Source organism: Mycobacterium sp. MFM001, assembly GCF_003402475.1.
Classification (GTDB): domain Bacteria; phylum Actinomycetota; class Actinomycetes; order Mycobacteriales; family Mycobacteriaceae; genus Mycobacterium.
Window position 1 is genome coordinate 489988 of sequence record NZ_BFAB01000002.1, and the last position, 57050, is coordinate 547037.

The 57050-nt window shown below is 66.3% G+C and carries 54 protein-coding genes, 1 tRNA gene and 2 pseudogenes (2 of these 57 only partly in view); 35 read left to right on the forward strand and 22 right to left on the reverse strand.

The genetic code is table 11. From position 1 onward, the window contains the following. The 6 genes from MFM001_RS05850 to MFM001_RS05875 form a co-directional block, all read right to left on the reverse strand. Nucleotides 1–721 carry the 5' portion of an ATP-binding protein gene (locus MFM001_RS05850; RefSeq protein ID WP_116374286.1) on the reverse strand. Its footprint begins 665 nt before the window's first position, so only the first 721 of its 1386 coding nucleotides appear in the window; its start codon is at nucleotides 719–721; the stop codon falls past the left edge of the window. Nucleotides 722–800: 79 nt separating this feature from the next. Continuing rightward, a complete protein-coding gene (locus tag MFM001_RS05855) occupies nucleotides 801–1352 on the reverse strand; it encodes an LGFP repeat-containing protein (protein ID WP_116374406.1) in 552 nt (183 codons plus the stop codon). Nucleotides 1353–1560: 208 nt separating this feature from the next. Then, nucleotides 1561–3132, reverse strand: a complete 1572-nt coding sequence (gene purH / locus MFM001_RS05860) for a bifunctional phosphoribosylaminoimidazolecarboxamide formyltransferase/IMP cyclohydrolase (protein ID WP_116374287.1) — start codon at nucleotides 3130–3132, stop codon at nucleotides 1561–1563. After that, nucleotides 3129–3758: a phosphoribosylglycinamide formyltransferase gene (gene purN / locus MFM001_RS05865; RefSeq protein WP_116374288.1), complete on the reverse strand. Its 630-nt coding sequence runs from the start codon at nucleotides 3756–3758 to the stop codon at nucleotides 3129–3131. Before purN ends, purH begins: the two co-directional genes overlap by 4 nt. A 9-nt stretch (nucleotides 3759–3767) precedes the next feature. Beyond that, nucleotides 3768–5054, reverse strand: a complete 1287-nt coding sequence (locus tag MFM001_RS05870; protein WP_238158960.1) for a DUF6350 family protein — start codon at nucleotides 5052–5054, stop codon at nucleotides 3768–3770. 48 nt (nucleotides 5055–5102) lie between these two features. Continuing rightward, entirely contained in the window at nucleotides 5103–6017 is a 915-nt protein-coding gene (locus MFM001_RS05875; RefSeq protein ID WP_116374289.1) for a DUF5336 domain-containing protein, read from the reverse strand. Nucleotides 6018–6237: 220 nt separating this feature from the next. Between MFM001_RS05875 and MFM001_RS05880 the strand changes: the two genes are divergently transcribed. Beyond that, complete coding sequence (locus MFM001_RS05880) at nucleotides 6238–7086, forward strand: LLM class F420-dependent oxidoreductase (RefSeq protein WP_116374290.1); 849 nt, start codon at nucleotides 6238–6240, stop codon at nucleotides 7084–7086. 4 nt (nucleotides 7087–7090) lie between these two features. Here MFM001_RS05880 and MFM001_RS05885 read toward each other — a convergent pair whose 3' ends face one another. From MFM001_RS05885 to sucC, 3 genes are all read right to left on the reverse strand, one after another. After that, nucleotides 7091–8629, reverse strand: a complete 1539-nt coding sequence (locus MFM001_RS05885; protein WP_116374407.1) for an acetyl-CoA acetyltransferase — start codon at nucleotides 8627–8629, stop codon at nucleotides 7091–7093. Between the two features lie 70 nt (nucleotides 8630–8699). Beyond that, entirely contained in the window at nucleotides 8700–9602 is a 903-nt protein-coding gene (sucD, locus tag MFM001_RS05890) for a succinate--CoA ligase subunit alpha (protein WP_116374291.1), read from the reverse strand. 16 nt (nucleotides 9603–9618) lie between these two features. Then, a complete protein-coding gene (gene sucC / locus MFM001_RS05895) occupies nucleotides 9619–10782 on the reverse strand; it encodes an ADP-forming succinate--CoA ligase subunit beta (protein WP_116374292.1) in 1164 nt (387 codons plus the stop codon). Between the two features lie 307 nt (nucleotides 10783–11089). On the opposite strand from sucC, the gene MFM001_RS05900 reads away from it, so the two are divergent. The 3 genes from MFM001_RS05900 (at nucleotide 11090) to MFM001_RS05910 (ending at nucleotide 13372) form a co-directional block, all read left to right on the forward strand. Further along, entirely contained in the window at nucleotides 11090–12136 is a 1047-nt protein-coding gene (locus tag MFM001_RS05900) for a M23 family metallopeptidase (protein ID WP_238158930.1), read from the forward strand. Nucleotides 12137–12267: 131 nt separating this feature from the next. Further along, the gene (locus MFM001_RS05905) at nucleotides 12268–12807 is read left to right on the forward strand and encodes a hypothetical protein (RefSeq protein ID WP_238158932.1); all 540 of its coding nucleotides are present in this window, start codon (nucleotides 12268–12270) and stop codon (nucleotides 12805–12807) included. Nucleotides 12808–12820: 13 nt separating this feature from the next. Next, complete coding sequence (locus MFM001_RS05910; RefSeq protein ID WP_116374294.1) at nucleotides 12821–13372, forward strand: hypothetical protein; 552 nt, start codon at nucleotides 12821–12823, stop codon at nucleotides 13370–13372. Here MFM001_RS05910 and pcrA read toward each other — a convergent pair. Beyond that, the gene (gene pcrA / locus MFM001_RS05915; protein WP_116374295.1) at nucleotides 13359–15665 is read right to left on the reverse strand and encodes a DNA helicase PcrA; all 2307 of its coding nucleotides are present in this window, start codon (nucleotides 15663–15665) and stop codon (nucleotides 13359–13361) included. The genes MFM001_RS05910 and pcrA overlap by 14 nt on opposite strands. A gap of 301 nt (nucleotides 15666–15966) precedes the next feature. On the opposite strand from pcrA, the gene MFM001_RS05925 reads away from it, so the two are divergent. Next, on the forward strand, nucleotides 15967–16230 hold the full coding sequence (locus tag MFM001_RS05925) for a chorismate mutase (protein WP_116374297.1): 264 nt from the start codon (nucleotides 15967–15969) through the stop codon (nucleotides 16228–16230). A gap of 33 nt (nucleotides 16231–16263) precedes the next feature. After that, nucleotides 16264–17928, forward strand: coding sequence for a glucose-6-phosphate isomerase (gene pgi, locus MFM001_RS05930; RefSeq protein ID WP_116374298.1), 1665 nt, complete (start codon nucleotides 16264–16266; stop codon nucleotides 17926–17928). Here the strand turns inward: pgi and MFM001_RS05935 are convergent. Then, nucleotides 17925–18494: a TetR/AcrR family transcriptional regulator gene (locus MFM001_RS05935; protein WP_116374409.1), complete on the reverse strand. Its 570-nt coding sequence runs from the start codon at nucleotides 18492–18494 to the stop codon at nucleotides 17925–17927. The genes pgi and MFM001_RS05935 overlap by 4 nt on opposite strands. Before the next feature lie 92 nt (nucleotides 18495–18586). Here MFM001_RS05935 and MFM001_RS05940 point away from each other — a divergent pair, with 92 nt between their 5' ends. Beyond that, complete coding sequence (locus MFM001_RS05940; protein WP_116374299.1) at nucleotides 18587–19906, forward strand: oxygenase MpaB family protein; 1320 nt, start codon at nucleotides 18587–18589, stop codon at nucleotides 19904–19906. Between the two features lie 94 nt (nucleotides 19907–20000). On the opposite strand, the gene MFM001_RS05945 is transcribed toward MFM001_RS05940, so the two are convergent. From MFM001_RS05945 to cobF, 5 genes and pseudogenes are all read right to left on the reverse strand, one after another. After that, nucleotides 20001–20750 (reverse strand): SDR family oxidoreductase, encoded by a 750-nt coding sequence (locus tag MFM001_RS05945; RefSeq protein ID WP_116374300.1) that lies wholly within the window; start codon nucleotides 20748–20750, stop codon nucleotides 20001–20003. Between the two features lie 85 nt (nucleotides 20751–20835). Next, nucleotides 20836–21309, reverse strand: a complete 474-nt coding sequence (locus tag MFM001_RS24765) for a zinc finger domain-containing protein (protein WP_238158961.1) — start codon at nucleotides 21307–21309, stop codon at nucleotides 20836–20838. Nucleotides 21310–21456: 147 nt separating this feature from the next. Beyond that, a pseudogene (locus MFM001_RS24770) lies at nucleotides 21457–21699 on the reverse strand (DNA-formamidopyrimidine glycosylase family protein); the annotation flags it as partial. Between the two features lie 10 nt (nucleotides 21700–21709). After that, nucleotides 21710–22111: a phage holin family protein gene (locus MFM001_RS05955; protein WP_116374302.1), complete on the reverse strand. Its 402-nt coding sequence runs from the start codon at nucleotides 22109–22111 to the stop codon at nucleotides 21710–21712. A gap of 9 nt (nucleotides 22112–22120) precedes the next feature. Next, complete coding sequence (gene cobF, locus MFM001_RS05960; RefSeq protein ID WP_116374303.1) at nucleotides 22121–22867, reverse strand: precorrin-6A synthase (deacetylating); 747 nt, start codon at nucleotides 22865–22867, stop codon at nucleotides 22121–22123. Nucleotides 22868–22923: 56 nt separating this feature from the next. Here cobF and ctaD point away from each other — a divergent pair, with 56 nt between their 5' ends. The 6 genes from ctaD to MFM001_RS05990 all read left to right on the forward strand — a co-directional run bounded on the left by ctaD (nucleotide 22924) and on the right by MFM001_RS05990 (nucleotide 30411). Beyond that, the gene (gene ctaD, locus MFM001_RS05965) at nucleotides 22924–24633 is read left to right on the forward strand and encodes a cytochrome c oxidase subunit I (protein WP_116374304.1); all 1710 of its coding nucleotides are present in this window, start codon (nucleotides 22924–22926) and stop codon (nucleotides 24631–24633) included. A 50-nt stretch (nucleotides 24634–24683) separates the two neighbouring features. Next, nucleotides 24684–25577: a diiron oxygenase gene (locus MFM001_RS05970; RefSeq protein WP_116374305.1), complete on the forward strand. Its 894-nt coding sequence runs from the start codon at nucleotides 24684–24686 to the stop codon at nucleotides 25575–25577. Further along, complete coding sequence (locus MFM001_RS05975) at nucleotides 25574–26659, forward strand: DUF4873 domain-containing protein (protein WP_116374306.1); 1086 nt, start codon at nucleotides 25574–25576, stop codon at nucleotides 26657–26659. Before MFM001_RS05970 ends, MFM001_RS05975 begins: the two co-directional genes overlap by 4 nt. A 90-nt stretch (nucleotides 26660–26749) precedes the next feature. After that, nucleotides 26750–27769 carry a chemotaxis protein CheB gene (locus MFM001_RS05980; RefSeq protein WP_116374307.1) on the forward strand — a complete coding sequence of 340 codons (1020 nt, stop codon included), beginning with the start codon at nucleotides 26750–26752 and terminating at the stop codon, nucleotides 27767–27769. Then, complete coding sequence (locus tag MFM001_RS05985; protein ID WP_116374308.1) at nucleotides 27762–28520, forward strand: ATP-binding protein; 759 nt, start codon at nucleotides 27762–27764, stop codon at nucleotides 28518–28520. Before MFM001_RS05980 ends, MFM001_RS05985 begins: the two co-directional genes overlap by 8 nt. 49 nt (nucleotides 28521–28569) lie before the next feature. Then, the gene (locus tag MFM001_RS05990) at nucleotides 28570–30411 is read left to right on the forward strand and encodes a CheR family methyltransferase (protein WP_116374309.1); all 1842 of its coding nucleotides are present in this window, start codon (nucleotides 28570–28572) and stop codon (nucleotides 30409–30411) included. A 4-nt stretch (nucleotides 30412–30415) separates the two neighbouring features. Here the strand turns inward: MFM001_RS05990 and MFM001_RS05995 are convergent, their stop codons facing one another. Beyond that, nucleotides 30416–31132 carry a Crp/Fnr family transcriptional regulator gene (locus MFM001_RS05995; protein WP_160117994.1) on the reverse strand — a complete coding sequence of 239 codons (717 nt, stop codon included), beginning with the start codon at nucleotides 31130–31132 and terminating at the stop codon, nucleotides 30416–30418. A 67-nt stretch (nucleotides 31133–31199) separates the two neighbouring features. Here MFM001_RS05995 and MFM001_RS06000 point away from each other — a divergent pair, with 67 nt between their 5' ends. Both MFM001_RS06000 and MFM001_RS24460 read left to right on the forward strand, forming a co-directional pair. Continuing rightward, a complete protein-coding gene (locus MFM001_RS06000; protein WP_238158936.1) occupies nucleotides 31200–31838 on the forward strand; it encodes a chemotaxis protein CheB in 639 nt (212 codons plus the stop codon). Beyond that, nucleotides 31839–32057, forward strand: a complete 219-nt coding sequence (locus tag MFM001_RS24460) for a hypothetical protein (protein ID WP_160117995.1) — start codon at nucleotides 31839–31841, stop codon at nucleotides 32055–32057. It abuts the gene before it with no gap. Between the two features lie 161 nt (nucleotides 32058–32218). Here the strand turns inward: MFM001_RS24460 and MFM001_RS06010 are convergent, their stop codons facing one another. Then, nucleotides 32219–32917 (reverse strand): GAF and ANTAR domain-containing protein, encoded by a 699-nt coding sequence (locus tag MFM001_RS06010; protein WP_116374410.1) that lies wholly within the window; start codon nucleotides 32915–32917, stop codon nucleotides 32219–32221. A 120-nt stretch (nucleotides 32918–33037) separates the two neighbouring features. On the opposite strand from MFM001_RS06010, the gene MFM001_RS06015 reads away from it, so the two are divergent. Both MFM001_RS06015 and MFM001_RS06020 read left to right on the forward strand, forming a co-directional pair. Then, nucleotides 33038–33904, forward strand: a complete 867-nt coding sequence (locus tag MFM001_RS06015; protein WP_116374312.1) for an LLM class flavin-dependent oxidoreductase — start codon at nucleotides 33038–33040, stop codon at nucleotides 33902–33904. A 122-nt stretch (nucleotides 33905–34026) separates the two neighbouring features. Next, nucleotides 34027–34564, forward strand: a pseudogene (locus tag MFM001_RS06020) (hypothetical protein). Nucleotides 34565–34570: 6 nt separating this feature from the next. Here the strand turns inward: MFM001_RS06020 and MFM001_RS06025 are convergent. After that, the gene (locus MFM001_RS06025; RefSeq protein WP_116374411.1) at nucleotides 34571–36499 is read right to left on the reverse strand and encodes a fumarylacetoacetate hydrolase family protein; all 1929 of its coding nucleotides are present in this window, start codon (nucleotides 36497–36499) and stop codon (nucleotides 34571–34573) included. 94 nt (nucleotides 36500–36593) lie between these two features. Here MFM001_RS06025 and MFM001_RS06030 point away from each other — a divergent pair, with 94 nt between their 5' ends. The 3 genes from MFM001_RS06030 (at nucleotide 36594) to MFM001_RS06040 (ending at nucleotide 39419) form a co-directional block, all read left to right on the forward strand. Next, complete coding sequence (locus tag MFM001_RS06030; protein WP_116374313.1) at nucleotides 36594–36884, forward strand: hypothetical protein; 291 nt, start codon at nucleotides 36594–36596, stop codon at nucleotides 36882–36884. 166 nt (nucleotides 36885–37050) lie between these two features. Further along, nucleotides 37051–38598 carry a mannitol dehydrogenase family protein gene (locus MFM001_RS06035; RefSeq protein ID WP_116374314.1) on the forward strand — a complete coding sequence of 516 codons (1548 nt, stop codon included), beginning with the start codon at nucleotides 37051–37053 and terminating at the stop codon, nucleotides 38596–38598. Next, a complete protein-coding gene (locus MFM001_RS06040) occupies nucleotides 38589–39419 on the forward strand; it encodes an HAD family phosphatase (protein ID WP_116374315.1) in 831 nt (276 codons plus the stop codon). Before MFM001_RS06035 ends, MFM001_RS06040 begins: the two co-directional genes overlap by 10 nt. Here the strand turns inward: MFM001_RS06040 and MFM001_RS06045 are convergent, their stop codons facing one another. Further along, entirely contained in the window at nucleotides 39420–41669 is a 2250-nt protein-coding gene (locus MFM001_RS06045; protein ID WP_116374316.1) for an ATP-dependent DNA ligase, read from the reverse strand. Nucleotides 41670–42001: 332 nt separating this feature from the next. Between MFM001_RS06045 and MFM001_RS06050 the strand changes: the two genes are divergently transcribed. Genes MFM001_RS06050 through MFM001_RS06065 form a run of 4 tightly spaced genes read left to right on the forward strand, consistent with a single transcriptional unit; the run spans nucleotide 42002 to nucleotide 46544 of the window. After that, nucleotides 42002–43426 carry a mannitol dehydrogenase family protein gene (locus MFM001_RS06050; protein WP_116374412.1) on the forward strand — a complete coding sequence of 475 codons (1425 nt, stop codon included), beginning with the start codon at nucleotides 42002–42004 and terminating at the stop codon, nucleotides 43424–43426. After that, nucleotides 43423–44340, forward strand: a complete 918-nt coding sequence (locus MFM001_RS06055; RefSeq protein WP_116374317.1) for a carbohydrate kinase — start codon at nucleotides 43423–43425, stop codon at nucleotides 44338–44340. Before MFM001_RS06050 ends, MFM001_RS06055 begins: the two co-directional genes overlap by 4 nt. 35 nt (nucleotides 44341–44375) lie before the next feature. Continuing rightward, nucleotides 44376–45584 carry an adenylate/guanylate cyclase domain-containing protein gene (locus MFM001_RS06060; RefSeq protein WP_116374318.1) on the forward strand — a complete coding sequence of 403 codons (1209 nt, stop codon included), beginning with the start codon at nucleotides 44376–44378 and terminating at the stop codon, nucleotides 45582–45584. 39 nt (nucleotides 45585–45623) lie between these two features. After that, complete coding sequence (locus MFM001_RS06065; protein WP_116374319.1) at nucleotides 45624–46544, forward strand: Ku protein; 921 nt, start codon at nucleotides 45624–45626, stop codon at nucleotides 46542–46544. A 35-nt stretch (nucleotides 46545–46579) separates the two neighbouring features. Here MFM001_RS06065 and MFM001_RS06070 read toward each other — a convergent pair whose 3' ends face one another. Beyond that, complete coding sequence (locus MFM001_RS06070) at nucleotides 46580–47632, reverse strand: DUF1524 domain-containing protein (protein WP_116374320.1); 1053 nt, start codon at nucleotides 47630–47632, stop codon at nucleotides 46580–46582. Between the two features lie 260 nt (nucleotides 47633–47892). Between MFM001_RS06070 and MFM001_RS06075 the strand changes: the two genes are divergently transcribed. From MFM001_RS06075 to MFM001_RS06125, 11 genes are all read left to right on the forward strand, one after another. Continuing rightward, entirely contained in the window at nucleotides 47893–48684 is a 792-nt protein-coding gene (locus MFM001_RS06075) for an SDR family oxidoreductase (RefSeq protein ID WP_116374321.1), read from the forward strand. Nucleotides 48685–48686: 2 nt separating this feature from the next. Next, nucleotides 48687–49763, forward strand: coding sequence for a diacylglycerol kinase (locus MFM001_RS06080; RefSeq protein WP_116374322.1), 1077 nt, complete (start codon nucleotides 48687–48689; stop codon nucleotides 49761–49763). 49 nt (nucleotides 49764–49812) lie between these two features. Next, nucleotides 49813–51033 (forward strand): Nramp family divalent metal transporter, encoded by a 1221-nt coding sequence (locus MFM001_RS06085; protein WP_116374323.1) that lies wholly within the window; start codon nucleotides 49813–49815, stop codon nucleotides 51031–51033. After that, entirely contained in the window at nucleotides 51033–52112 is a 1080-nt protein-coding gene (locus MFM001_RS06090) for a poly-gamma-glutamate hydrolase family protein (RefSeq protein WP_116374324.1), read from the forward strand. The genes MFM001_RS06085 and MFM001_RS06090 overlap by 1 nt, the downstream gene beginning before the upstream one ends. Beyond that, nucleotides 52108–52920, forward strand: coding sequence for an LLM class F420-dependent oxidoreductase (locus tag MFM001_RS06095; RefSeq protein WP_116374325.1), 813 nt, complete (start codon nucleotides 52108–52110; stop codon nucleotides 52918–52920). The genes MFM001_RS06090 and MFM001_RS06095 overlap by 5 nt, the downstream gene beginning before the upstream one ends. Before the next feature lie 107 nt (nucleotides 52921–53027). Beyond that, complete coding sequence (locus MFM001_RS06100; protein ID WP_116374326.1) at nucleotides 53028–53798, forward strand: IclR family transcriptional regulator; 771 nt, start codon at nucleotides 53028–53030, stop codon at nucleotides 53796–53798. A 122-nt stretch (nucleotides 53799–53920) separates the two neighbouring features. Beyond that, a complete protein-coding gene (locus MFM001_RS06105) occupies nucleotides 53921–55225 on the forward strand; it encodes a lipase family protein (RefSeq protein ID WP_116374327.1) in 1305 nt (434 codons plus the stop codon). 32 nt (nucleotides 55226–55257) lie between these two features. After that, on the forward strand, nucleotides 55258–55776 hold the full coding sequence (locus tag MFM001_RS06110; protein ID WP_116374328.1) for a phenolic acid decarboxylase: 519 nt from the start codon (nucleotides 55258–55260) through the stop codon (nucleotides 55774–55776). Between the two features lie 183 nt (nucleotides 55777–55959). Further along, a tRNA-Arg gene (locus MFM001_RS06115) sits at nucleotides 55960–56032 on the forward strand. A gap of 72 nt (nucleotides 56033–56104) precedes the next feature. Then, nucleotides 56105–56338, forward strand: coding sequence for a type II toxin-antitoxin system Phd/YefM family antitoxin (locus MFM001_RS06120; RefSeq protein ID WP_116374329.1), 234 nt, complete (start codon nucleotides 56105–56107; stop codon nucleotides 56336–56338). After that, nucleotides 56335–56739 (forward strand): type II toxin-antitoxin system VapC family toxin, encoded by a 405-nt coding sequence (locus tag MFM001_RS06125; RefSeq protein WP_116374330.1) that lies wholly within the window; start codon nucleotides 56335–56337, stop codon nucleotides 56737–56739. The genes MFM001_RS06120 and MFM001_RS06125 overlap by 4 nt, the downstream gene beginning before the upstream one ends. Nucleotides 56740–56748: 9 nt before the next feature. Here the strand turns inward: MFM001_RS06125 and MFM001_RS06130 are convergent, their stop codons facing one another. Continuing rightward, a protein-coding gene (locus MFM001_RS06130; protein WP_116374331.1) for a GAF and ANTAR domain-containing protein crosses the window boundary here: on the reverse strand, nucleotides 56749–57050 show its end. Its footprint extends 385 nt past the window's final position; 302 of the gene's 687 nt are visible here — the last part of the coding sequence; its start codon lies off the right edge, out of view; its stop codon occupies nucleotides 56749–56751.

Here is a 57050-nt window from a genome sequence, read left to right on the forward strand (position 1 = left end):
GGGTGATGATCCGGCCGCGGTTGGTGTAGTCCTCCGGGTTGGCGCTGGCTACCACCAGCACGTCCAGCGGCAGCCGCAGCGTGTAGCCGCGGACCTGGATGTCGCGCTCCTCCATCACGTTGAGCATTGAGACTTGGATGCGCTCGGCCAGGTCGGGCAGCTCGTTGACCGCGACGATGCCGCGGTGCGCCCGCGGGATCAGCCCGTAGGCGATGGTCTCCGGGTCACCCAGGCTGCGGCCCTCGGCGACCTTGATCGGGTCGATGTCGCCGACCAGGTCGGCCACGCTGGTATCCGGAGTGGCCAGCTTCTCGGTGTAGCGCTCGCTGCGGTGTCTCCACTCCACCGGGAGGTCGTCGCCGAGGGTGGTGGCCCGACGGATCGACTCCGGGGTGATCGGCGAGTACGGGTGCTCGCCGAGCTCGGCGCCGCCGATTACCGGCGTCCACTCGTCGAGCAGGCCGACCAGCGCCCGCAACAGCCGGGTTTTGCCCTGACCGCGCTCGCCAAGCAGAACGACGTCGTGGCCTGCGATCAGCGCCCGCTCCAGCTGCGGGATCACGGTGTCGTCGAAGCCCAGGATTCCCGGCCAGATGTCGTCACCTTCGGCCAACGCCGTCAGCAGGTTTTCCCGGATTTCTTGTTTGACTCCCCGCTCGCGGTGCCCGGCGGCGCGCAGTTCGCCGACGGTGCGGGGCAGATGATTCGGTGCGGTCACCACTCCACGCTACGACTGCTTGGCACATGCACAAGCGAAGGGCGGACAATCGTCCTCGATTGCCCGCCCTTCGGCTGTGGGTCTACTGCTCGACGACAGTGGCCTGCTCGTCGCCCGGCTTCCAGGTGATGGTGCCGTGCTCGAACGTCGACTTCTTGCCGCCGTCGGGGGTGTCTACCTCGTCGCTGGTCGGGTAGCCGAGCTTGCCCTGCGAACCGCCCAGCTCGTTCCACTTGTCGCGGATCTTGCCCCACACGACGTAAGACTCCGTTTTGTGGACAATGACGCCGCCGTCGAATTGCTGGAAGACGCCGCCATCCGGGTTCTTCTGCTCGTTGCCCGTCGGTTTGCCGAGGTCTGCGCGGGCCTTCTCGGAAAGGGAGTCGTACTTCGCGAGAATCGGGCCCTCGACCGTGTATTCCGTACCGTTGGCGCCGGCGATCTGAGTGGAGCTTGGAGCGGCACTTTCTGCCGAGGTGGAGGGCGCCGCGGCAGCCGACGACGACACTGACGACGTCGCAGAACTCGTCGTTTCGCCTGCCTTTTCCTTCTTGGACTCACACCCTGTGCCGATCAACGCGACTACTGCAATTGCCGCGGAAAACACCGCCGTTCGTTTCGTGATCGCGCGCATCTCGTTCCTCTCCATCGGTAAGGACCCGCCGATTTACGAGCCCAAGCGGCGATGCTATCGGGATCGACGACGGCCTGGAAGAGATTCGGGCAGACCGCCAGCGAACCGCCATCGTTTGCTCACGCTCCGTCCAACCCCCCGTCGAGTGTGGACTTGATGCACGCCGATCTCGATTTCGCGTGGCACAATCCCACACTCGGCGGCGATGCTAGTGGGCGAAATGCCGAGCGCCGGTCAGATACAGCGTCACGCCGGCCTTGTCGGCCGCTGAGGTCACCTCGTCGTCGCGCACCGAGCCACCGGGATGCACGATGGCCGTCACACCAGCGGCGGCCAGCGTCTCCAGCCCGTCGGGGAACGGGAAGAATGCGTCGGATGCCGCGACCGCTCCACGCACCCGGTCCCCGCCGCGTTCGACGGCCAGCCGCGCGGCGTCGACGCGGTTGACCTGGCCCATGCCGACCCCGACCGTCGCGCCGTCGGCGGCGATCACGATCGCGTTGGACTTGACCGCCCGGCAGGTACGCCACGCGAAGGCCAAGTCCGCCAACGTTTCCGGTGAGGCGGGCGAGCCGGCCGCCAGCGTCCAATTGGCGGGGTTGTCCCCCGGCGCGTCGAGCCGGTCACGCTGCTGCATCAACAGCCCGCCGCTCACTTGGCGCAGCTCGGTGCCGCCGGGCAGCGGCTCAGAGGCCACCAGCACCCGGATGTTCTTCTTGCGCGCCAACACGTCGACGGCACCGGGCTCGTACGCCGGCGCGACGATCACCTCGGTGAAGATCGTGCTGACATACTCCGCCATCTCGACGCTGACCTCGGTGTTGGCGGCGATCACCCCACCGAACGCGCTCAGTGGGTCACATTCGTGGGCTTTGCGATGCGCGTCGGCCACCGAGATGTTCGAGACGGCGATGCCACACGGGTTGGCGTGCTTGATGATCGCCACGCAGGTCTCTTCGTGGTCGAACGCCGCCCGCCATGCCGCGTCCGCGTCGGTGAAGTTGTTGTAGGACATCTCTTTTCCGTGCAGCTGCTCGGCCTGCGCAAGGCCGGGCCAGGCGGCGGGGTCGCTGTACAGCGCCGCCTGCTGGTGCGGGTTCTCGCCGTAGCGCAGCAACGCCGAGCGCCGCCACGAGCCTGCGAACCACTCCGGAAACGCCATCGCCGGCTGCTCGGGCGCCAGCGTCGACTCCATCCAGCCCGCGACCGCGATGTCGTACTCGGCGGTATGCCGAAACGCCAACGACGCCAACCGCTTTCGCTCCGCGAGAGTGAATCCGCCGCTGCGCACCGCGGCCAGTACGCCATCATAGCCGCGCGGATCGACCACCACTGCCACGCTGGGATGGTTCTTGGCCGCCGCGCGCACCATCGACGGCCCGCCGATGTCGATCTGCTCGACGCACTCGTCGACGCCCGCCCCGGAATCCACCGTTTCGCTGAACGGATACAGGTTGACCACCACAAGCTCGAACGCGGCGATGCCGAGCTGTTCGAGGGCCGCGGCGTGCTCGGGCTTACGCAGGTCGGCGAGCAGCCCGGCGTGCACATGCGGGTGCAGGGTTTTGACCCGGCCGTCGAGCACCTCGGGAAACCCGGTCACCTCCTCCACCGGTGTGACCGGGATGCCTTTGTCGGCAATGGTTTTCGCGGTTGAGCCGGTCGAGACAATGTCGACGCCGGCCGCGTGCAGGCCGTCGGCGAGTTCGACCAGTCCGGTCTTGTCGTACACGCTGATCAACGCGCGGCGGATCGGCCGTCTCCCGTCGTTGTTGCTCACCCGATAACCGCCTTTCGTCCCGTCCAGGTCACGCCCCCGGTCACCACCGCGGCCACCACGTCCACCAACAGCCGCCGTTCGGTGACCTTGATCCGCTCATGCAGAGTCGCCTCGTCGTCGTCGTCGAGCACCGGAACCGGTTGCTGGGCAAGGATCGGGCCGGTGTCGGTGCCGGCGTCGACCAGGTGCACCGTACAGCCGGTGACCTTCACGCCGTATGCCAGCGCATCGGCCACCCCGTGCGCGCCGGGGAACGCCGGCAGCAGCGTCGGATGAGAGTTGACGATGCGCCCGGAGAAGCACGACAGAAATTGCGGCCCAAGGATTTTCATGAAGCCAGCTGAGACGATCAGGTCGGGCGAATGCGCTGCGGCGGCCTCGGTGAGCGCGACGTCCCAGGCGTCGCGGCCGGGGTAGTCGGCCACCCGGGCGGTGAACGTCGGCACCGACGCCGCCGCCGCAACTTCAGCCGCCCGGCAGTCGCGGTCCACACCGACGGCCACCACCCGGGCCGGGTAGTCGCCGACGGCGGCATCCAGCAGTGCGGCAAGCAGCGATCCCGTCCCCGACGCCAGGACGACGAGTCGTGCCGGTGCGCTCGGGGGCACATGGAGCGGTTGCTGCACAGGGCGAGCCTAATCGTCCTGCGCGGGCGGCTTGTCGGCATCGTCGGTCGGCGCGGCAGGTGCCTCGTCTTCCGGTTCGACGACGGGGGCTTCCGGCTCGACGACGGGCGCTTGCGGCTCGACGACGGGTTCGACCTCGGGTTCGGCGACGGGCACCGGCTTGGGCCGGCGGCTGATCCCGCCGGCCATCGCCACAGTGACGGCGCCGATGACCGCGAACCACAAAAACACCGCGATCCCGAAGGTGTCCTGGTCGACGCCGACCCCGCCGAAATTGCCCAGCTGCCCGCCGCCGGCGTAGCCCAGCAACGCCGTTGTCAGGGCGGCCAGCACAGACGCCACCAACAGCTTGGCGGTCGCCGCGAGCAGCGGCAGCGGCCGTCGCGCGCATTGCTGGCCGACCGCCACACCGGAGGATGCGCCGACGATCAGCAACGCCACCCACACCGGTCCCAGTGGCGGGCTGGGCGCCGCGGCCAGCACGGGAAGCGCCGGCATATCGCCGCCGAACACCGTGAACGAGCTGAACGTCGCGAAGCCCAGGTGGGCGCTGGACCCGACGGCAACCGCGGCCGTGCCGACCATGATGTTGGGCACATACAACACCGACAGCACGGTCAGGCTGAACTGGCCGAAGATCGAGTCGGTGATCGCGTAGAGCTCGTGCATGGTGCCCCAGTGCACGACCAGCGAACCGGCCGCCACCACTCCCGAAAGCCCGAGCAGCGCCAGCACGCCCGCCGTCGCGGCCCGCAGTGAATCGCCCAGCCAGTCGGGCAGCGGTGAGGCCGCCAAGGCCCTACGGCCGACCCGGGAGCCCACGCCGATCGCCGCGCCGATGCCGTGGACCACCAGCACACTGAGGAACGCCCGCAACGCGCTGGGTGTCTGCAGCTCGGTGATCACCGACGCGGCGTCGTGGATGACGGCCAGGCAGATGGCGGCAATCAACAGCGGGCCGCCCAGCGCGGAGGCCACCACCCAGCGGATCACGAACCAGGACGCGGTGGCGGCGGTGGCCTGCGCCGTCGTGCGCGCCGTCCCCCACACCATCAGCAGCACCGGGAGTAGCGGCATCACGCCGAGTTCACGGCCGCCGATCGAGATGGGCACCTGATGCACGCCGAGCCACATGCTGGCGATAGCGCCGAGTGCGCCGGTCATGTCACTGTTGGCAATCAGCAACTGCAGCAGCGTCACTGCGGCGATGATGACCAGCGCCACCACCGCCGGCCCGAAGGCCACCCTCAGCAGGTCTCGGGCCTGACGCGCGCCCGGCGCGCGGCTATCCTCCACCCGCGTCACGCTTCGCGCACGTTGACGACTAGGCGCGGAAACGCCCGGTTAGGACTGTGACTGACCCGAGGACGGCTGCTGTGGCTGCTGGCCCTGGCCATAGGACTGCTGGGTCTGCCCGCCGTGGTTGCCGGAGTTGCCCTGGCCCGAACCCTGGCTTCCCGAACCGCCCGACTGCGGCTGCCCGAAGCTGGGGAAACCGGTGGGCGGGGTGGGCGGGCCCTGCTGCGAGCCTTGCTGCCCGCTCTGCTGCGGCCCGGTCTGGGAGGCCTGCTGCTGCGGTCCGGTCTGCTGGCCGGCCGTGCTGAAGCCGCCGGTCGACGGGGACGACGGGTAGCCGCCGTACTGCGAGCCGTAGCCGGAGTGCTGAGGTGATTGCTGCGGGCTGTGCTGCTGCTGGTAGGGACCCTGCTGACCGTAGTAGCCGCCGTACTGCCCGTAGTGCCCGTACTGCTGGTCGTATTTGGGCCGCGGCGCCGGCGGAGTGATCACGCCGGCCTCCAGCAACAGCGCGGCAACCGCGGCAATGGCCTGGAGCACGGCGCAGGCCAGCACGAACCACAGCGCCCAGCCGATCGAGAAGCCGCTCGGCTTGGCGAGCGCCTCCTTGATCACCGTCAGCACCCCGAACACTGCGATCGCCGCGACGACCGCCGAGTAGTTCTTCGCCTTCGGCAGCAGGCCGACCGCCGCGAGCAGCCCGGCCAGCAGCGCGGCGATCACGCCGATGCCGACGTCGCCGCCGGTGATGTCGCCGACCGGACCCATGTCGGAGCTGACCGTGTACATCGGCCCGAAGCTCGCCAGGTAGCTCGCCAGACCGAGCGCCACCACCGCGATGGTCAGGTAGAGACCCAAATTGCTAGAGCCCTCTTCGGATTTCGCGAACGACGGCGTGGAGGCCCCATACGAGCCTTGCGACTGCGCGGGCGGATATCCGGGGCTGCCGGGCGAGTAGGTCATGACTTCTCCTGTGCTTCCAGTGCCGTTGCTGTACTCCCAGGCGCCGCTCCCGCGACGCTACGTCGGACCGCTCGATGAACGCCATAGCGGCGAGCGCGGGCGTTGCGACGCGATTCGACCATCCACGCTAGCGCACCTCGGGTTACCCGCGATGCGGCAGTCGGTGTGTCATACCGCCCCCGCGCTTGCCCGCCGGATTGGAACACGTTCTAATTCAGGGATGGATTACGGGCTTGTGCTGTTCACCAGCGACCGCGGCATCACCCCGGCGGCGGCGGCCGTCCTCGCCGAAAAGCATGGATTTCACACCTTCTACGTGCCCGAACACACGCACATCCCGGTCAAGCGGGAGGCCGCGCACCCGACAACCGGCGACGAGTCGTTGCCCGACGACCGATACATGCGCACGTTGGACCCGTGGGTCAGTCTGGGTGCGGCGTGCGCCGTCACCTCACGGGTTCGGCTGTCCACCGCGGTGGCGCTGCCGGTCGAACACGATCCGATCACGCTGGCCAAATCGATTGCCACCCTCGATCATCTGTCGGGCGGCCGGGTGAGCCTGGGCGTTGGATTCGGTTGGAACACCGACGAACTCACCGACCACGGTGTGCCGCCCGGGCGGCGCCGCACGATGCTGCGCGAATACCTTGAGGCGATGCGGGCGCTGTGGACGCAGGAGGAAGCGGCCTACGACGGCGAGTTCGTCAAATTCGGGCCGAGCTGGGCGTGGCCCAAGCCGGTGCAGTCGCATATCCCGGTGCTGGTCGGTGCGGCGGGAACCGAGAAGAACTTCAAGTGGATCGCGCGCAGCGCCGACGGATGGATCACCACGCCGCGCGACTTCGAAATCGACGAGCCGGTGAAGTTGTTGCAGGACACCTGGGCCGCCGCCGGCCGCGACGGCGCGCCGCAGATCGTGGCGCTGGACTTCAAGCCGGATGCCGAGAAGTTGGCCCGCTGGGCCGAGCTGGGCGTGACCGAGGTGTTGTTCGGCTTACCCGACCGCCCCGAAGACGAGGTGGCCGCCTACATGGAACGGCTCGCCGGCAAGCTTGCCGCAATGGTGTGACCGGCTACAAACCGCAGCGGTTGCCGTAGTCGAACGAGCGCACCATCACCGACTGGCCCAGCGGGTCCCCGTCGGTCAGCAACGCGATCAGGTCGTCCTCTTCGGTGGTGGCCAAAAACCGGCTGTCGTCGGCGTCGAGGCGGCCGATGACGATTCCGGTCAGCCGGCCGTTGTCCCGTCGCACGGTGTAGGTCTCGACGGTGCCGGGCCCGTCGGCCTGCTCGGTCACCGCAACGGTGGGCCATGCCTCGATCTCCGCCTGCAACTGCGCACTGCGGTCCGGCTTCCACTCAACCGGCGTCGTCGAGTAGATCCCCACCGAGTACTTGCTCATGATGCCGCCGTTGGCGCCGACGAGGCCGAATTCTCCTGGGCGGCTTCGCATCGCAGCGACGGTCTCGGCGACGCCGTGCATCGAGTAGTTGTTGCCGGCCCCGCCGAAGAACGGCAGACCGCCGGTCAGCGTCAGCCCGCGCGGGTCGTCCGGCGCGATGCCCATGCCGTCGCAGATGTTGAACACCGGCACCGGGAAGCAGCTGTACAGGTCGAAGGTGGCGACGTCGTCGACACCAATACCGGCGACACGCAATGCTTCCCGCACCGCCATCACCGCCGACGGCGCGTGCCCCAGATCGGGCCGATCCAGCAGACTCTGCTCGGCCATGTCGGCATGGCCGTGCAGGTACACCCAATTGTCTTCTGGCACACCGAGTTTGCGCGCCGCCTCCACCGACATCAGCAGCGCCGCCGCGCCCTGGTTCACCTGGTCACGCGCCACCAGCAGCCGCGGATACGGATCGGAGATCATCCGGTTGCTCTCGGTGACCGTGATCAGTTCCTCGACACTGCGCTCGACCGGCGCGGCGGCGAACGGGTTGTCGGCGGCCACCTTGCTGAACGGCGCGAACAACTCACCCATGCACCGCAGATACTCGGCCGGGCTCAGACCGGTGCCGGCGCGTCGGGCGTTTTCCAGCAGCGCGTACTGCGTCGGGGCGTCCACCAGGCCGTGGATCACGGTGTAGCGGCTGATCAGCCCCTCCAGGCCGTGACCGCGATCTTCCAGCGAGCCGTCGACCGTCTCCGAGAAATCCGGTTTGTTGTCGGCGCCCGCGAAGTAGCGGGTGGTCGACGTCGCATCCGAGCCGAAGATCAGCGCGACCTCTGAGCGGCCGGCGGCGATCTCGCCGGCCAGCTCGGTGATCAGATGCTGCGGGCCCTGGCCCCCGACGATCTCCAGGATCGCCCGGGCCGGATCGGCGTCGATCCGGTTGGCCACCGACCGCGGATAGTTGTTCGACTTGCCCAGTGCCGCTTGAGCCGGCCCGGAGATCTCGAACTGCCGCACACCCGCGACGGTGTCGATCGCGGCCGCCACCTTGGCCGCATCGGCGCCGCAGTCCTCGAGCGCGGCACGCGCACCCGCAGCGGCCAGCTCGACCGCCGACATGGCGCGGTAGTACGGGTCGTCGATCCGCTCAGCGGCCTGCCCGACGCCGACGACGACGGGAGTGCTGCCGCTAATGGCGCCGCTCCTCCTCATCGCTTCGTCCCCCTCGCCGCTGCGCGGCTGGGGGTGCCCCCACTCCATCGTCGCCGGCGCCGGTCGACTGTCACAGGCTTTGCAAAATCTTCCGCGCCAAAGCTGCAGTCTCCGAAGGCGTTTTGCCGACTTTGACACCGGCCGCCTCCAACGCTTCCTTCTTGGCGGCCGCGGTACCCGACGAGCCCGACACGATGGCGCCGGCGTGGCCCATCGTCTTGCCTTCGGGCGCAGTGAATCCCGCGACGTAGCCGACGACCGGCTTGGACACGTTGGCCTTGATGTAGTCGGCCGCGCGCTCCTCGGCGTCGCCGCCGATCTCGCCGATCATCACGATGACCTTGGTGTCCGGATCCTTCTCGAACGCCTCGATCGCGTCGATGTGGGTGGTGCCGATCACCGGGTCCCCGCCGATCCCGATCGCGGTGGAGAAACCGAAATCACGCAGCTCGAACATCATCTGGTAGGTCAGCGTGCCCGACTTGGACACCAGGCCGATCGGACCGGATCCGGTGATGTTGGCCGGGGTGATGCCGACCAGCGACTGGCCGGGCGTGATGATGCCGGGACAGTTGGGCCCGATGATCCGGGTCTTGTTGCCCTTGCTGACGTTGTAGGCCCACGCATAGGCGCTGTCCTGCACCGGGATTCCCTCGGTGATGACCACCAGCAGCGGAATCTCGGCGTCGACGGCCTCGATGATGGCGTCCTTGGCGAACTTCGGCGGCACGAAGATGATCGACACGTCGGCGCCGGTCTCCTTCATTGCCTCGGCGACGCCGCCGAACACCGGCAGCTTGATGACCCGACCGCCCTTGTCCTCGTGGGTGACCGTCGTGCCCGCTTTGCGCGCGTTGACGCCGCCGACGATCTGGGTGCCGGCCTTGAGCATCCGGGCGGTGTGCACGGTGGCCTCGCTGCCGGTGATGCCCTGGACGATGACCTTGTTGTCCTTGTTCAAAAAGATCGACATATCCGCAAGTCCTTTCTCAGGCGCTCGCCAACGCGGCGGCTTTGTCGGCGGCCTCGTCCATCGTGTCCACCAGGGTCACGAGCGGATGGTTGGCTTCGGCCAGGATGCGCCGGCCCTCTTCGACGTTGTTGCCGTCGAGCCGGACCACTAGTGGCTTGGTGGCGGTGTCGCCGAGCATCTTCAGCGCCGACACGATGCCGTTGGCGACGGCGTCGCATGCGGTGATGCCACCGAAGACGTTGACGAACACGCTCTTGACCTGCTCGTCGCCCAGGATGACGTCCAGCCCGGCGGCCATCACCTCCGCCGACGCGCCGCCGCCGATGTCCAGGAAGTTGGCCGGCTTCACCCCGCCATGCTTCTCGCCGGCATAGGCCGCGACATCCAGCGTCGACATCACCAGGCCGGCGCCGTTACCGATGATCCCGATCTGGCCGTCCAGCTTGACGTAGTTGAGGTCGTGCTCCTTGGCCTTGAGCTCCAGCGGGTCGGTGGCGTCGCGGTCCTCGAACTCCGCGTGCCCGGGCTGGCGGAACGCGGCGTTGCCGTCGAGCGTCACCTTGCCGTCCAGCGCCAGGATCTGGTCGTCCGGCGTGCGGACCAGCGGGTTGACCTCGACCAGGGTGGCGTCCTCGGCTACGAACAGCTCCCAGAGTTTCTGGATCGTCACCGCCGCGGCGTCGAGCACCTCGGCCGGCAGGTGGCCCTGCTCGGCGATCGAGCGCGCGAACGCCAGATCGACACCCTTCACCGCGTCGACGGGAACCTTGGCCAGCCGCTCGGGTTTGGTCGCGGCGACCTCCTCGATCTCCATGCCGCCCTCCACCGAGCACATCGCCAGGTAGGTGCGGTTGGCCCGGTCGAGCAGGAAGGAGATGTAGTACTCCTCGGCGATGTCGCTGGCCTCGGACACCAGCAGCTTCTTGACGACGTGGCCCTTGATATCGAGGCCCAGGATGTTGTTGGCGTGGGTGTAGGCGTCCTCGGCGGTGGCGGCGTACTTCACGCCACCGGCCTTGCCGCGGCCACCGGTCTTGACTTGTGCCTTGACCATCACCGGGCGGCCGATTTCCTCGGCGATCGCCTTGGCGCCGTCGGCGCTGTCGGTCACCCGTCCGGGCGTGGTGGGCACGTTGTGCTTGGCGAACAGCTCCTTCGCCTGATACTCGAAGAGATCCATGGGCTCACTGTCTACTGAGTTCGGCCTGATTAGGTAAGCGACTCGGTTCTGGGCAAGCCCCTGAACCGCGCCCCGGGGGAACTGTATCGACCCGCCGTCATGGCGCTGTCGTCGCATCCGCTGTTGTGGCGCAGGTCACCGCGGGTGGATGCCGTACGCTGTGCCCGGGACGGGCCCGAGTGCTCGCGCGTGATGCGGATCACATTATCGACCGGGATTCCTGTCACGCCTTGCGAGGTCGCTACCCCAGTGGTTAACGTCTCAGGGTCCAGATAACGTTATGGTTACGACGCGAGGGACATTCAGGTTGGCCCAGCACCGTTCTGCCCGGTCTCCTGTCGCCGGAGACTCTCGTGGATCGCTCGACCGCTGGTCAGACCTCGACCGCAACGAGGTCACCGACATCATCCCGTTCAATGAGTTCGGCAACCTCGATGACCTGGACTTTAACGACAACAGTGTTTTCGGAAGTGCGGCCTCCGTCCTGGAGGCGCCCGAGCTCGACGACCTGCACGACACCGACGATCTGACCCCGCTGCCCCTGGCCAGCCCCAGCGAACACCGGTACGACCGGCACACCGAGCGGACTAATTCCTACCGCCTCGAACTGCACGGACGTCCCAATAATGCCGATGCGCCCTGGCGCCGCCCGCAGCACCGCCGGCAGCTCAGCGGCGCGGCGCGGGGCCGGATGCTGATCACCGCCATGGCCGCCGGTGCCGCCGCCGCCGCAGCGCATTCGGCCACGCACCCCTCCGACGACTCGAAGGCCGAAACCGTGCTGGCCGCCGACGCGTCGACGCCCAGCGGCGGCCCGATCACCACCTCGGCGCGCGGCATGCAGATGGTGACCGTGAAGCCGGCCGCGAACGTCGCCGTGCACAACGCGGAACTCGCCCACGCCGTGGCGTTCGCCGAAGAGCGCGCCCAGCGCGAGGCGCGACTGCAGCAGCCACTGTTCGTCATGCCAACAAAGGGCATATTCACGTCGAATTTCGGGTACCGCTGGGGTGTGCTGCACGCCGGTATCGACATCGCCAACTCGATCGGAACCCCGATCCTGGCGGTGTCGGACGGGGTGGTCATCGACGCCGGCCCGACCGCCGGCTACGGAATGTGGGTGAAGCTGCGCCACGCCGACGGCACGGTCACGCTGTACGGTCACGTCAACACGACGACGGTCAGCGTCGGCCAGCGTGTGATGGCGGGCGATCAGATTGCCACGATGGGCAACCGCGGCAACTCCACCGGTCCGCACCTGCATTTCGAGGTGTTGCTGGGCGGCACCAACCGGGTAGACCCGGTGCCGTGGCTGGCCAAGCGTGGCCTGAGTGTCGGAAGTTTCGCCGGTTGACCGGTTATCGGGTCAACCGAGTCCCCGCCCGGCGATAATCCGCCTACAAACCCAGCAAGCGGTCATGTCAGCGACGGCGGCGCCACTGCCGGCTCGGCAGCCACGACGCGATTCGAGAACGAAGGCATGAGGTGACGACACCCCACGACGAAGCGCCGCGGACCCGCATCATCCGGCGAGCACCGACGACGCCGCTGCCCGCGATAGCGGACGACGCCCGCACCACCCACATTCCGCGCCAGCCACCCGGCGGCGCCGGGTACCCGGTTCCGCCGGCGACGGCCCGTCGACCGGATGAGCCGGTCAGCAAGACCGCGGTGGCCGCCGCCGCCGTCAGTGTGGTCAGCGGCTGGGCCACCTCGGTGGTGGCCACCGAGCTGATCGCGGGCTGGTGGCAATCCGACCGCCTGTTCTGCGTCGCGGTCGGATTCCTCGCCTTGGTGTTTGCGCTGGCCACCGTGTCCGGCGTGATCCTGCTGCTACTGCGACGGGGGCTTGGCCGCTACCTCATCGTGGCTGGCGCCGTGGTCGCGGTGCTGACCTACCTCGGCGTGTTCATCGCCGGCGCACGCGTCGCCTGGATCGTGCACACACTGTGGATATTGCCGATCGCGAGCGCGGTGCTGGCAATGCATCCGCAAACGAAACGCTGGCTGCCGCAGGACAGTTGATACTCTCCCGGGAATGGACCCCCGGCAGTTCCCCCTGCAGCCCGGCTGGGGACCGCCGCCAGCGCCTTACCCGCTCTACCCGCCGCGGCGGCCCGGCGGCGCTACCGCTATTGCGGCCGCGGTCCTGAGTTTTCTCGGCAGCATCGCCCACGCGGTCGTGTGCGCTTTGTGCGTCGCTTCGATCGTGTTGGGCTATCACCTGAATTTCAAAGTCGTATCATTCTTCGCGTTGCTCGCAGTGGCGTCGCTTGCAGCCGCAGTGGCACTTTCGGCCGGCGCGGTCATGCTGCTACGGCGCCGACCGGGCGGCGGGGTGACCATTGTGGCGACATGCGCGGCGGCCATCCCGGTGGATTTCGCCTTGTTCGTATTGGCCGAACTGATCCACCGCGCCAACAGGCACTACTACGGACAGGTAGTCCCGATGGCCGCCATCGGCGTCGTTCTCACTGTCGTCGTGGGCGGTCTCACAATCATTTTGGCGATGGCGCCGCCCACCAAGCGTTGGTGCCGGGCGACGCAGCCGAGCGCGCCGCCACCACCCCCGATGGCTACAGCTTGGTGAGCGGGGCGTGGTTGTGCATCAGCTTGACCCGCCCCGAACTGCCGAAGTCGATCAGCGACATCGCCGATTCCCCGACGCCGGAGACCTCCTCCACGCGGCCCAGCCCGTACTTGTCGTGGGAGACCCGGTCGCCGGGCTCGAGCACCAGCAGCGGCCGGTTGCTCTTCGACACGCGAGCCGGTGACGGGCGCGACGACGGGCCGAACCGGCCGGCGCCACTCACCGGCGCGCTGAACGACGGGGTCGGGTCGCTGCGCCGCCAGTCGATCAGCTCCTGCGGGATTTCCCGCAGGAACCGCGATTCGGGGTTGAGCATCGGCTGGCCCCACGACGAGCGGACCTTGGCCCGGCTGACGTAGAGCCGCTGCCGCGCCCGGGTGATCCCGACGTAGACCAGCCGCCGTTCCTCGGAGAGTTCGGTGGGATCACCCAATGCCCGCATGTGCGGGAACATTCCGTCCTCCCAGCCGGTGACGAACACCACCGGAAACTCCAGCCCTTTCGCGGTGTGCAACGTCATCAATGTGACCACACCGGCGTTGTGCTCGGGGATTTCGTCGGCGTCGGCGACCAGCGACACCCGCTCCAAAAACTGCGCCAGCACGCTGGTGTCGGGCACGTCTTCGTCGTCGGCGCCCTCCTCGAGCGCAGCGGCGTTGGCCATGTCGGTGGCGAATTCGTGTGCGACGCTGACCAGTTCGTTCAGGTTGTCCAGCCGGGCCAAATCCTGTGGATCACTGGAGGATTCCAGCTCCGTGCGGTAGCCGGTGCGGTTGAGCACCGCCTCGACCAGTTCGCCGAGGTCACCGTCGAGATGGCCGCGCAGCTCGTCGAGCATCTCGACGAAACCCGCGATCGCTTTCACCGAACGGGAATTCAGCATCGGCACTTTGCCCTCGGCGGCCGCGTCCAGCGCGTCGGCGAAACTGGCGCCGGTGTTCTCGGCGTACACCGCCACGCAGGCTTCGGCGCGGTCACCGATTCCGCGACGGGGTGTGTTGAGAATGCGCCGCAGGCTCACCGCGTCACCCGGGTTGTCCAGCACCCGCAGGTAGGCGACGATGTCGCGGATCTCCTTGCGCTCGTAAAACCGAACGCCCCCAACGACTTTGTACGGGATGCCGGCGCGGATGAACACCTCTTCCAGCGACCGCGACGAGTTGTTGGTGCGGTAGAAGACCGCCACGTCGTTGTAGGTGATCTCACCGCGCCCGGCCAGCGCCTCGATCTCTTCGGCGACAAACCGCGCTTCGTCGTGCTCGTTGTCGGCGACGTAGCCGACGATCAGCTCACCCTCCCCGGCGTCGGTCCACAGCCGCTTCTCCCGGCGTCCCGAGTTCCGCGAGATCACCGAGTTGGCCGCCGACAAGATGTTCTGGGTTGAGCGGTAGTTCTGCTCCAGCAGAATCGTCGTGGCGTCGGGGTAGTCCCGCTCGAAGTCCTCGATGTTGCGAATCGTGGCGCCACGGAAGGCGTAGATCGACTGATCGGCGTCGCCGACGACGCACAACTCCGCGGGCGGCAGCCCGTCGTCCGTCCCATGCCCGACGAGCTCGCGCACCAACACGTATTGGGCGTGGTTGGTGTCCTGGTATTCGTCGACCAGGATGTGCCGGAACCGCCGCCGGTAATGCTGGGCGATCTGCGGGAAGGCCTGCAACACCGCGACGGTCTCGCCGATCAGGTCGTCGAAATCCAGGGCGTTGGCCGCCCGCAGCCGGTGCTGATATTCGGAGTAGACGGCGGCGACGGTGCGGGCCAGGTCGTCGGAGTCGTCGGAGAGAGCCGATGTCGCCTGCTGCGGGTCGATCAGTTCGTTTTTCAGGTTGGAGATGGCGTTGGCCAGCAGCCGCGGTGAATACCGCTTGATGTCGAGGCCCATGTCCTTGCCGATCATCTGCAGCAGCCGCCGCGAATCGTCGGCGTCGTAGATCGAGAAGTTGGAATTGAGCCCCGGGATCAGCGTGGCCTGGTTGCGCAGGATGCGCACACAGGTCGAGTGAAACGTCGACACCCACATGGAGCGGGCGCGTGGCCCGATCAGTTGCACGACGCGCTCGCGCATCTCGGCGGCGGCCTTGTTGGTGAACGTGATGGCCAGAATCTGGCCCGCGCCCACGTCGCGCGCGCCCATCAGGTACGCAATGCGCCGGGTTAGCACCGCGGTCTTGCCCGAGCCGGCGCCCGCGACGATCAGCAGCGGAGAACCCTCGTGCAGCACCGCCTGGCGCTGCTGCGGGTTGAGCCCGTCGAGCAACTGATCTGCCCCGGCATCGGTCGCGTGCATTGTCAATCTGCGCCGCTCCTCCTCATCGCTCCGCGTGCATCGTCGTCGGCGCGGTCATGTCTGTCCAAACTTACCGCCGCACGGCGACAGCTTTTGCGCTGGCGCGGGCCCGGGTGGCAGACTCGATACGTGCTCTACGGGCAGCATCGATTTTTCTACGGGTATCGGTCAGCGGTGCCCGTGGCTTAGCTGCTTTTCCTTGAGCCCTGAGGTCCGCATCCGGATTCGGGGCTCGTCTGTTGGGTGATGCCGGAATACGGATAACGGCCGAAAACCCACCAACAGCAAGAATGCGGAGTCACAATAAATGACGATGGAAACGGAACAGCTTCCCGATATCGACGAGTTGCGCCATGAAATCGACCGGCTCGACGCGGAGATTCTGGCTGCGGTCAAGCGCCGAACCGAGGTGTCTCAGGCGATCGGCAAGCTCCGGATGGCCAGCGGCGGCACCCGGCTGGTGCACAGCCGCGAAATGAAGGTCATCGAGCGCTACAGCGAGCTCGGGCCCGACGGCAAGGACCTGGCGATGCTGCTGCTGCGGATGGGCAGAGGCCGGCTCGGTCACTGAGCCACCCTGGCGGTCTTGGCTAGGGTCGAGAACATGACTGCGGTTCGCCAAATCCCCGACATCACCGCCACCCCGGCCTGGAACGCCCTGCGCAAGCATCACGAGCAGATCAAAGACACCCATCTCCGGCAGTTCTTCGACGACGACCCCGACCGTGGTCGTGAGTTCACGCTCACCGCCGGCGACCTCTACATCGACTACAGCAAGCACCGCATCACGCGCGAGACGCTCAAACTTCTGGTCGACCTGGCCCGAGCGGCGCAGCTCGAGCAGCGGCGCGACGAGATGTTCGCCGGCAAGCACATCAACACCTCGGAGGACCGCGCGGTGCTGCACACCGCGCTGCGGCTGCCACGCGACGCCACGCTGACCGTCGACGGGCAAAACGTCGTCGAGGACGTACACAAGGTGCTCAACGCGATGGGTGACTTCACCGACCGGCTGCGCAGCGGCGAGTGGACCGGCGCCACCGGCAAGCGCATCAGCACTGTCGTCAACATCGGGATCGGCGGCTCGGATCTGGGCCCGGTGATGGTGTACCAGGCGCTGCGCCACTACGTCGACGCCGGCATCTCGGCCCGGTTCGTGTCCAACGTCGACCCGGCCGACCTGGTGGCGACGCTGGCCGATTTGGACCCTGCCACAACGCTTTTCATTGTCGCCTCCAAGACCTTCTCGACGCTGGAGACGCTGACCAATGCCACCGCGGCGCGCCGCTGGCTGACCGACGCGCTGGGCGACGACGCGGTGGCCAAGCATTTCGTCGCGGTCTCCACCAACAAAGAGCGGGTCGCGGACTTCGGGATCGACACCGAGAACATGTTCGGCTTCTGGGACTGGGTCGGCGGACGCTATTCGGTGGATTCGGCGATCGGGCTGTCGGTGATGGCCGCCATCGGACGAGACGCCTTCGCCGACTTCCTCTCTGGATTCCACATCGTCGACGAGCATTTCAAGACGGCGCCGCTGGAGTCCAACGCGCCGGCGCTGCTCGGGCTGATCGAGCTGTGGTACTCCAACTTCTTCGGCGCCCAATCACGGGCGGTGCTGCCGTATTCCAACGACCTGGCCCGCTTCGCGGCCTATCTGCAACAGCTGACGATGGAATCCAACGGCAAGTCCACCCGCGCCGACGGCACCCCCGTCGTCACCGACACCGGCGAAATCTATTGGGGCGAACCGGGAACCAACGGCCAGCACGCCTTCTACCAATTGCTGCACCAGGGCACCCGGTTGGTGCCAGCCGATTTCATCGGGTTTTCCCAGCCGCTCGACGACCTGCCCGACGCCGACGGCAGCGGCAGCATGCACGACCTGTTGATGAGCAACTTCTTCGCCCAGACCCAGGTGCTGGCGTTCGGCAAGACCGCCGAAGAGATTGCCTCCGAAGGCACACCGGACGACGTGGTGCCGCACAAGGTGATGCCCGGCAACCGGCCCACCACCTCGATACTGGCGACCCGGCTCACCCCGTCGGTGCTCGGCCAGCTGATTGCGCTCTATGAGCACCAGGTGTTCACCGAGGGCGTGGTGTGGGGCATCGACTCGTTCGACCAATGGGGTGTGGAGCTGGGCAAGACCCAGGCCAAGGCGCTGTTGCCGGTGATCTCCGACGAGAAGTCGCCGGAGCGGCAGTCGGACAGCTCGACCGACGCCCTGGTGCGCCGCTACCGCACCGAGAGAGGCCGTGTGGGTTAGCGCACGACGAGCTCGGAACCGAAGCGCCGCACGAAGTTTCGCAGCCGTTCAACTGTTGCCGTCTGTGGATCGGACAGGTGCAGCTGCAGCAGTTCGCGGCCGGCGGCGTGCAGGACCCGAGCGGTGTATTCGGGATCGTGCAGATCGGGATTGACGCGCAGCAGTTCCCTGACAAAGAAATCGAGCACGACGGCCTGGGATTGGGCCAGCCGGGCATACAGCTCCGGTGGCGCGCCCTGCGGCGGGAACAAAAACAGCCGCCACGTTGCGGGGTGAGCGTCGACGGCGGCCAGCACACCGTCGAACGCGAGAACCAGCGACTCCTCTGCGGCGGCAGCATCCAATCCCGCGATCGCTTCGGCGAATTGCGCGCCGGCCCGGGCCGCCTCACGGTCGATCAGTGCGACGAACAGGCCCGCGGGATCACCGAAGAGCTGATAAATCAGTGACCGATTGATGCCTGCCTGCTCCGCGATGCGGTTCGGTGTCGCGGCGTGAAACCCTTCGGCGTCGACGATCGCGTGTGTCACGTCGAGGATCTGCTCACGCCGCGCTTCGGCGGACATGCGCCGCTTCGGGTGGACCGCGGTCATGCTTGACAGCATAACTAACAACTTGTGAGTATTACTCACTAACTGTTAGTTAGCCGGAGGTTGTGATGGTCACGTACTACCCCGAACTCGCCGCGCGCGTCCGAAGCCAACGGGACCTGCAGCCCGACCTCTACGGCGACTTCGACTTCGAGGCGCAGCCGGATCGCCTGGCCACCGAGCCCGACGTCGACTCGGCCTTGCCCGCCTGGGTCGCCGACCGGGCGCCGATCCTGGAAGACGACCGCGTCCTCGAATTGATCAGCACGGCAACGATGCTCGGCGACGTCGTTGCCGATCCCTATGCGGCCCTGATGAATACGTACAGCGTCTCGCACCTGATCGACATGCTCAAAAGGGCGTGCCGAGAGGGCATCGAGGCGGTGCCCGAGGCACCCCCGGAACTCGAGTCGTTCATCGCTGCCATGGAGGACGCCCCGGAGTGGATCGACTTCGACCTGGTCCGCGAAGGCGCCCGGTGGGAGCGCATCCCCGCGGCACTGCTGGCCCCCTTCATCACGCGAGGGGCCTTCATCGCGACGTTCACCAACACCTACGCCGCGCTGCCGATGGCCCTGACCGGCGCGCTGACCGGCAAGCGGGCCGCCCGGCGGGTCAACGAGACGGCCAGCTTCTTCGCCGTCACCACCCTGCCCGGTGCGCTGGACCGATACGGGCCCGGCTTCGAAGCCGCGGCCATGGTTCGGCTGATGCACTCGATGGTCCGCTACAACGCGCTGAAGAAATCCGACAAATGGGACGTCGGCGTCTACGGCATGCCGATACCGCAGGTCGACCAGATGCCGGCCGGAATGATCGGCCAGTACCTGCTGGCCCGCCGCGCGCGTCAGCAGGGGCGGACGACGTTCACCAAAGAGGAACGCGCTGTCGTCGAATTCGCCAGGTACCGCTGCTTTTTGCTCGGCCTGCCGCCCGAACTGCTGCCCTCCGAACCCGCCGACATCATGCACGTCATGCATGCGCGCTCAGCGCTGCTGCGGGACGGATTCGACGACATCTGCCGCGAACTCGTCAGCGGCACGATGGCGGCTTATTTGCGCCCCGGTACCAGCCTGTTCGACCGTTGCGCGGAGGCGGTCGAGAAGAGTTTTTCCAAGCTCACCTTCGTCCGCACGTTCTGCGGTGGCGATCGCGACATCGCCGAGGCCATGGGCGTATCACTCGGCCCATCGGACCTTCTGCGCGTCGCCCTCACCACGCCCTTCATCATCGGACGTTTCACCGCGGTTCAGCAGGCCAGCCGCATTCCGGTGCTGCGGGACGTCACCGACGCCTACGTGATCGGGCTACTCAAGCTCCGGCTGGCCACCTACGGCAAGCCCGAATTCACCACTGACGCAGCGCATTACACGCCAGTCACAGTGTGAGCCACGTCGAGGTCCCCCGCTTGCGCGAGCGTGCACAGTTGTACGCGTTTTGCGGTGTATCGGCGTACATCTGCGCACGTTCGCGGCAGGGAAGTTAGGCGAAGTACTTGGTCAGCCTGACGGGCAACACCCGCATCACCTGAACCAGCGGTGCCCACGGCCAGGCCGGGACGACGGCACGGCCGCCTTCGCGTTCGATCGCCGCGACCATCGCCTTGACCCCGGTCTCGTTGTCGACCATCAGCATGGTGCTCGCCGACTTGGCCGTCATCTCCGACTCGATGTAGCCGGGCTCCAGCACGGTGACCCTGATCGGGCCCTTGGCGTATTCGGCGCGCAGCGACTGCCCCAGCGACGACACGCCGGCCTTGCTGGCTGCGTAGGCGGCCTTGACGCCCGGCACGCCCTTGTTGCCGAGCACCGACGAGATCAGCACCAGATGCCCCGAACCGGCCTGCTTGAACATCTCCAGCGCGGTTTCGATCTGCACCAGCGCGGCTACCAGGTTGGTCTCGATGGTGGCCTTGTTGGCCCACAACTTGCCCGACCCCAGCGGCGCGCCCTTGCCGATGCCGGCGTTGACGATGATCCGGTCGATCCCGCCGAGCTCGTCGGACAATTCACCGAACACCTTGGGGACCTGCTCGTGGTCGTTGACGTCCAGCGCGGCGACGGCCACGGTGATACCCGGAAACCGCTCTGTCAGTTCGGCTTTCAGTTCGTCAAGCCGCTCGGTGCGACGGGCACACAGCGCCAGGTCGCGCCCCTTGGCGGCGAACGCGCGGGCCATCCCGGCGCCCAGGCCGGAGCTTGCGCCCGTGATCAAAATCCGTTGACGAGTCACGGCCGCAGCCTAACGTGTGTCCGGCGAACGTCGACTTGTCGGGCCGGATCGCAGGACAGCGGCGCAACAACTCGACGCTCGGCGTCTATTTCAAGAGCCGCGACATCCGCCGGTCGGCCAGCACCTTGCCGCCGGTCTGACACGTCGGGCAGTACTGGAAGGACTTGTCGGCAAACGACACCTCGCGCACGGTGTCCCCGCACACGGGGCACGGCAGCCCTGTGCGGGCGTGAACCCTTAAGCCCGAACGTTTTTCGCCTTTCAGCGTCGCCGCCTGCTGGCCGACCGAACGGGTCACCGCGTCGGTGAGCACGGAGATCATCGCGTCGTGCAGTGCAGCCAGCTGGGCGTCCGAGAGTTTGCCAGCGGTGGCAAACGGCGAAATCTTGGCGACGTGCAGGATCTCGTCGCTGTAGGCGTTGCCGATCCCGGCGATCACCTTCTGGTCGGTGATCACGGTCTTGATGCGGCCGCTCTGCCCGGCCAGCAGTCCCTCCAACTCGTCGAGCGTGAGCTGCAGCGCGTCCGGCCCGAGCGCGGCGATGCCCGGCACCTTCACCGGCTCGTCGACAAGCCACACCGCCAGCCGCTTCTGAGTGCCGGCCTCGGTGAGGTCGAAGCCCGGCGCCTGCCCCGGACTGCCCAGGTGAACGCGCAGCGCGATCGGACCCTTTCCCGGCCGCAACGGCGCGGCGGCCAGTGTGTCGGACCAGCGCAGCCAGCCGGCCCGGGACAAATGGGCGATCAAGAACAGCTCCCCGGCCTGCAACCCGAGGTATTTGCCCCACCGCTGGGCGCCGCTAACGGTCAACCCGTGCAGCGCGGTGATCGGCGGGTCGAAGGTTTTGAGCACGGAGAACGCCACGACGTCGACCCGCCCGATCGTCAGACCGACCGCGTGGCGGCGCAGATGATCGGCGAGCGCTTCGACTTCCGGCAGTTCGGGCATGTATCCAGTGTTACCTGCGCGTGGCGCGGCTGACGTCACGCATCGCCAGCGACAGCACCCAGCTGACGATCGACAACACGATCGCGGCCCAGATCGCCGTCCACCAGAAGTGGTCGATGTGCAGTCCCCAGTTGGTGGTGTGCCGGGTGATCCAGGCGGTGATCCACAGCATGAACGCGTTGACGACGATGTGGAACAACCCGAGCGTGAGGATGTAGAGCGGAATCGACAGGATCTGCACGATCGGTTTGATGAAGGCGTTGACCAGTCCGAAGACCACCGCGACGACGAAGATGATGCCGGCCCGCTGCAACCTGGTGTCGCCGCCGACGAAGCTAAGCCCGGGCACGATCAGCGTGACAACCCACAATGCGAACCCAGTCAATGCGGCGCGGACCACGAAAGCGGCCATGGCCAGAACCTACTCCGCCGCTCGCAACAAATAGGTGTCCATGATCCAGCCGTGTCGGGCGCGGGCCTCGGCGCGCAGCGACGCGATCCGTTCCCCCACCTCGCCGACCGTGCCGGCCACGAGCAGTTCGTCGCCGGTGCCGAGGTACGCGCCCCACCAGATCCGGGTGCCGGGCGGGCAGTCCCGAAACGAGCAGTCGCCGTCGAGCATGACCACCGCCGAGCCGGACAGTCCGTGTGCCCGCAGCTGCCGGCCGGTGGTGATCAGGACGGGTTCACCGACGTCGTTCAACGGGATCCGGTGCCTTGCCGTCAGCGCCTGCACCGCGGTGATGCCGGGGATGACGTCGTAGCTGATGTCGACCTCGGCGGCGACGGCGTCGAGGATGCGCAGGGTGCTGTCGTAGAGCGACGGGTCACCCCAGGCCAAAAAGGCGCCGACGCCGCCCGGGCTGAGTTCGGCCGTTATGGCCGACGCCCACAGCCGGGCGCGGGCGGCGTGCCAGTCCGACACGGCGCCGCGGTAGTCGCCGTCCGCCGCGCGCGGCGGGTCGGGCAACTCGACGAACCGATAACCCGGCTCGCGGATGAACTGCGCACAGATCTGGCGGCGCAGCGCCACCAAATCGCTTTTCTGCGAGCCCTTGTCCATCGCGAAGAACACCTGGGTGTCGTTGAGCGCCTCGATCGCCTGCACGGTCACGTAACCGGGATCTCCGGCCCCGATACCGATCACGTGGATGTGCCGACTACTCATTGCGGGCACAGCCTAATGACCGTTTCGGCCCAGTTGTCGCGGGTAACCCCGTCGAAATGGTGACCGAAGTGCGGTCGCTGGTCGCGCGCAGACCCTTCTCGCCGCGCCGCCGATCCCGCGGCGACGTGATATGGCACCTCGTCACCACCACCGACCACAAGGTGATCGGCCAGATGTATCTGGTGACCGCGTTCGGCTTCTTCCTGCTGGCCGGGCTGATGGCGATGCTGATGCGCAGCGAGTTGGCCGCGCCCGGCCTGCAGTTCCTGACCAACGAGCAATACAACCAGCTGTTCACCATCCACGGCACGATCATGCTGCTGCTGTATGCCACCCCGGTCGTATTCGGCTTCGCCAACGTCGCGCTGCCGCTGCAGATCGGCGCACCCGACGTGGCGTTCCCACGCCTGAATGCGTTCTCCTACTGGCTATTTCTGTTCGGCGGGCTCATCGTGGTAGCCGGCTTCGTCACTCCGGGCGGGGCGGCCGACTTCGGCTGGACCGGCTACACCCCGCTGTCGGATGCCATCCACTCCGCGGGCCCCGGCGGCGACCTGTGGATCATGGGGCTGATCGTGTCCGGGCTCGGCACCATCCTCGGCGCGGTCAACATGACCACCACCGTCGTGTGCATGCGCGCCCCCGGTATGACGATGTTCCGGTTGCCGATCTTCACCTGGAACATCCTGGCGACCAGCGTGCTGATCTTCCTCGCGTTCCCGATCCTGACCGCCGCGCTGTTCGGGCTGGCCGCCGACCGGCACCTTGGCGCGCACATCTATGACCCCGCCAACGGCGGACCGCTGCTGTGGCAGCACTTGTTCTGGTTCTTCGGCCACCCCGAGGTCTACATCGTGGCGCTGCCGTTTTTCGGCATCGTCACCGAGATACTGCCGATCTTTTCCCGCAAACCGGTCTTCGGCTACACCACGCTGGTCTACTCGACGTGGGCCATCACCGTGCTGTCGGCCTCGGTGTGGGCTCATCACATGTTTGCGACGGGAGCTGTTCTGCTGCCGTTCTTTTCGTTCATGACGTATCTCATTGCGATACCCACCGGGATCAAATTCTTCAACTGGGCCGGCACAATGTGGAAGGGCCAGTTGACGTTTCAGACACCGATGCTGTTCGCGATCGGCTTTCTGGTCACCTTCTTGTTGGGTGGGCTGACCGGTGTGCTGCTGGCCAGCCCGCCGCTGGACTTCCACATCCACGACAGCTATTTCGTGGTCGCGCATTTCCACTACGTGCTGTTCGGCACCATCGTGTTCTCCACCTTCGCCGGCATCTATCTGTGGTTCCCGAAGATGACGGGCCGGCTACTCGACGAGCGGCTGGGCAAACTGCATTTCTGGTTGACGCTCATCGGTTTTCACACCACGTTTCTGGTGCAGCACTGGCTCGGCGACCAAGGCATGCCGCGCCGCTACGCCGACTACCTGCCCACCGACGGCTTCCAACCGCTCAACGTCGTCTCGACAATCGGCGCGTTCATCCTCGGGGTGTCGATGGTTCCGTTCCTGTGGAACGTCTTCCGCAGCTACCGCTACGGCGAGCCGGTGACCGTCGACGACCCGTGGGGCTACGGCAACTCGCTGGAGTGGGCGACCAGCTGCCCGCCGCCGCGGCACAACTTCACCGAACTGCCGCGTATCCGTTCCAACCGCCCGGCCTTCGAGCTGCACTATCCACACATGCGCGAACGGGTGAAAGCCGAAGCGCATCTGGGCCGACGCCAGCCATCATCATCCCTAGACGGGACCTGAGGTACCCGGTACCGTAGGTATTGGTATCTCCGGGCGAAGGGACGTCGACGATGACTACTCCGGTAAAGGCCGGTCGCGAGGAGTTCTCCGAGCGACTGTTGAAGGGCTCGGTCAAGAAGTCGTATGCGCCCGTCGTCGACATCGACTGGGACGCGCCGCTCGATCCGGACAAGTTCTTTCTTCCGCCGAAAACCGTGTCGCTGTACGGCACGCCAATGTGGGACGAGATGACCCGCGCCCAGCAGATCGAGCTGTCCCGGCAGGAACTGGTGAACACGCTGTCGGCTGGCATCTGGTTCGAGAACATCCTCAACCAGGCGCTGCTGCGCAAACTCATGCACAAAGATCCCACCAGCCGCTCGTCGCACTACGCGCTGACCGAGCTGGGCGACGAGACCCGCCACATGGTGATGTTCGGCAAGGCCATCGAGCGGGTCGGCGCCAAGCCGGTGCGACCGCGGCTATACCAGCGGATGATCATCAACGCGCTGCCGTTCTTCTTCCAAGGTTCGGTGCTGTGGGTGGCCGCGCTGATCGGCGAGGAGATCTTCGACTCGCTGCAGCGCCAGATGATGGACGACCCCGAGCTGCAGCCGATGATCCAGCGGCTGATGCGAATTCACGTCACCGAGGAGGCCCGGCACATCCAGTTCGCGCGCGACGGGCTGCGCAAGCGGGTGCCCGAGATGCGGCGGCTGGAGCGGTGGTTCGTCGCGAACATCAATGGCCTGGGCGGGTGGTTCTTCCGCTACCTGTTCACCAACCCGATTCCCTATGCGCGGGCCGGCCTGGATCCCCGTCGGGCACGCAGCGTCGCGCGAACCAGCCCGCACCGGCACGACGTCCAAGTGGCCGGTTTCGCCCCGCTGGCGGCGTTTTTGACCGAAGTGGGTCTGATGGGCCCGATCGCGCGCCGCGGCTGGACGCGCACCAGGTTCCTGTGATCCACGACGTCTTCACGGTCGCCGATGGCGACGTGGTCAGTTCGGTGTTCGACGACGACACCGACACCTGGACGCTGACCACGAAAGGTGGCGAGACCCGCCGTAGCCGGATCGTCGTCAGCGAAGCCTCACCGTTTGTCCCCTGGATACCGAACCTGCCGGGCCGCAACGACTTTCGCGGCGCAGCGTTCCCCGCAACGGCGCCCGATCCCGATTTCGACCCGACCGGCAAACGCGTCGCGGTGATCGGCGCCGACGCTGCCGCCGGCCGGCTCATCGGCGAGTTGACCGCGGCGGCGTCGGTGAGGGTGTTCCCCCACCCGCCGCGCCGGTTCGTCGCCACCATCGGTCGCTGGCGTCGGCGGCACACGTCGGCCGACGTGGTGAGCGCGCCCGTCGACACGCTGACCGCGTCGGGCATTCGCACCCGCGACGGCGTCCACCACGACGCCGACGCCGTCGTCTACGGCACCGGGCTGGCGCTCCGCGACCACCTGCCGAACGACACCCTGGTCGGCGCCCACCGCCTCACCATCCAGCAGACGTGGCGCGACGGCAGCGAGCCCTACCTGGGCGTCGCAATCCATGGCTTCCCCAACTATTTCCTGGTCAACGGACCGGACACCGTGCGCTACGTCGCCGGCTGCCTGCGGCTCATGGCCGGCCGCTCGCGCATCGAAGTGCGGCGCAGCACCCAACAGGTGTTCAACGAACGCCTCTACCTGCGGGGCCCGCGGCTTCGTCCGAGAGCATCGGCGTACGAGTTCTCCGACGGCGCGCACGACGACGCCTACGACGGCACAGGCACGTTGACCGTCGCCGGCACGGACCACCCGGTGCGAGTCCGGCTCACCGGACACGTCGATCCGATCGATGGCCAATACCATTGGCAGGGAACGGTATTCGGTCGGCTGCCCGCCGATGTGCTCAAGCAGTCGCGGGAGGTGACGTTGGCAATCGCAGAATGCAGCGCGCCGGCACGGATCATCGAACAAACGCCGCAGAACACGCACTCGATCGCCGGGGTCGGCGCGCCGCCGTTCGCGCTGACGGACGTCGAACTGGCCGTGCCGCAGCGGTAGATTTCGGACAGCGACCCTCGCCGACGCGCGTAATCTGGATAGATGGCCCACTGACAGGGTTGCCTTTGCGGTCCTGTGGGTAATCCAGGAATGGTGGCACGCGCAATGCCAGGCGAAAGCAACACGCTGAACGTGGTCGCGGTCGGGGGTTCGGCCGGTGGCGTGGAGGCGCTGACCCACTTCGCCGCCGGGCTGCCGCCCGATCTGCCCTACGCGGTGCTCGTCGCGCTGCATATGCCGGCGGGCGCACCCAGCGTGTTGGCTCGCATCCTGGACCGCAACGGCCCGCTCCCGGCGGCTCAAGCAGTCGATGGGGCGCGCTTGACGCCCGGCACCATCCAGGTCGCGGTGCCCAATCGCCACTTACTCGTGGACGGCGATCGAATTGCCTTGTCCCAAGGCCCTACTGAGAACGGCCACCGCCCGGCGATCAATGCGTTGTTCCGCTCGGTGGCGCTGTCGCATGGCCAGCGCACGGTTGGCGTGCTGCTCTCCGGTGTCCTCGACGACGGCACATTGGGATGCGCGGCGATTCAGTCGCGCGGCGGTACGACGATCGCCCAATCGCCCACCGACGCACTGTTTTCCGCCATGCCGACGAACGCCATCGAGGCCGGCGTCATCGATCACGAGATGGCGGCCATTGAAGTAGGCGGGCTGCTCAAGCAGTTGGCCGATCGAGAATTCGAGGACCGTGAGATGGAGCCCGACGCCCGCATGGAGCTGGAAAACCGAATCGCGATGGCCCGACGATTCTCGACCGAATTCGACACCGAGGCGCTGGGATCACCCTCTGGATACACCTGCCCGGACTGCAATGGCTCGCTGATCGGGGTCAGCGAGGGCAGCTACCGCTGCCACGTGGGTCATGCCTGGACGGCCGACGCGCTGCTGCGTGCGCGCGACGAGGAGATCGAGACCGCGATCTGGGTTGCGATGCGCAGCCTGCAGGAGAAGGCCAAGCTGTCGCGCCGGCTGGCTGAGCAGGTCAACCCCGGGATGCTGAGCGAAAGGTATGAGGCAATCGCCCTGGAAGCCGAGCATGCGATGTCGATACTCGGCAGCCGGCTGTCCGAGGCGTACGGCAAGGACCGGGAGCCCGATGGCTAGCCACGCCGGCGAGTTGACGGTTTCCGAGCAGGCCGCGGGAACGGTGTGTCTGCTCACTGTCGAGGGTGTCCTCGACAGCAGCAGCTACCTGAAACTGCGCGACGCGGTCATCAAGGCGGCATTGGACGAGCCGCGTGCGGTTCTCGTCGACGTCGACGGGCTGGTTGTCCCGGCGTCGTCGGCGTGGTCGGTATTCACCAGCGCACGCTGGCATGTGAGCACCTGGCCCGACGTTCCCATCGCCCTTATCTGCTCGCACGCCGCGCGCCGCGCATCCATCGCACACACCGGTGTTACCCGCTATGTCCCCGTGCACGCGAGCGCCGAAGCCGCGCTGAACGCTCTGACCGGAAAGAGCCAGACCACCCGGCGACGGGCGCGGGCGGAACTGCCTGCCTCCCTTGCCAGCCTGCACAAGGCCCGCGAGCTGGTCGCCGAGCATCTGGCGGCCTGGTCACAGAGCGACCTCATTCCGGTGGCGACAGTCGTCGTCAACGCATTGGTCGAGAACGTCCTGCAACACACCGCCAGCTCACCGGTAGTGGTGCTGGAGTCCAAGGGCGCGACGGTCACGGTTTCGGTGCAGGATTGCAGCACCACGCCGGCCACTCGGCACGAGGATCCGATCCGCGGCAGCGATCGGGTTTCCGGACTGGCCATCGTTGCGGCGGTTAGCCGCGCCTGGGGCAGCACGCCGACCCCGTCGGGAAAGGCGGTGTGGGCGGTCATGGGTCCGGAAAACCGGCTCTAGTCGCGAGTAGTGTTCAAATTCGCCAAGTTTTATCGGCGGACAGGACGAGATGGACACCAAGACCGACGAATCGTTCGAGGCCCTTCTGCGATACATGCGGGATTCCCGCGGGTTCGATTTCACCGGATACAAGCGCACCACCCTGATGCGACGGGTCCGCCATCGGATGGCCCAGGCCGGCTATGAAACCTTCGAGCAGTATCTCGACGTGCTGCAGGCCAGTTCCGACGAATTCTCGGCCCTGTTCAACACGATCCTGATCAACGTCACCGCATTCTTCCGCGACCCGGACGCCTGGCAATACATCGCCGCCGACGTCATCCCGCGGGTGCTCGCCGAACGCGGGCCGGAGGACCCGATCCGGGTCTGGAGCGCCGGCTGCGCCTCGGGACAGGAGGCCTACACACTGGCGATGTTGCTGGCCGAGGCGCTCGGGCCAGACAACTTCCGGCAGCGGGTGAAGATCTACGCGACCGACGTCGACGAGGACGCCCTCACCGAGGCGCGAGCCGCCACCTATGACGCCAAGGCCGTCGACTCGGTTCCGGCCGAAAAGTTGGAAAAGTATTTCGAACACCTCAACGGCCGCTACGTCTTTCACAAAGACCTACGCCGTGCAGTGATCTTCGGGCGCAACGACCTGGTCAAGGATGCTCCGATTTCGCGAGTGGATCTGCTGGTATGCCGCAACACGCTGATGTACATGAACGCCGAAACACAGCGAAACGTCTTGGGGCGCTTGCATTTTGCGTTGGCAGCGCAGGGCACGCTATTCCTCGGCCACGCCGAGATGCTGTTGAGTCACACCGACCGGTTCGCGCCTTTGAACCTCAAACACCGCGTCTTTCGCAAGGCACCCGGGTCGCACAGCGGCCTGGACCGCTACGATCCGGCGGCTACGATGTATGACCGCCGGGGCGATCTGCCCGGCCTTACCACCGTGCGGGACTTGGCATTTCGCGCGAATCCCGTCGCGCAGATCGTGGTGACCGGCGAAGACACCGTGGCGATGATCAACCAGCAGGCCGAGGCAATGTTCGGGTTGTCGGCCCGCGACATCGGGCGCCTGCTGCGGGACCTGGAGGTCTCCTACCGGCCGGTCGAGTTGCGCGCGTATCTGGAACAGGCCAAGGTCGAGCGCCGTTCGGCCCGGATCCCCGACGTCAAATGGCAGCGTCCCGGGGCGGAAACGGTGTGGTTCGAGATCCACGTCAATCCGCTCGTCGACGCCGAAAATGGGCTGCTGGGTGTGTCGATCGTGTTCTTCGACGTCACCGCGACACGGGCATTGCTGGACAAGGTGGTCCAGACCAACCGTCAGCTCGAAGCGGCCTACGAGGAATTGCAATCCACCAACGAAGAACTCGAGACCACCAACGAGGAACTGCAGTCGACCGTCGAGGAGCTCGAAACCACCAACGAGGAACTGCAGTCCACCAATGAAGAACTCGAGACGATGAACGAGGAGCTGCAGTCCACCAACGACGAGCTGCACACCATCAACGATGCGCTGCGCGAGCGCAGCGTCGAACTCGACGATGCCCGCACTTTCCTGGATTCCCTGGTCAACTCGGTCCATTTCGGCATGGTGGTGGTGGATCGCGAGATGCGAGTGGTGGTGTGGAACCGCGGCTGTGAGGAGCTGTGGGGCCTGCGCGCCGACGAAACCGCCGGCCAAGTCCTCACCACCCTCGATATCGGCCTGCCGATGGACAGCGTCCGGCCGCTGATCGGCAATGCGTTCGTGGATCCCGAGAATCCGGGCAAGGCGGTGATCGAGGCGGTCAACCGTCGGGGCCGGCCCACTGAGGTCCGAGTCACCTGCACCGGGTTTCAAGCCGCGGAGGGCGGTGTCAACGGCGCGCTCTTGCTGATGGAGCCGCAGTCCTGACACATCACGAGTTCCGCCGGTGGTTACGCAAGTCGTCGAACTCGGCCCTCACGATGCGATAACACTCGCATGCCTTGTGCTCCAGCCCTTCTCGGTCGGCGATCGTGATGATGCCGCGCCGGTAGCGGATGAGGCCCTGCGCCTGAACCCGCTGGGCCGTCTCCGACACAGTGGGCCGGTGCACGCCCAACATCTGTGCCAAAAACTCCTGGGTGAGCGGGAATTCGTCGCGCCCCACCCGGTCCTGCGTGGTCAGCAACCAGCGGGCCATCCGGACCTCGGTGGAGTGGCTGCGGTTGCAGACCACGTTTTGGGAGACCTGCACCATGGTGGCTTGAGTGAACCGGTTCAGCAGCGCGCGTAGCACACCGTCGCGGCCCAGCGCCGCGCGGAAATCTGTAGCGCTGATCCGGACCGCCTCGCCTGGAACCTGACAAAACGCCGCCTGCGGGCTGCTGCTGGCGCCCAGGTACACCGGCAGGCCGACCATTCCCTCGTGGCCGACGGTGGCGACCTCCAGTTGGATCTGTCCGTCGGCCATGGCCACCAGTGAGTAGACCGCGGTCAGCGGGAAATAGATGTCGTTGATCGGCTTTCCCGGCTCGTAGGCCGTGCGCTTGATCTGGCTGTGTTCTGCCCGCAGGTGCGGCCGCAATTCGGCGAACTCCGACGCCGGCAGCTGGGCCAAGATCGCATTACGCCGAACATCCGCCTCATTCATCCACCCGGGATACCCGGTCAGGCGATAGTTATGTCCGCAACCGGACACAGCGATTACCCTGACAAACGTGGTTCCGTCGTGCCCTTCTGCGACACCGAACTTCGGCCGGGTCGTCATCGTCGCCTCACTGGGTGGGATGCGGGCGATCACGACTGTCCTGGCCGGACTTGCGCCGACGTATCCCGTCCCGATCGCGGTCGTGCAGCATCGTCGACGCACGTCCGGGCATGACCTACTGGTCCCGATCCTGGCCCGTCGAACAGGTCTGCCCGTCCGGGTTGCCGAGGCCGGTGACGCGGCCGATCAGCTCGGTATCACGGTGGTGCCCGCGGGAACCGTCGCATCCATCGACGATGCGGGCCGTTGGGTGCTGCTTGACGACGCCGACGACATGCGGCCCGGCGACGCGCTGCTCACCAGCTCGGCGCGAAGCACGCCGACGATCGCCGTGATCTTGACCGGCTCGCTGACCGATGGAGCCGACGGCTGTCGCGCAGTCAAGCGTGGCGGTGGGCGCGTGCTGGTCCAGGATCCCGCCACCGCCCGGGCGTCCAGCATGCCCGCGAACGCGATCGCGACCGGCTGCGCCGACTTCGTGCTACCGCCCGATCGGCTCGCAACCGCGTTGACGGCGCTGACCACCGCGCCGGGAGCCGCCGACTTGCTCACGGTGCCGCTGCCGCCGTGGGCGCGGCTCAGCTCCTGAATGGTCACCGTCCTCCCGCGCTTGAACGATCGCGGCTGCGTCGTGCTGGGCGGCCGCGATCCGATGGGCTTCCGCCGCATCTTGATGCGCCTCGCCCTCCCCGTTACCGGCCAACATTGCGGCCTGCTCGTGGGCGGCCGCGGCGCGCCGGTGTGCCGCGCTGGCGCCGAGGTGTCTTTCCGCAGCAGCCCGATGCGCCTGCATGGCCCGTTGCCATGACTCTTCGGCATGCAGCCGCGCGCTGTCCGCATTGGCGGTGCTGCACGGCAGACCGGACGCGAGTTCGGCTCTGCGCTGCTGCAGCTCGGCGGCCCGCTCCCGCGCCGCTTCGGCACGAGCGGCCGGAGAGCCCGGGCTTGGCGCCCCCTTGTCGGTCGCGGTCATAGCACTGGGTGCTCTGATTCGACGACCTGGCGCGCGACGTTCACCAGCGGCGTGTTCGAAGACTGCGACAACCGCTTGAGCAGTTCGAACGCCTGGACTGCGTCGATCTTGAACCGCTCCATGATCATGCCCTTGGCCTGGCCGATGATGTCGCGGGAGGCCAGCGCGCTGCGGAACTGCTCGTCGCGGCGACAGAGATTCCAGGCCAACGCGGTGTGGGTAGCGCAGATCAGCCCCTGCTCCACCGCGTCCTCGTCGAAGACGTTCGGTTGGTCGGCGTAGACGTTCAGCGCTCCCATCGTCTGGTGGTCGGCGAACAACTGGAACGACAGGATCGACCGGATCGGGGTCTTGATGAGCGCGTCGCGGCAGTAGGCGGGCCAACGCTGTTCGTGCGCCATGTCGTTGATCCGGATCGTGTGCTGTTCCCAGGCCGCCGACAGGCAGGGTCCCTCGCCGTGCCGCTGCTGGATTTCGTCGAGCAGAACCGGATACGGGCCGGTGGCCGCGGCCGTCCGCACCTTGCCGTTGCGAGTTGCGATCGTGATGCCGGCGTACTGGGCACCGGGAATGGAGCGGGGAGCGCTTTCTGTCAACTCTGTAAGGACCGCATCGACGTCGGCGGATTGCTGCTGAAGGGCTTGCACCAGCTCCCCGACTTCGAGAAGAAGTCCGCTTCGGTCCTTCGCTGTCATGTTTTCGCTCCGATCGGCTGCTTCGATCGAGATGGGCCAATTGTCCCGCGCCCGAACGCGGGCGGCAACCATTCTGAACGCGTTCTAGCATCTGTTTCACAGACGAGGACGGGAGGCGGTGTGCGGTTCAGCTACGCGGAGGCGATGACCGATCCGGCGTTCTACATTCCGCTGGCCAAGGCTGCCGAGGCGGCCGGATATGCCAGCATGACGATTCCGGACAGCATCGCCTACCCGTTCGAGTCCGAGTCGAAGTACCCGTACACGCCCGACGGCAATCGCGAATTCCTCGAAGACAAGGCGTTCATCGAGACGTTCGTGCTGACCGCCGCGTTGGGCGCGGTGACGACGACGTTGCGGTTCAACTTTTTTGTGCTCAAGCTGCCGATCCGGCCCCCGGCGCTGGTGGCCAAGCAGGCCGGTTCGCTGGCCGCGCTGATCGGCAACCGGGTGGGCCTGGGCGTCGGCACCAGCCCGTGGCCGGAGGACTACGAGCTGATGGGCGTTCCGTTTGCCAAGCGCGGCAAGCGGATTGACGAATGCATCGAAATCGTGCGCGGTCTGACCACCGGCGACTACTTCGAATTTCACGGCGAGTTCTACGACATCCCGAAGACCAAGATGACCCCCGCACCCACCGAGTCGATTCCGATCCTGGTCGGCGGTCACGCCGATGCGGCGCTGCGGCGGGCAGCCCGCGCCGACGGCTGGATGCACGGCGGCGGCGATCCCGGAGAGCTGGACCGGCTGCTGATGCGGCTCAAGCGTTTTCGCGAGGAAGAGGGCAAGACCGGCCCGTTCGAGATCCACGTGATCTCCGCCGACGGGTTCACGCTCGACGGCGTCAAGCGGCTGGAGGACAAGGGTGTCACCGACGTCATCGTCGGCTTCCGCGTCCCTTACATCAAGGGACCCGACACCGAGCCGTTGGACGTCAAGATCCGCAACCTGGAGAAGTTCGCCGAGAACGTCATCGCGAAATCCTGACGAGCAGACGCAAAGGCCCATTTCACCCGGCGGGTCAGGGACAGGCGATTTGGTCTTCGAGGCTTTCCAGTTCGACAGCAGACATACCGGAACCGTAGGCGAGCGGCCCCTACCGTGGAACTGTGACCGAGAACATCCTCTCCGAGGCCGACATCGCCGCCCTGTCCGATGCGGAGCGTCGCGATTTGATCAGCCGGCTGCAACGGCCCATCGCCGAGGTCTACCCCCGCTCCTTGGAGCGAGTCCGGCGAATTCGGGTGGGCTTGATGGCCACCGGTTCGGTGCTGCTGATCCCGTGGATCGTCTATCTCGCATTCACGCTGCCCGACATCTATATGGCCCACAATTGGACGGCGACCTGGGTGGGATTCGACAGCCTGCTGGTGATCTTCATGGCGGCCACCGCGATACTCGGCTTCCTGCGCCGCCAGGTCCTGATTCTCACCGCGTTCACCACCGGTGTGCTGCTGATCTGCGACGCCTGGTTCGACATCATGACCGCAGGCCCCAACGACATGTGGCTGGCGCTGGTGACTGCCCTCTTCGGCGCGCTGCCGCTGGCTACCCTGCTGATCGCCGGCGCGCTGCGCATCATCCGCCTGATGGCCACCCGGTTGTGGTTGCTGGACGCCGCTGTGGCGCTTGCCGTTACTGCCCTGAGCACGCTCAGTTGTGTTTGGCGAACCACTCGGCCTGCATCGCCAGCAGCGCCATCGGCTCCAATTGCGCTGTGGCCGGGTCGAGTTCGCGGTAGCGCTGGTAGACGTTGACCACAATGCGTTCGGCGTCCAGCCACGTCGCGTACTCGCCGAGGTCGATGGCGTCGGCCGCCTCGCCGAACGACAAGCCCTTGCGGTAGGCGGACTCGGCTTGCTCGTTGACATGCACCAGATACCCGCGGACCGCTCGGATGCCATCCGGATCGGTAACCGGGCCATGGCCGGGCACCACCGTCGGCGCGTCCAGCGCGATCATCGCGTCGCACGCGGCTATCCAGTTGGCGATCGGGCCGGCCCACACGATCGGCGTGCAGCCGATGAACAACAGGTCACCACCGAACAGCACCCCGGCGTCCGGCACATGCACCACCGAGTCGGCCGCGGTGTGAGCCGGCCCCAGGTTCAGCAGATGCACCTCCCGGCCGCCGACCTCGATGGTGAGCCGGTCGTCGAAAGTATGGTCAGCGTTGCGCAGCGTGATCCCGCTGAAATCGAAGGGCCCGAAGCGATCTCGCAGATATCGCGTCGCCACCGGCCCCAGGTCGGCGGTCTGGGTCATGGCCAGCATCTCGGGTGCCATGCCATGCGCGAGCTCGTCGGCGGTGCCCTTGGCGGCGATGATGCGGACCGCGCGGTCCAGCAACTGGTTGCCGTGGGTGTGGTCGCCGTTGGAGTGGGTGATCAGCGCGTCGGTGATCGGTGCGGCGTCGGTGATGGGTTGCATCGCGGTCAGCATCTCGCGCGTCAGCGCCAGGTCGAACAGCGTGTCGACAAGTAGCGACGCGCCGTCGCCGGCGACCAGACCGGCGTTGCTCCAGCCGTACCCGCCGTCGGGCAACGTCCACGCCCATACCCGGTCGGCCACCTCGTGCAAACCGCGCGTGTAGGGGACCTTCGCGGGGGCCCGGTTGACGCGCGGCTTATCCGGTCCGGCGTCAGGGTTGGGCCGCGGCGGCAGCCGGTGCGGGGCGGGCGTGTTCCGGACGGTTTGACGTGTCTCGCCGAGTCCCTGCACGCGCAGCGTGACGACGTCGCCGTCGTGCAGCCAGCCCGGGAATTGCGGGCCGGCCAGATGCTCGACGAGCGTGCAGGTCGGCACCGTGCCGGACCCGAAAACATCACCGGGATACAGCATTACGCCCCGAGAAGCATAGGAAATGACTTCGCCGAAGCTCCAGTCCATCGTGCCCGTCGAACCCGATCCGACCACCGCGCCGTTGACCATCGCTGTCACGTCGAGGCTCAGCTTGCCGTCGCGGCGGTACGGCTGCAGCTCGTCGTGGGTGACCAGGTACGGGCCGAGGGTGACGCCGCTGTCTTTGCCCTTGGCCTGCCCAATACCCAGTTGGCCCTCCAATTGCTGCAGGTCACGTGCCGACCAGTCGTTGAAGATGGTGTAGCCGATGATGGCCTGCTCCGCCTCGTCGACTGAAAGGTCCTTGCCTGCAACCCCGATCACCGCCGCGATCTCCAATTCGAAGTCCTGCCAAGCACTTCCGGGAGCCATCGGCGCGTCGTCGAAGGGACCGAGCACGGTTGACGGGCAGGCGAAGTAGAACGCCGGAATTCGGTACCAGGTGTCTTTGAGCACCCGGCCGCCGCCCATCGCCGCCTGGCAGTTGCGCATATGGTCCAAAAAGCACAACGAGTCGCGGATCGACGGCGGGCGCGGGATCGGCGCCCGCAGCGTCACCCGGTCCAGCGGCACGGTGTCCGGCGAACGCAGCGCGTTTTCGCCCGCCTCCTGTAATCCGGCAGCGCCCCGTGCGACGAGCTCCAGCAGCGTCATACCTGGCGGCATCGGGTGGATCACATCCTCGGAGAGGACTCCGGTGCGTTCGCCTGCATCTAAGCCGAGATACGTCACCCACCGCATGGGCATCAACATACGGATCACGACCGCAAAGGCACGAAAAACTACTGAAATAAGCGGTAGCGTCAACCGTTGCGGGTGTGACGGGAGACAACCAATGAAGCGCTGCATCGTCGGAGGACTGGCCGCGCTGCTGATGGCCGTGGAGCTGATCGCGTCAGCGCCGCATGCCGGCGCCGGCTGCCAGTACGGAGGGCCCGTACTCAGCAAGTGCGATGGACCCGTGCAGCCCGACGGCACCTGGCAGCGTTGCGTGGCGGTTGCCACCTTGATGTACAGGGGCGCCAGTTCTTATCTGGTGCCCGACAAGCGCTGCGATGTGATGGGGTCTGACCAGCAGCCGGGCGATCCCGCCTTCGCCGATCCGCCGACGCACATCGACGACTGAGCCGCGAACTGCTTGTGGCGCAGGCAGTTGACGATCCGAACAACACACCGTCGTGTGGCGAAGGTCACCATCTCGGCTCCACGCCTGCTGACGACAGACTTATCGGGCGCAACGGCGGGCGGCTTGCTTGCCGCATGCCTACGACGAAGCTAAGTTCGTCCGCGCGATGGGATACCCAAAACACATCAGCAATGTCGTCCCCTTGCGCCGCACAGTCGGCGTTCCGCTGAGCAACGCCACATTGCCTCTGCATTCGCAACGGATCGACGTGCCAACCTATGACAGATCAGCTCTTCGGCCCAGTGTCGTACACATCGGGCCGGGGAACTTTCACCGCGCTCACCAGGCCGTTTACTTCGATGACCTTGCGCGCTCAGGTGTTTCCCGCCAGTGGGGAGTCACCGACATCAGTCTGCGCAACTCCAAGGTCAAAGATCTGCTGACGGCTCAGGACGGGCTTTACACCGTTGTGCAGCGCGGGCGTGACCGCCAAACGGCACGCGTGGTCGGCTCGATCGGTGGCTACCACTACGCGCCGGACGACAGCGTGGCTGTCCGTGCCGCTCTGACGGATCCTCAGACCCGCATCGTCAGCCTGACGATCACCGGCAACGGGTATTACCTGGATCCGCGTACCGGCGAGTTCGACGCTGCTCATCCGGACGTGCGTGCCGACCTGGCCGCCCCGAAGTCCGCCGAGTGCTTTGCCACCGCCTGGGCATACCTGACCGACGCACTCGACCGGCGTCGCCGAGCAGGTATTGCCCCGTTCACGGTGCTCTGCTGCGACAACATCCCGGACAACACGCACATGGCGCGCACTGCGCTGGTGTCGTTCGCGACGTTGCGCGATCCCGGCCTCGCCCGCTGGATCGAGACGCATGTCGCGTTCCCGTCGACGATGGTTGACCGGATCACCCCCCAAACGTCAGACGAGGACTGCGAATTCGTCGAACGCACATTTGGCATTGCCGACAAACTGCCGGTGGTGACCGAACCGCACAGTCAGTGGATCATCGAGGACAGCTTCAGCCACGGCCGGCCGCCGCTCGAGGAGGTCGGTGCCGAATTCGTGGCGGACGTCAGCGACTACAAGCTCGTTAAAACCCGTCTGCTCAACGCAACTCATTTGGCGCTCGGGTGTGTGGCCACGCTGGCCGGTTACGAGCGCACCGACGAAGCGATGAGCGACCCGGTCATTTACGGCTACGTCGAGCAACTCATGCGCGACGAGATTCAGCCACTGCTGCCGACGGCGCACCCGATGAACACACGCGCCTACCGGAACACGTTGCTGACCCGGCTCAGCAACCCCCGCATGCCCGACCAGTTGTCGCGGTTGGCGCGACGGGGCTCAGAAAAGATGCCGTCATTTGTGTTGCCCTCGCTGCAGGAGGCGATCAAGCAGGGCAGACCGCACAGCCTGCTGATGCTTGCTGTGGCCGGGTGGGCCCGCTACCTGCGCGGCTACGACCTCGACGGTCACCCAATCCAGATCGAGGACCCGCAGGCTGAATTGCTGACGGAGCTGGCGACCCGCGCCGGAAACAAGGTCTACCCGCTGCTGGAGCACGAGATCTTCACCGAACTGCGCGATGTGCCACACTTTGCGGAGCACCTGGGCGACATGGTTGCCGACATCGACGCGCGCGGCATGCAGCTCACGCTGCGCCAAGCGTTGCAGGACACGGGTCAGGAGCTGGCATGGGGCTGACCGTGATGCGCGGGTTCGATCCGGCCGAAGTCACCACGTTGCTCTGCGACGCAGACGACAACCTCTTCCCTTCTGAGGCACCGGCTTTCGACGCGTCCGTCGAGGTGACCAACCGCTTCCTGGCCAGGTTCGGCGTGCCCGCGCCCCTTACCGCGGACGAGTTGCGGAAGAAGGCCGTCGGCAAAAACTTCCGCAGCACCGCCCTCGACCTGGCTGTGCTGTGCGAGGTGCCGATGGATCAGACACTCGCGCAGGGCCGCCCCGGAGCAGTTGTGGCTTCACACGCCGACGTGGCAGCCGATCGTGCGCTCAGCGCCGACGAGCTCGAGCAGTGGGTGCGCCAGGAGCGCGAGCACGTCACCGCACACCTGTCCGTCACCCTGAAGCCGGACCCGCAGGTGCTTTCCCCGCTGCGGGACCTCGCCTCGCGGTATGCGCTGACTGCGGTCAGCTCCAGTGCTCTGATGCGCCTGGCGGCCTGTTTCACCGCCACCGAACTCGACGAGCTTATTCCCGCGTCGGTGCGCTTCAGCGCAGAAGACTCGCTTCCTGTGCCGACGAGCAAGCCTGACCCGGCGGTGTACCGGCACGCCGGCGAAGTATTGGGCATCGGCCCCCACCAGGGACTGGCGATCGAAGACTCTGTGGCCGGGGTGACTTCCGCAGTGGCGGCCGGCTACCTCACCGTCGGCAACCTCATGTTCGTGCCGGAGGACGAACGTTCTTGCCGCAGTGACGAACTCGCGAATGCGGGGACCCACGCGATCACCGACTCGTGGTCTGCCCTCACCGACGCCCTGTTGGCGCCGGCCGCGACGTAACTATTCCTTGCGCACCTCGTCGGGCGTCTTGTCTGGCCGCAGTCCGCGCCAACTGGGCTGGCGCAGCCGGCCGTCCGACGTCCATTCGCTGTAGCGAACCTCGCCGACGAGCTTCGGCTCGACGAATGTCACGCCCTTGGCGTCCTTGGTGGGAAGCCTTGCGTTGAACGGCGATTCGTCAGTACGCAGCGGCGCCAGGGTCTTCTTGAGGCTGGCCAGGTCGCGTTCGGTGAAGCCGGTGCCGACCTTTCCGGCGTAGCTCAGGCCGCCATGATCCGGGATGCCCATCAGCAGGGAGCCAATGCCGCTGGTGCGTCCGCCCTCACCGGCGCGCCAGCCACCGATGACGACCTCCTGGGTGTTCCAGTGTTTGTCCTTGATCCACGACGCCGAGCGCCGACCCGGCTGGTAGGTGGCGTCACGTTTCTTGGCGACGACGCCTTCCCAGCGGTGCTTGCGGGAGTACTCCAGCGCCTCGGCGCCGTCGCCGGGCAACAGTTCGGGGACGACGAGATCGGTGCCGCCGGCCAGTGTTTCCAGCAGCTGCCGGCGATCTCGATATTTGGCCCGCAGCAGCGAGCGGCCGTCCAGATACAGCAGGTCGAATGCCCAGTACTCCACCCGGGTGGCGCGGACCCGGTTCTGCATCTCGGAAAACCGGGGTACCCCGGATTCGTCCAGCGCGACGACCTCGCCGTCGAGCACGACGTGATGGTCGGCGAGATCTTTTGCGAGAGCACGTAATTGGGGGTATTCACCGGTGACGTCGCGGCCGCGCCGCGATCGCAGCCGGACGGCGCCGTGGTCGGCGTCGACCAGCAGCCGGTAACCGTCCCACTTGCCCTCAAACGCCCACTGCGATGCCCCCAGGCGCGTCACCGAGCCTTCGGTGGCGAGCATCGGGGTCAGCTCGTCGAAGGCGAACACCTTCTGGTCTTTCATCCGGTGCGCCAGCCACTGATCGCCGTTGGTTTGAATCAGCGCGTAGCGCCCGGAGATCCGGTTGCCGTGCAGGGTGACGATGACTTCATCGTCGCGGAACTTCTCGGCTTCGTAAGTGCCGGAATCCCAGATGATCACCTTGCCCGCGCCGTACTCCCCCTTGGGAATGGTGCCCTCGAACGTGGCGTATTCCAACGGGTGGTCCTCGGTGTGCACCGCAAGGTGATTCACCGACGTGGTGTCCGGAAGGTTTTTGGGCACGGCCCACGACACCAGCACGCCGTCGCGCTCCAGCCGGAAGTCGTAATGCAGCCGGCGGGCGTGGTGTTCCTGGATGACGAACGTATTTCCTTGGCCAGTAACAGGTTTCGAACCCGGAACGGGCTCCGGTGTCTTCGACGCGTCGCGCATGGCGCGGTACTTCGTCAGCCGGTCCGGGACTATGTCGGCATCCAGCGAGGCCAGCAAGTCGCCGTCGCGCCCGACCCGCTTTAGCACCTCGTCGTATCTGAGTTGGCGAAGTCTCTTGTCGTCGAGTTCCTCCCAGGTGCGCGGTGCGGCCACCGTCGGCTGCTCCCGGCCGCGCAGCGAATACGGCGCGATCGTGGTCTTCGACCCGTTGTTCTGGCTCCAGTCCAAAAACACCTTGCCGGCCCGCAGGCTCTTGGTCATCGTCGAGGTGACCAGCTTGGGCATCGCCTTTTCCAGTTGCTGCGCAACGCGTTTCGCCAGTACCACGGCGCCCCGGCTGCTGACCGGCTTGTCCAGCGGAGCGTAGAGGTGCAACCCTTTGCTGCCGCTGGTGAGCGGGTATGTGGTCAACCCGATGTCGGCCATCAGGTCCCGCACGGCGCGGGCCACCGTAGCGAGCTCGGCCATCGTCACACCTTCGCCGGGGTCGAGGTCGAACACCAAACGTGTTGCCGGGCCCGGCTTTAGCTCTTCCCCGTTTCGCGTCCACTCGGCAGCAAAGCGCCACTGCGGCACGTGGACCTCGAGTGCCGCCTGCTGCGCGATCCAGGCCAGTCCGTCCAGGCTGTCGATGATCGGATACGTCGTCGTCCCGGATTTGTGTACGACGCTGGCACGGGGCAGCCAGTCCGGTGCGGAAGACGCCAGTTGCTTTTCGAAGAACGACGGCTCGTCGACGCCATTGGGCCAGCGCTTACGGGTGGCGGCGCGCCCGGCGATATGCGGCACCATCACCTCGGCGATGCTGGTGTAGTAGTCGAAGACGGCGGCTTTGGTGGTACCCGTTGCGGGATAAAGCACCTTGTCGGCGTTCGTCAGCTTGACCAGCGGCGCCATATCGCCAACCTACGCGTGACCGTGCCGAAAACGCTCTCACCGCAGAATTATCATCGCCGCCGTAAATTTTTGTGACATGCGGCACTGGCCGTTTGAAGCACCGACCCCGCTGGGCACGCATATGGATGCGCAATGTCATCCCGTGCGTCCGCAAACGGGCGTCCGCGGCCGACTGCGCGACCTGCGGCGCTACGACCTCAGGGTTGCACGACGGGCGTCGATGACCGCGGGAAAGAATTGCTGACTAAGTTGGCGACCATGGAGACTCGTGGCGCGCTTTCGCTGATGCCGGGTCGTCGTGAGGTGAGGACCCCATGACGCATAACTACCCCATGGCACTCTCGCCACCACGTACGGAACACCCTACGAAACTCAGTAGTGCCACGTTGGCGGAGCTGCCGATCCCGGGGCCAAGCTATGACCGCAACGCCGTCAGCGTGGGCATCGTGCACATCGGTGTCGGCGGTTTTCACCGCGCGCATCAGGCTATGTACATCGACCGGCTCCTCGAGCAAGGGCTGGCGCGAGACTGGGGCATCTGTGGTGTCGGGGTGTTGCCCGCTGACCGCCGCATGAGAGACGTGCTGCGCACTCAGGACGGCTTGTACACGCTGATCGTCGAGCACTCCGACGGCAGTCGCGAGGCGCGCGTGGTCGGATCGATCGTCGACTACCGCTATGCACCCGACGATCCGGAGGCGGTGATCGAACTGCTCGCGGCGCCAACGACCCGGATCATCTCGATGACGATTACCGAGGGTGGTTACCAAGCCGCCGGACCGGTGTTTCCTTTGATCGCGCAAGCCCTGGCCCGCCGTCGCGCCCGGGGCCTCACCTCGCCGACGATTGTTTCGTGCGACAACATCGACCGCAACGGCGACGTGGCACGAGGCGCTGTCCTCGCGGCAGCGGAAGATTGTGATGGCCTGGCTGAATGGATCATCGCGAATACCCGGTTTCCGAATTCGACGGTCGACCGGATCACTCCCGCCATCACGCCGCGGGCGGCGGCGGCGGTTCGGCACGACTTCGGCATCGACGACCGGTGGCCAGTGATGACCGAGCCATACGCAGCATGGGTTTTGGAAGACGACTTCGCCGACGGCAGGCCGCCGCTGGAAGATGCGGGTGTGCTGTTGGTCGACGACGTGGCCCCCTACGAGGCGATGAAGCTGCGGCTGCTCAATGCCGCGCATCAGTGCATCGGCTACTTCGCTTACCTTTGCGGGTACCAGTTAGTCCACGATGCGGTCTGCGATCCGTTGTTTACCGCGTTCCTCCGTGCCTATTGGGATTCCGAGGCTATTCCGACAATGCCCGAAGTGCCTGGCATTGACCTGCTTCATTACACCCATACGCTGATCGCGCGGTTCATCAACCCGACAATTTGCGACAGCGTCGAGCGGTTATGCAGTTATTCGTCGGATCGCATCCCGAAGTTCCTATTTCCGGTGATCCGCGCCAATTTGGCTAGCGGTGGGCCTGTCCGGCTGGCATCGGCGGCGGTGGCAAGCTGGGCGCGTTACGCCGAAGGCGTCGACGAGTACGGCGCACCGATCGAGGTTATCGACCAGTTGGCCGACTCGCTGGTGCCGATCGCCCGCTCACAGCGGGACAACCCGACGGCGTTCATCGAAAACATCGGGATATTTGAGGATTTAGCAGAGCAGCCGCGGTTTGTGGAGGCATACCGCTGGGCGCTGGATTCGTTGCACCGCAATGGCGCCCGGGCGACGCTGGAGGCGTTACTGCAATGACCCGCGGACTCGTGATCGGCGAATCGCTGATCGATATCGTGGACCGGGACGAGCACGTGGGTGGTAGTCCGCTCAACGTCGCCGTCGGCCTGGCCCGGCTGGGCCGCGAGGTCGATCTTTTGACGCACATCGCCGACGACTCGTACGGTCGGCATATCGCCGAGCACGCGAATAAGGCTGGGGTGCAACTCGTTCCGGGCAGCATGACTGCCAGCCGGACACCGACCGCGCGGGTAACCGTCGACGAGAATGGTTCGGCTGACTACCTGTTCGATCTGGAGTGGCAGCTGTCCGGCACCCCGGAAGTGGCGCCGCCACTCGTCGTGCACACGGGATCGATTGCCGCCGTGCACGAGCCCGGCTGCCTGGCGGTCGCGGCGCTCGTCGACACCTATCGTGTTTCGGCGACGGTCACCTTCGATCCCAATGTGCGCCCGGCGTTGATCGTCGACCGCGACCTGGCCCGCGAGCGCATCGACCATCTCCTCGAGCGCAGCGACGTGGTCAAGGTCAGCGAAGAGGACCTGCGCTGGCTGGATCCCGACCGTCCGCCCGAGGTGGTGGCCCGAAGCTGGCTGGCGTCGGGACCGTCGATGGTCGCGGTGACGATGGCCGAGCGGGGCGCATTGGCGCTGTGCGCGGGCGGTGAGGTGCGGGTGCCGGCCAGGCCGGTGCGCGTGGTGGACACCGTCGGCGCCGGCGACGCGTTCATGGCCGGACTGATCGACGCGCTGTGGACGATGGGCCTGTTGGGCGCTGATCGCCGCGGCGAGTTGCGGCGAATCGGGCCGGAGGCGCTGACCGACGTGCTGCGCGCCGCGACGCTGTCGTCGGCGTTGACGGTTGCCCGCGCGGGCGCTGATCTGCCCGACCGGGCAGCGGTTTTGGCCGCGGCGTCCCAAGCCGAGGGCTAACGTATCGGCTACCCCGAGAAGACAAGGGGAAGCCGATGCGCGCTGGTTTGCTGTCCTGGGCGGGACGCGTTGGCGCCGCTGCTACCGACACCAACGAGATAGCGCTGCAGAAGCGGCTCGCCGTCGTGCTGTGCGCGGGAACTCTTCCGCTCACCGCGTTGTGGAGCGTGATCTATCTGCAGATGCACGTCCCGTTGGCCGCGGCGATTCCGGCGTTCTATACGTTGGTGACCCCGGTCAACACCGCGTTGTTCGCCTGGACCCGCAATCTGGAGTTCTACCGATTCACCCAGCTGCTGCTGATCCTGATCTTGCCGTGGCTGCTGACAATCGCACTGGGCGGATTCCGGCCGTCCAGCGTCGTCGTCATCTGGGCCGCGCTATGTCCGCTGGGATCGCTTCTGCTGGAAGAACTTCGGCGGACATTGCTCTGGATCGTCGGCTTCGTGGCGCTGCTTGTGGTGACCGCTGTTCTGCAGCCCCATCTGACGCCGGCTGACCTGCCGGACACCTTCGTCACCTGGTTCTTCGTGCTCAACGTCGGAGCCGTCATCGCGATTGTTTTCGGGCTTCTGCACTACTTCGTCGCCCGTCGCAACTACTTCCAGGAAACCTCAGAGATGTTGCTGCTCAACATCTTGCCGAAGGAGATATCCGAGGCACTCAAGACGGAACCGCGCGCAATCGCCGCCCACTATGACGGCGCCAGCATCCTGTTCGCCGACATCGTCGAATTCACCCCGATGGCAGCAGCGATGACGCCGCTGAGCCTGGTCGATCTACTCAACGAGGTGTTCCAGTGCTTCGACGCGCTCGTCGACAAATACGACCTGGAGAAGATCAAGACCATCGGCGACTGCTACATGGTCGCCGCAGGCGTTCCACGCCCGCGAGCCGATCACGCCCAGGCCCTTGTCGAGTTGGCTCTCGACATGCGAGCCGAGATCGCGCGCCGGACGTTCGGCGGGCGGCGGCTCAACTTTCGCATCGGCATCAACTCGGGTCCGGTGGTCGCCGGTGTGATCGGGCGCAAGAAATTCAGCTATGACCTGTGGGGTGAGACGGTCAACATGGCCAGCCGCATGGAGTCGCACGGGCAAAGCGGCGTCATCCACATCACCGAGAACACCTTCGAGCTGGTGCGCGGTGAATTCGACTGCGAAGCCCGCGGGCCCATCGAGGTGAAGGGCGCCGGGCGCGTGCAGACGTGGTGCGTGATCGGACGGAAGCCGGACGGCGCGTAGCAATGCTTACCCGGCCGATCATGCGGGCATACTGACACTATGCGTTCCATCTGGAAAGGTTCCATCGCCTTCGGGCTGGTCAACGTCCCGGTCAAGGTGTACAGCGCCACCGAGGACCACGACATCAAGTTCCACCAGGTGCACGCCAAGGACAACGGCCGAATCCGCTACAAGCGAGTCTGCGAGGTATGCGGCGAGGTCGTCGAGTACCGCGATCTCGCCAGGGCTTACGAGTCCGATGACGGCCAGATGGTGGTGATCACCGACGACGACATCGCAACGCTGCCCGAGGAGCGCAGCCGCGAGATCGAGGTGCTGGAATTCGTTCCGGCCAGTGAGCTCGACCCTATGATGTATGACCGCAGCTACTTCTTGGAGCCGGACGGCAAGTCATCGAAATCGTATGTGCTGCTTGCCAAGACGCTCGCAGACACGGACCGGGTGGCCATTGTGCATTTCGCCTTGCGTAACAAGACGCGGCTTGCAGCCTTGCGGGTCAAGGACTTCAGCAAGCGCGAGGTAATGGTGATCCATACCTTGTTGTGGCCCGACGAGATTCGCGACCCCGACTTCCCGGTTCTGGACAAGAAGGTCGAGATCAAACCGGCCGAACTCAAGATGGCCGGGCAGGTCGTGGACTCGATGGCTGACGACTTCAACCCGGATCGCTACCACGACGACTACCAGGAGCAGCTGCACGAACTGGTTCAGGCCAAACTCGAAGGCGGCGAAGCGTTTACCACCGAGGAACAGCCGAAGGAACTGGACGAGACCGAGGATGTCTCGGATCTGCTGGCCAAGCTGGAGGCCAGCGTGAAGGCGCGCTCGGGCGACGGGAAGGCCCCGGCGAAGAAGACGGCGGCCAAGAAAGCGCCGGCAAAGAAAGCGCCCGCCAAAAAGTCAGCGGCCAAGAAAGCGCCCGCCAAGAAGACCCGGGCCAAGGCCGGCTCGAAGTCTTGACCGCGGCTGCAGCCGCCCTTGTTCGGTCCCGTGGGTTATTCGCACGCCACGCCGTCGCCGTCGCGGTCGAGCCCAAGCCGGTATCCGGGCTGCCCCGCATAGATCGGCGCCGCGCCGGCAGCCCTCGCCGTCGCGCAGTTCGGGTAGTACACCGACGACCCTGTATCGGGCACCTGCACGGGTGACGGCGGAACCTGTTCGGAGCTGGTTTCCGGCGGCGGGGGCGCCAACGGGAGCGGCGCTGCTACGGCGGCGGGCGCTTCGCAGTTCGCAAGGATCCCGGCGATCGCATCGTGCTCGGCCTGCGTCACCCATAGCCCATAGGTGGCTTTCACGTCGACGATGCGGGAGACGTAGGTGCACCGGTAGGACTTGTTGGGCGGCAACCACGTTGCGGCGTCGCCGTCGCCCTTCTGCTCGTTGACGGACCCGGTGGTGGCCTGCAGATTGGCCGGGTCGTTGGCGAAGTTGCGGCGTTTGTCGGCGTCCCACTGCTGTGCCCCCTTCTGCCACGCATCCGACAACGCGACGACGTGGTCGATCTGCACCCGCGAGGACGTGCCCTCGCCGCGGTGAAACTCGACTGTGCTACCGGTGTAGGGATCGATTAATACCCCGGAAAGCACAGTGCACCCGTTCGATCCGGGTTTGAGTTCGACCTCGACAAGGTCCCGCCGGAGGATGTCATTGCGCGTGTCGCAGCCGTTATGCCCGTAGGTCACGGTCACGTCATCGCTCCACGCCTGCCCGAACAGGCTGCGCTGATACCCCGTTTTCGGTGCACGTCCCTTGATCGGCAGCGCCGCGAGTTTCGCTGATGCGGCGGCGCCGTCAACCAGGGCCTCAGGCTGCGTTTGCAGGTTGGAAGCGGGAGGCGACGCCAGGGGCGGCGGCAATGGTGTCGTCCACGCGGTTGTTGGGGAAAGGTAGGCCGTCGTGAGCGGCGTGGACGCCGTGGCGGACGTCGAATCCACGCGACCGGTATGACCGAGCGCGCTGATCAACAGCAGCGCGCCGATGAAGGCTCCGGCGGTCAGAGCCGACCGCTTCTTCCCGAATGTTTTCACGTTGGCGAAGTCCTCAATCATGCTGCTGCGGAGGCATTTTCTGTTGTCCCGTATGCGCCCGCGAAACACCTGTGTGCCGACCGGAGGTCCAGAGCGTAGCTGAGCGACGCCGCCGGAGCGGAGCGATTCGGTGAACTGCCGTCTGTTTTCATGAACCAATCTCCGATATCTGGACTCAGGCGGCCGGATCCGAAGAATGGTGCAGAGGCCGCCAAGACGGACTAGAACGTGTTTCAGAAATAGGGTTACGCGGCCGCTTGCGGCTTGTTACGGTGTCGCCCGTGATACTCGACAAATTCCGGCTCGACGACCAAGTTGCCGTAATTACCGGGGCCGGCCGCGGCCTTGGCGCGGCCATCGCACTGGCCTTCGCCGACGTCGGCGCCGACGTCGTCATCGCCTCACGGACCCAATCCCAACTAGAGGCCGTCGCCGAACAGGTCCGCGCCGCAGGCCGCCGCGCCCACGTCGTCGCCGCCGACCTGGCCCATCCGGAACAGACCGCGGAACTGGCCGGCCAAGCGGTCGAGGCCTTCGGGCGGCTGGACATCGTCGTCAACAACGTCGGCGGAACGATGCCCAACGCGCTGCTGAACACCTCAACCAAAGACCTCAAAGACGCGTTTACCTTCAACGTCGGCACCGCGCACGCACTGACCACCGCGGCCGTGCCGCTGATGCTCGAGCATTCGGGCGGCGGCAGCATCATCAACATCACCTCGACGATGGGACGGGTGGCCGGACGCGGCTTCGCCGCCTACGGCACCGCCAAGGCCGCACTCGCCCACTACACCCGGCTCGCTGCCCTGGACCTGTGCCCGAAGATCCGCGTCAACGCCATCGCGCCCGGCTCGATCGCCACCTCGGCCCTGGACATCGTCGCCTCCAACGACGAACTGCGAGAGCCGATGGAGAAGGCGACGCCCATGCGCCGGCTCGGACAACCAGACGAGATCGCCGCCGCCGCAGTCTATTTGGCCTCGCCCGCAGGCGCCTACCTGACCGGCAAGGTGCTCGAAGTCGACGGCGGCATCACCTTTCCCAACCTCGACCTCCCGATCCCGGACCTGTGACCATGCCCATTCGCGTCGCCCAGCTCGGCACCGGCAACGTCGGCGTCCACGCACTACGAGCGCTCATCGCCAACCCCGAATTCGAGCTCACCGCCGTGTGGGTGTCCTCGGACGCCAAGGCGGGCAAAGACGCCGGAGAGCTTGCCGGGCTTGATGTTTCGACCGGCATCGCCGCCACCGCCGACCTGGACGCGGTGCTGGCCACCCGCCCGCAGTGCGCGGTCTACACCGCGATGGCCGACAACCGGCTCCCCGAGGCGCTCGACGACTACCGCCGCATCCTGGCCGCCGGTGTCAACGTCGTCGGCAGCAGCGCGGTGTTCCTGCAGTATCCCTGGCAGGTGATTCCCCAGGAGATGCTCACGCCTCTGGAAGACGCGGCCCGCGAAGGTAATTCGAGCCTGTTCGTCAACGGCATCGACCCTGGGTTCGCCAACGACCTGCTGCCGCTGGCCCTGGCCGGCACCTGCCAGAACGTCCAGCAGATCCGCTGCATGGAAATCGTCGACTACGCCACCTACGACAGCGCGACGGTCATGTTCGACGTGATGGGATTCGGCAAGCCGATCGACGAGATCCCGATGCTGCTGCAACCGGGCGTGCTGAGTCTGGCGTGGGGATCGGTGGTGCGCCAACTCGCCGCGGGCCTGGGCATCGAGCTCGACGAAGTCACCGAGCGCTACGAACGCGAGCCGGCGCCGGCGGATTTCGACATCGCCTCCGGACACATCCCGCAGGGCAGTGCGGCGGCGCTGCGGTTCGAGGTGCTCGGGATGGTCGACGGCCAAGCCGCGGTGGTCCTCGAACACGTCACCCGGTTGCGCGACGACCTGCGGCCAGACTGGCCGCAGCCCGCCCAGCCCGGCGGCTCCTACCGCATCGAGATCACCGGCGAACCCTCCTATGCCGTCGACGTCTGCCTCAGTAGCCCCAACGGCGACCACAACCACGCCGGGCTAGTCGCCACCGCGATGCGCGTCGTCAATGCGATCCCCGCCGTCGTCGCCGCGCCTGCCGGGATCCGGACCACCCTGGATCTGCCGCTGGTGACGGCACGGGGCCTCTACACCGCCGGCTGAATGTTTCGGCTACCCTAACTTTCTTATTCGCATGGTGGAAGAGAGTTAGGTGGCGCAGAGCACCCAGGCCAAGGCCGGCTGGTATCTGCTCGGGCCGGCGTTCGTCGCCGCGATCGCCTACGTCGACCCCGGCAACGTCGCGGCCAATGTCAGCGCCGGCGCGCAGTTCGGGTTCCTGCTGCTGTGGGTGATCGTTGCCGCCAACGTGATGGCCGGGCTGGTGCAGTACCTGTCGGCCAAGCTCGGACTGGTGACCGGGCGCTCTCTGCCCGAGGCCGTCGGCGTTCGGATGACGCGTCCGGCCCGGCTGGCGTTCTGGGCCCAGGCCGAGATCGTCGCGATGGCCACCGACGTCGCCGAAGTGATCGGCGGAGCCGTCGCGCTACGCATTCTGTTCGACCTCCCGCTGCTGCTGGGCGGGGTGATCACCGGTGTGGTCTCACTGCTGTTGCTGGGCATCCAGGATCGGCGCGGCCAGCAGTTGTTCGAGCGTGTCATCACCGGCTTGCTGCTGGTCATCGCGATCGGGTTCACGGCCAGCTTCTTTGTGGCGACACCGCCGCCCGACGAAGTGCTCGGCGGTCTGCTGCCCCGGTTCCACGGCACCGAAAGTGTGCTGCTGGCCGCTGCGATGCTGGGCGCGACGGTGATGCCGCACGCGGTGTATCTGCATTCCGGGCTGGCCCGCGACCGGCACGGGCATCCGGCGGCCGGGCCGTGGCGGCGACGGCTGCTGCGGGTCACCCGCCTCGATGTCGTGCTGGCGATGATCGTCGCGGGAGCGGTCAACGGGGCGATGCTGCTGGTTGCAGCCCTCAACATGCAGGGCCGCGGCGGCACCGGAACCATCGACGGCGCCTACGTGGCGGTGCGCGACACCGTGAACCCGACGATCGCGGTGTTCTTCGCGATCGGGTTGCTGGCGTCAGGGCTGGCCTCCTCGTCGGTGGGCGCATACGCCGGCGCCATGATCATGCAAGGTTTGCTGTACCGGTCGGTGCCCATGGTGATGCGCCGACTGGTCACGCTGGCCCCCGCCCTGCTGATCCTGGCTGTCGGCCTCGACCCGACCCGCACGCTCGTCCTGTCGCAGGTGGTGCTGTCGTTCGGGATCCCGCTCGCGGTGCTGCCGCTGGTCGCGCTGACCAGCGACCGCACGCTGATGGGCGCCGACGTCAACCACCGCCTGACCACTGCTATTGGCTGGCTGGTCGGGGTTTTGATTAGTCTGCTTAACGTGGTGCTGATCTACCTCACCGTGAAGGGCTAGTGCTCGCCCGTCGTCATACCTACTTCGCGTACGGGTCCAACCTGTGCGTGCAGCAGATGGCGCAACGCTGTCCAGACGCCGTGGATCCGCGTCCGGCCGTACTCGGCGATCACGACTGGCTGATCAACCAGCGCGGCGTGGCCACGGTCGAGCCGTTTGCCGGCACCCGGGTGCACGGCGTCGTCTGGCAGCTCTCCGACCACGACCTGGCCACCTTGGACAGTGCTGAGGGCGTGCCGCGCCGCTACCGCCGCGACCGGCTGACGGTGCACACCGACGACGGACCGTCGGACGCCTGGGTCTACATCGACCACCGGGTCGATCCCGGTGTGCCGCGACCGGGCTACCTCGAGCGCATCATCGGCGGCGCAATCCATCACCGACTGCCGCACCGCTGGATCGACTTTCTGCGCCGCTGGGACCCCGCCCATTGGCACCGGCCCGCGTCGAAGCCCACATCGCCTGCGCCGCAGTCACTTTCAGAGCTGTTGCGCGACGGCGGCGTGACGGAAGTCAGCCGGCTGCGGTCGCGGTTCGGCTTTCTCGCCATTCACGGCGGCGGGCTGGAGCAGATGACCGACGTGATCGCCGAACGCGCCGCCGACGCCGCCGACGCGTCGGTGTATCTGGTGCGCCATCCCGACCACTACACGCACCACCTGTCGTCGGCGCGTTTCGACCCCGCCGAATCGCCTTTGCTCGCAGAGTTTCTCGACCACGTCGACGTCACCATCTCGCTGCACGGCTATGGGCGAGTCGGGCGCGGCACGCAACTGCTGGCCGGCGGCCGCAACCGGGCGCTGGCCGCCCACGTCGCCAAGCATGTCGACCTGCCGGGCTACCAGGTGGTCACCGACCTCGACAAGATCCCGTCCGAATTGCGTGGCCTGCACCCGCACAACCCGGTCAACCGGACCCGCGACGGCGGTACGCAGCTGGAATTGCCGCCGCGGGTTCGCGGCATCAGCCCCCGCAGCCCCCTGCCCGGCGACGACGGGCTCTCACCGGTAACCTCCGCTCTGGTGCAAGGATTGGTCGCCGCGGCCCGATCCTGGGAACAGATCGGAGTGACTGATTAGCAAGGGTTTTCGCTTTTCGATCGGCATCCATGCGGTCAAGTCCCGGGCGGCGCTGCTCGACAAGGCACGACGGCTGGAGGATTACGGGTTCGACGTCCTGCATCTGCCCGACCACCTCGGCGCGCCGGCGCCGTTCCCGGTGCTGTCCGCGATCGCCCAGGCCACCACGACGGTCCGGCTGGGCACCTATGTGCTCAACGCCTACTTCTACAAGCCGGCGCTGTTGGCGCGCGACGCCGCCGAAGTCGATCTGCTCAGCGACGGGCGCCTGGAGGTCGGCCTCGGCGCCGGATACGTGCGCGAAGAATTCGAGGCCGCCGAGCTGCCCTACCCGAGCGCCGGGCGTCGCGTCGACTACCTCGAGCACGTGACGACCTACCTCAAGGAGCACCTGCCCAGCATCCCGATCCTGATCGCCGGCAACGGCGACCGGCTGCTGACGGTGGCCGCCCGGCACGCCGACATCATCGGCCTGACGGGTGCGAGCCCGAAGGCGGCCGGCGATCCGTTGGCCGAGCGGATCGACTTCGTCCGGGCCGCTGCCGGTGAGCGGGATCTCGAATTGAACCTGGCGATTACCGCTGTGCCGTCAGACAATTCGGAGATACCCGACCTGAGGCTGACCCGTCGGTATGCGCCGACGCTGTCCGATGCCGAGCTGCTGGAGTTGCCGGCGGTGTTGAGCGGATCGCCCCGCGACATGGCCGACAGGTTGCGCGGATACCGTGACACCTACGGGCTGACGTCGTTCACCGTGCAGGAGAATCACGCCGAGGGCTTCGCCAAGGTGATCGCGGAACTGCGCTGAGCCGCAACCGAATCCAAAATTCGCCGAAAATTTAGCGCCGAGGAGCCTTTGGTTTGGGGTGACCCTCGTCTTGTTGAGCCGTTCGCCGTGGGGAAGACTGCGTCGCCATGGCAGGAAACTGCGCTCAGCCGGGCGCTACCGTCACCGCGCGTGTGCTCGCCCTGCTGGCAGCGTTCGACAGCATGCACCGACGAATGCGGTTAAGCGAACTGGCGCGTCGCGCGGGAATCCCGGTCGGCACTGCTCACCGCCTGGTTGGTGAACTCGAGGCGTGGGGGGCGCTGGAACGCCTACCGTGCGGACGATATGTGATCGGCCGCAGGTTGTGGGACGTCGGTCTCCTGGCGCCGGTGCAGGTCGGTCTGGGTGAGGTGGCCTCTCCGTTCGTGCACGATCTCTATGCCTCGACGGGCGCAACAGTGCATCTTGCGGTCCGCGACGGGATCTCGGTGTTATGCGTCGCCCGGTTGGCAGGGCATGCCAGCGTGCCGGTGATCAGCCGCAGTGGAACCCGCCTGCCGATCCACGCGACCAGCCTCGGCAAAGTGCTGCTGGCGCACGCGCCCGAAACGGTCCAGGCGGCCGCGCTGAGCCGACTGCACCGCGTCACACCGCGCACGATCGTGCATGCGGGTCTCTTGCGCGAGCAACTTCACCGCGCGCGGCGGGACGGCTACGCAACGGCGCCTGAAGAAATGGGGTTGGGCGGCTGCGGCGTTGCAGTGCCGATCTTCCGGAACGACGAAGTCGTCGCTGCGGTGGGGTTGGTCGTCGCGGCAGCAGACGGTGACGGAAAGCATCTGCTCCCTGCATTGCGGGTCACGGCTCAAGGCATTTCGCGGACCCTCGACGCCAACGACGGCGCAACCTGGGTTTGACAGCCCTTTCGACTCAGCGGAAAACCTTCCTTGGCAAGCCAACCCGCGGTGCGCTGCGATGCATCGCGGGCCGGCGACGGGTCGGCCCGACACGAACTCGACGACGAGGGCGGGTGGGCGCCATGGCAGTGCGACGCAGGTGGGTTGGATGGATAGCGGCTGCGATCCTGGTGGGGTCGAACCTGGCGGGAACGATCAGCGCCACCACATCTGTTGCGGGTGCCGACGAGTCGGTATACGCGGAGTTCTACACACCTCCCGACCCGCTGCCACCTGGCCGGCCCGGCGATTTGATCCGCACCGAACCGTCGCGCATCGTGCTGGAGCCCTCCGGGCAGCTGGGTGCCTACGTCGCCTCCGCAACCCGGATCATGTACCGCAGCACCGATCCGCACGGCCAACCGATCGCCGTGACGGGAACCTACTTCGAGCCGGACAACCCATGGCCGGGCGGCGGTCCCAGGCCGCTGATCGCATACGGAGTCGGCACACATGGCCTGGGCGACCAGTGCGCGCCTTCCCGGCTGTTCAACCAGGGCATCCACTTCTCCAGCGGACTCGACCTCATGCTCGAGTACGAAGAGACGTTTATCGCCACCATGGTGGCACGCGGATTCGCAATAGTGGTAACCGATTACGAGGGCCTGGGCACGCCCGGGGTGCATACGTTCGGCAACCGTCTCGCGCAGGGATATGCGCTGATCGACGCGGCCCGCGCCGCGAAACACTTGACGGGCACCTCACTGAATCCCGACGGCCCGGTCGCGTTCTGGGGGTACTCGCAAGGCGGCACCGCAGCGGGCTCGGCCGCGGAGCTTGCGCCCGCGTATGCCCCGGAACTGCATCTCGTCGGCGCCTTCGTGGGCGCACCGCCGTCGGATTCCGCGGCAACGTTTCCCTACGTCGACGGCAACGTCCTCGCCGGAATCACCGGGTTAGTCCTCAACGGCCTGATCGCGGCGTATCCCGAACTGTCGCAACCGATCCACGATCGCTTGACGCCGCAAGGCGAGGACCTGGTCAGCCGCACACAGAACATGTGCGTGGCCGAGATGTTCTTGACCTTCGCGTTCCACCGCACGCAGGAGTACTTCACCGTCTCGCCCGACGAACTCGCCGAGACGGAGCCCATCCGCACGGCGCTGCAGGCGCAGAAACTCGGCACACTGCAGCCCGCCATCCCGCTCTTCATCGACCAGAACCGGTGGGATCCGCTCGTGCCCTGGCATCAGGCCCACCAGGTGGCGCTGGACTGGTGCGCCAAGGGTGCCGACGTCCAGTTCTGGACCAACGAGCAACCCCCGTTTCTCAATAAACTGTCCGTCAATCACCTCCTGACGTCGTATGTCGACGGTGAACGCAGCATGCAGTGGATCGCCGACCGATTCAACGGTCTGCCGACCACCCCGAACTGCACCGAACTCTGACCGCCGTCGTCAACCCGAATTGAGAATCAACCATGTCAGCTGAGTCGAATCCCGTTCCCGCGCAAGACCTTTCCGGCATCGTCGGATACCGCTTCGTCTACACCTACGCCAACGGCTGGAAGTACGAGATGTACGTCAAGAACGCCAGCACCATCGACTACCGCATCCATTCGGGTCACGTCGGGGGCCGTTGGGTCAAAGACCAGCACGTCGACCTCGTGCAGCTCGACCACGACAGCTTCAAGATCTCATGGACGGAACCCACCGGGACGTCGGTGGCAGTCGACGTCTTGCCCGCTAAACGCCGCCTTCATGGCGTCATCTTCTTCCCGCATTGGGTCCTTGAACACCCTGAGCGCACCGTGTGCTTCCAGAACGACTACCTGGAAAAGATGCGGGCCTACCGCGATGCCGGACCGACTTACCCGATCTACGTCGTCGCCGAGTTCGCCACCATAACGCTGTTGGAGTACCTCGGGGCCGACGACGAATCGGTGATCGCCGTCGGCCCCGACGCGCTGCCGGCCGACTGGCCAACCCGAGAAAACTGACGACGCACCGATGCGAACGCTGCAGTGCGGTCATCGCGAATGCTCACGGAAGTGCGCATGGCACTCGCCCGCTACACTCGCACTCGGCCGACGCGGCCCGAAACGGCATCCGGAATCGTCGAAGAGCGCCCCGTTGCTCCGAAACGGCTAGGTTCTAGTCAGGCGGTCCACGGCGCAGCCCTCGCCCTCGTAGCTCAGGGGATAGAGCACCGCTCTCCTAAAGCGGGTGTCGCAGGTTCGAATCCTGCCGGGGGCACTATTTTTGCAGGCCAGAGACATTCTCAAATTATGACTAGTGTGACTAGTCCGAAGAGTCTAAGCTCGCCTGGTGAAGACCATTACCAGTACGGAAGCCAAGGCGAAACTGAATGCCCTCTTGGCGGAAATCGAGCGGACCGGCGTATCGGTCACCATCACCACGCATGGCCGGCCGGTCGCCGTCCTGACGCCGGCACAGCGACGTCGACGGAAGTTCGGCCAACTGCCAACGCTTGCCGTGCCGGAAAACTTTGACGATCCGCTTCCCGACACCGAACTCGCGGCCTGGGAAGGCAATTCGTGACGCCAGAGCAGCGCTGCGTCCTGCTGGACACCAGTGTGCTGCTGTGGCTGGTAACCGCCCCCGAGAAGATCTCCGCCCCGGTCCGAGAAATCCTTTCGGAACCGAGCACTGACGTCGTGGTGTCCGCAGCATCGGCTTGGGAGATCGCGATCAAGACCCGGCTGGGCCGCCTCGACGGCGAGCCGCTGCTGTCAGCGTGGTCCGACATTGTCGCCGACATGACCGCGACCGACCTGCCGATCGACGCGAGCGACGCCATCCTGGCCGGCCGATTGCCATGGGAGCACAAAGACCCATTCGACCGGATGATCGTCGCGCAGGCGGCCCGCCGGAATCTCACGATCGCGACAAGCGATACGCGCATCGTGCGTGCGGCGCTGACTCCGACCTTGACAGCTTGACGCGGCCGGTCAGGTCCCGCGAGTATCGACCACCCGCTGCGCCAGCTCGGCCAGCTTCACGTTGGTGTCCTGCGAGAGCTTGCGCAGCATCTCGAACGCGCGCAGCGCGTCGATATTGAACCGCTCCATGAGAACGCCCTTGGCCTGGCCGATGACGTCTCTGCTGTTGATAGCGGACCGAAGCTGCTCGCTGTGCCGGCTGGCGAGGATCGCGGCCGCGGCATGCGCGGCGAGCACCGAGCCGAGCGCTTCCGACTCCGCGGTGAACGCGTGGGCCTTCAGACCGAATACGTTCAACGCGCCCGCGGTGC

Bases quoted from the DNA above. Each gene is read 5' to 3' on its own strand.
- sucD (WP_116374291.1), bottom strand. From the start codon at position 9,602: ATGTCGATCTTTTTGAACAAGGACAACAAGGTCATCGTCCAGGGCATC.
- MFM001_RS05980 (WP_116374307.1), top strand. From the start codon at position 26,750: ATGGTGGCACGCGCAATGCCAGGCGAAAGCAACACGCTGAACGTGGTC.
- MFM001_RS05925 (WP_116374297.1), top strand. From the start codon at position 15,967: ATGACGATGGAAACGGAACAGCTTCCCGATATCGACGAGTTGCGCCAT.
- MFM001_RS06070 (WP_116374320.1), bottom strand. From the start codon at position 47,632: ATGATTGAGGACTTCGCCAACGTGAAAACATTCGGGAAGAAGCGGTCG.
- MFM001_RS06030 (WP_116374313.1), top strand. From the start codon at position 36,594: ATGAAGCGCTGCATCGTCGGAGGACTGGCCGCGCTGCTGATGGCCGTG.
- MFM001_RS24460 (WP_160117995.1), top strand. From the start codon at position 31,839: ATGGTCACCGTCCTCCCGCGCTTGAACGATCGCGGCTGCGTCGTGCTG.
- ctaD (WP_116374304.1), top strand. From the start codon at position 22,924: ATGGTGACCGAAGTGCGGTCGCTGGTCGCGCGCAGACCCTTCTCGCCG.
- MFM001_RS06025 (WP_116374411.1), bottom strand. From the start codon at position 36,499: ATGCGGTGGGTGACGTATCTCGGCTTAGATGCAGGCGAACGCACCGGA.
- MFM001_RS06100 (WP_116374326.1), top strand. From the start codon at position 53,028: ATGGCAGGAAACTGCGCTCAGCCGGGCGCTACCGTCACCGCGCGTGTG.
- MFM001_RS05970 (WP_116374305.1), top strand. From the start codon at position 24,684: ATGACTACTCCGGTAAAGGCCGGTCGCGAGGAGTTCTCCGAGCGACTG.
- pgi (WP_116374298.1), top strand. From the start codon at position 16,264: ATGACTGCGGTTCGCCAAATCCCCGACATCACCGCCACCCCGGCCTGG.
- MFM001_RS06065 (WP_116374319.1), top strand. From the start codon at position 45,624: ATGCGTTCCATCTGGAAAGGTTCCATCGCCTTCGGGCTGGTCAACGTC.
- sucC (WP_116374292.1), bottom strand. From the start codon at position 10,782: ATGGATCTCTTCGAGTATCAGGCGAAGGAGCTGTTCGCCAAGCACAAC.
- MFM001_RS06105 (WP_116374327.1), top strand. From the start codon at position 53,921: ATGGCAGTGCGACGCAGGTGGGTTGGATGGATAGCGGCTGCGATCCTG.
- MFM001_RS05885 (WP_116374407.1), bottom strand. From the start codon at position 8,629: ATGAGGAGGAGCGGCGCCATTAGCGGCAGCACTCCCGTCGTCGTCGGC.
- MFM001_RS06055 (WP_116374317.1), top strand. From the start codon at position 43,423: ATGACCCGCGGACTCGTGATCGGCGAATCGCTGATCGATATCGTGGAC.
- MFM001_RS06080 (WP_116374322.1), top strand. From the start codon at position 48,687: ATGCCCATTCGCGTCGCCCAGCTCGGCACCGGCAACGTCGGCGTCCAC.
- MFM001_RS05855 (WP_116374406.1), bottom strand. From the start codon at position 1,352: ATGCGCGCGATCACGAAACGAACGGCGGTGTTTTCCGCGGCAATTGCA.
- MFM001_RS06010 (WP_116374410.1), bottom strand. From the start codon at position 32,917: ATGACAGCGAAGGACCGAAGCGGACTTCTTCTCGAAGTCGGGGAGCTG.
- cobF (WP_116374303.1), bottom strand. From the start codon at position 22,867: ATGAGTAGTCGGCACATCCACGTGATCGGTATCGGGGCCGGAGATCCC.
- MFM001_RS06045 (WP_116374316.1), bottom strand. From the start codon at position 41,669: ATGGCGCCGCTGGTCAAGCTGACGAACGCCGACAAGGTGCTTTATCCC.
- MFM001_RS05935 (WP_116374409.1), bottom strand. From the start codon at position 18,494: ATGTCCGCCGAAGCGCGGCGTGAGCAGATCCTCGACGTGACACACGCG.
- MFM001_RS06110 (WP_116374328.1), top strand. From the start codon at position 55,258: ATGTCAGCTGAGTCGAATCCCGTTCCCGCGCAAGACCTTTCCGGCATC.
- MFM001_RS05875 (WP_116374289.1), bottom strand. From the start codon at position 6,017: ATGACCTACTCGCCCGGCAGCCCCGGATATCCGCCCGCGCAGTCGCAA.
- MFM001_RS05985 (WP_116374308.1), top strand. From the start codon at position 27,762: ATGGCTAGCCACGCCGGCGAGTTGACGGTTTCCGAGCAGGCCGCGGGA.
- MFM001_RS05995 (WP_160117994.1), bottom strand. From the start codon at position 31,132: ATGAATGAGGCGGATGTTCGGCGTAATGCGATCTTGGCCCAGCTGCCG.
- MFM001_RS06060 (WP_116374318.1), top strand. From the start codon at position 44,376: ATGCGCGCTGGTTTGCTGTCCTGGGCGGGACGCGTTGGCGCCGCTGCT.
- MFM001_RS05990 (WP_116374309.1), top strand. From the start codon at position 28,570: ATGGACACCAAGACCGACGAATCGTTCGAGGCCCTTCTGCGATACATG.
- MFM001_RS06035 (WP_116374314.1), top strand. From the start codon at position 37,051: ATGGGATACCCAAAACACATCAGCAATGTCGTCCCCTTGCGCCGCACA.
- MFM001_RS05880 (WP_116374290.1), top strand. From the start codon at position 6,238: ATGGATTACGGGCTTGTGCTGTTCACCAGCGACCGCGGCATCACCCCG.
- MFM001_RS06050 (WP_116374412.1), top strand. From the start codon at position 42,002: ATGGCACTCTCGCCACCACGTACGGAACACCCTACGAAACTCAGTAGT.
- MFM001_RS05910 (WP_116374294.1), top strand. From the start codon at position 12,821: ATGGACCCCCGGCAGTTCCCCCTGCAGCCCGGCTGGGGACCGCCGCCA.
- MFM001_RS05940 (WP_116374299.1), top strand. From the start codon at position 18,587: ATGGTCACGTACTACCCCGAACTCGCCGCGCGCGTCCGAAGCCAACGG.
- MFM001_RS05955 (WP_116374302.1), bottom strand. From the start codon at position 22,111: ATGGCCGCTTTCGTGGTCCGCGCCGCATTGACTGGGTTCGCATTGTGG.
- MFM001_RS06040 (WP_116374315.1), top strand. From the start codon at position 38,589: ATGGGGCTGACCGTGATGCGCGGGTTCGATCCGGCCGAAGTCACCACG.